This window comes from uncultured Granulicatella sp., from assembly GCF_963528195.1.
GTDB lineage: Bacteria > Bacillota > Bacilli > Lactobacillales > Aerococcaceae > Granulicatella.
The window spans coordinates 1-57,671 of sequence record NZ_CAURVN010000002.1 but is presented as its reverse complement, the minus strand read 5'-3'; the positions used below and the strand labels follow the sequence as shown (position 1 = coordinate 57,671).

Here is a 57,671-nt window from a genome sequence, read left to right as displayed (position 1 = left end):
AATAAGAATGGAATTAAGTTGATTAAGCAACAAGGAAAAATAGCTTTGGAAGGGTTGGAAGACAATATTAGAAAGTTCTTTCGTAATAAGCTATTAAGTGGATTAATTCATTTTAATTTAACAGGATTATCGAATTATGGATGTATTAATCCGAATAGAGTTCAAGAAATTATCCAAATTATGAATCAGCTGTTAGAAAAGTATAAGTTTTCAGTTTGCTATGAATATCGTCATTATTTATTAATGGATTTGATAATTTTTGATATTCGTTGGAGAAATGGATACTTTATAGAACAACAAAATGATTTAGATAGCAATAATCCTAAAATTATTGAGACATATTTACTGGCTAGAGATTTGTTGAATGAAGTTTCTGGAACAGAAGTTGCCGAAAAGGAGATTATTTCTCTTTGCCAAAGTTTAATTACTATTGGGAATTATGAAAATTCTTATTTAGAGTCTAATGTTCAAATTGAGAAAACGGTAGATGAATTCATAGCATTAGTTGGTGAGTTGGCAGGTATTCATTTTGAACAAGATGAGTATTTAAGAGGAATGTTAATCAATCATATTCCAGCAATGATTATGAGGTTACGAAATAAAATTCATTTAAAAAGTGATTTGATGGAAGAAATTAAATACCAGTATGGAGTCTTGTATAACTTTGTTTGGTTATCAGGAAAGGTTTTTAAGAATAATTTTAATGTTGAATTAACAGATAATGAAGCAGCACTTTTAACTATACATTTGGAAATATCAGTAGAAAAAATAAAAAAACCAATGAATATTTATGTAATATGTCCACATAGTTTAGCAACATCAGAATTATTATTGAATCAAGTTAGAAAAATAACAGGTCAGTACGAACATATTCATAAAGTAGAATATTCCAAAGTAAGTTCTTTAGATATTAGCATAAACGATTTAGTGATTAGTTCTGTGGAATTAAAGAATGTGTCGTTTCCGTACATACATGTTGGAACGATTATGAAAGAAGATGATTTATTAAAAATCCAAAGAAAATTTTTAGCCAATACAATGGAGCAAACACAATATAATTTTTTAACGAAAAATGATGAAGAATATACGAATCGACTCATCAAAAAATTACTTGGAAAATCGATATATATTAGAGAAAAAGTAAGTAGTGTAGATAAGTGTTTGTCCAAAATAATCCAATTGGCTAATGAGAAAAATCTTGAAAATATAAAATTTGAAAAGACTATACGCCACAGAGAAAATTTAGGAATTACAAGTACTTACACTGGTATAGCACTTCCTCATGCTAATCCAAAAGAAGTTCATACTAGTGAATTAATTATGATGACATTAGAGAAACCAATTTATTGGGGGCAAAATTTAGTTAAAGTCGTAATGTTAATTGCAATTGCTGAAAAGGAATTAGAAATTTATAAAGATGCTTTAAAGGTTATTTACTCTAAGATTGATAGTTCTTCTTATATTCAAAATTTATGGGAGAGCGAAGATCATGAAAGTTTTATAACAGCGTTATTTTCAGAAGCTAACTTTGAATCAATATTATAAGGAGTGAAAAAAATGACAATTATATCACAGTTAGTCAATAAACAATTAATTAATTTAGAAGGAGTGGGTGAAGACAAAAAAGAATTGCTTCAAAAATTGTCTAAAACTTTGTTTGATAAAGGGTTTGTAACAGATGGATTTGCATCTGCAATTGTGGAAAGAGAGGAGGAATTTCCGACAGGATTAAGATTAGAAAAAACAGCAGTAGCAATTCCGCATACGTATAGTGAATATGTAAAAAAACCTTTTATTTACATTGTTAAATTATCAAAACCTATAACTTTTATTCAGATGGGAACATCGGATGAAGAGGTTCCTGTAAATTTTGTAATTGTATTAGGAATTTCTGAACCCAAAAATCAAACAGGTTTGTTAGTTGAACTAATGAGTATTTTTGGACAAGATGAATTTATTACAAAATTGCAAAATGCAAAATCGGAAGAAGAAGTTTATCAATTATTTGTAACAGTAGAAATGGAGGAAGAGTGATGAAAAAATTAATTGTTGCATGTGGATCAGGAGTGGCTACTTCTCAAACAGTAGCATCAAAAGTTGAAAGATTATTAAAAGAAGCTAACGTACCGTGTGAGATTGAAGCTGTTGATATGAAGGCGTTAGAAATGCATTTAAAATCAGCAGATGGATATATTTCAATCGTTAAAGCAAAAAAAGACTATGGAGTTCCAGTGTTTAACGGAATTGCATTTTTAACAGGAATGGGTCAAAAACAAGAGTTACAAAAAATTATAGATTTCTTAAATAGTTAGGAGGAAAAAATATGGAAACCTTGCAAGTAGTTATTCAATATATTTTGGATTTAGGAGCTGCAGTATTTGTTCCATTTTTAATGTTAATTGTTGGACTAGCAATGAAAATGAAGTTCAGAGAAGCTTTCACAGCAGCGTTAACTTTAGGGATTGCATTTACAGGTATGGGAATTCTTGTAAACTTTATTATGACAAGTATGGGTGCAGCAGCAAATGATTTAACAACTCATACTGGATTAAGTTTACCAGCAGTTGATATTGGTTGGCCTGGAGCTGCAGCAATTAGCTGGGCTTGGCCTTATGCTTTCTTAGTGTTCCCATTACAATTAGCGATTAACTTCATTATGTTAGTGACTAAACAAACAAAAACGTTAAATGTAGATTTATGGAATGTTTGGAATAAAATTTTTACAGCAGTAATTGTAACGTACTTTACAAATAACATTTTCTTAGGATTTATTGCAGCAGCTATTATTATTGTATTAGAACTAAAACTTGGAGATGTGTTTGCTCCAGAAGTAGAACGTTTAACTGGAGTACCGGGGATTACAGTACCTCACTTTATTTGTATGATTGCAGTAATTTTACATCCGATTGATGAATTGTTGAAAAAAATTCCTCTATTAAATAAACAATTTGATGCTGATACATTAAAAGAAAAAATTGGAGTATTTGGAGAAAATGCAGTAATGGGAGCTATTATTGGATTTGCTTTAGGAGCTGCATCAGGTAATGGTATTAAATACGCATTAACATTGTCAGTTCAAGCGGCAACAGCTTTAACCTTATTCCCAATGGTATCTAAACTATTCTCTCAAGCATTATCACCAATTTCAGAAGCAGTATCTGACTTTATGCGTGAAAAATTTGAAGATCGTGAAGTTTATATTGGTTTAGACTGGCCAGTACTTGGTGGACGTAATGAATTATGGGTAGCAGTTATCTTTACAATCCCATTCCTTTTAGTAGGATCTATCGTTTTACCAAATAATATTGTATTACCATTTGCCGGTATCATTAATTTATCATTTGTTGTAGGTGCTCTATTATTAACAAATGGTAATGTTTTAAGAATGATTATTCATGGTTTAATCTCTACTCCGTTATTCTTATATGGAGCAACTTACTTCACTCCATATATGACTCGTTTAGCAGAGGAAACAAAAACATTAAATCAAAGTGGTTTAATTTCATGGGCTACTTTTGAAGGACCAGATATTCGTTATATTTTAGCAAATGGATTTAATGGTGATGTTATCGCTATTGTATTAGGAGTTGTATGGTTAGCTCTTTATGTATGGCTATTAAAAGATAGAAAGAAATATAATGAAACATTAGAAGCAGGCGAATAGAATGAAGAAGCTGCTCATTTTAGTGTTAGGTATATTATTTGTCTATTCTATCATTTCTCAGATAATTTGGTTAACAGTCTTAATTTTACCTGTTGCTATTTACTTGGATAAGCAAAATTTATTCAAGGAATTTGATGAAAGCAGATTTAAGAAAATCCGTAGAGCTAAAAAAGAATCGTAAATAAGACGAAAATTCAAACGATTGATTTAGAAATAGATAGAATAGAAGAATCAATGAATTTGAATTCGGTTGAATGGCAATGATTTGAAGAAAGCAAAAGAATGGATTTCATTATAGGGATCCATTCTTTTTGTAGAATTAATATTAGGAATCGCTTATAGAATTTGTTTAATTGAATACTTAATTTCAACAAAAATTCATAATAATAAAGGATTACGATAAATCATGCATAAATTATTAAAAATTAGACAAATTAGGTTGACGATGAACAAGAAAACGGTTACTATTATATTGGATAAACAAAAAAATTTTTTTCAGGTACGGCTGAAAAATATTATAGTTAAAGAAGGGGAATAATTATGGGGTATCCTAAGTTTATTGAAGGCTTATGTCAAGTGACATATGATATGTGGAATAAAGGCTGGGACGAATATAACGGTGGAAATGTTAGTTATCGTTTAACAGTTGAAGAAGCTGAAAATCTTGAAAGCAGCTTAGCTGGTACAGAATATACGTACTATGCTGAAAATAGAAAAGAAGTGGAAGTTTTAGATGTTCCAGAACATGTGAGAGGAGAATATATCTTAATTACTGCTTCTGGAAGCCATTTTAGAACATTACATTCTCAACCACATGCGGATACTGGTATCATTCAATTAACAGATAAAGGTTATCAAGTAGTTGCAGGTTTTGTTACAGGCAAACGTCCTACAAGTGAAATCTTCATGCATGTATTATCTCATGCAGCTAGATTAAAACAAAATCCAAATCATAGAGTAGTAATTCATAATCACGCAACAAATGTTGTAACTTACTGCTTATTAAATGATGTAACAACTGAATCTTTATCATTAGATTTATGGTCAGTGTTAACTGAATCAATCGTAGTATTCCCTGATGGAATTGCTGTTTTACCTTGGGAAGTACCAGGAACTCAGCAAATTGGTTCTGCTACAGCTAAAGAATTGGAAACTCATCGTTTAGTTGTTTGGAGCAAACATGGAGTTCTTTCTACTGGTGTAGATTATCAAGATTGCTTCGGATTAATTGAAACTGCTGATAAAGCAGCTCATATTGCATTAGATGTTCAAAGAGTTAGTGGTAAGAGCATTTATGAAAGTAATGTTCTATCTAAAGAAGATTTGAAGAAAATCTGTGCTGTTCTAAAAGTACCAGAAAGATATTTAGATTAATTTGAATAAATTCGTAACCTGTTGGTGGATCCAACAGGTTTTTTTGGTTTTACGTAAATTTGATAAAATTTATAAAAACTGTGGAAATAGTAACAAATGATAACAATCAGATTTTTTCATAGGAATAGAATGTAAACAATAAATCAAAGGAAGTGATTTTATGAATTTTTCAGGAAAAGTTGCTATCGTGACAGGTGGAGCAAATGGGATTGGAAAAGAAGTAGTAAGAGGAATTGTTGAAGGTGGAGGTTTTGTAGTCATTGCAGATATTAACGAATCTGCTGCTACAAAAACAGTAGCCGAGTTTGGAGCAGAACATACTATGTTTGAATACATGGATTTAGGAAATCATGAATCTATTGTTGCAAGCATGAACAAGATTCTTTCTGAACGTAAAGCTGATATTTTAGTCAATTGTGCAGGAGTGATTAGTGCGAAACCTTTTGATCAATTAACGTATGAAGAATGGGAAAGAACAATTCGTATTAATCTTTCTGGATGTTTCTCAACGATTAGCACTATTTTCCCTCATTTTATTGAAAATAAAGGAGGTAGAATTGTCAATGTATCTTCTGTTGCTGCAAAATTAGGGGGAGGTCTTCTAGGAACTGCAGCGTATGCTTCTTCTAAAGCAGGCTTGAATGGATTAACAAAAGCTGTTGCTAAAGAAGGCGGGAAATACAATATTGCTTGTAATGCAGTATGTCCATCCTTTACTAGAACAGATATGACAACAGTGCTTTCAGAAGATAAAGAAAAGAGTCAAAAAGTGATTAGTATGATTCCTTTAGGACGTCGTGCAGAACCTGTTGAAATTGCTCAAATGATTTTATTCTTCGCCAGTGATTTAGCAAGCTTTATTACTGGAGAAATCGGCGACTGCGATGGTGGTATTACATTAGATGGTTGATTTTTCTTCCGCTCGATAAAATTTTAAAAAGGTATGTGAATGCAATGAAAAAGATTAAAATTCCTGGGGATACCATTATTGTACCAATGTTTATTGGATGTTTTATTAATACATTTATTCCTCAAATCTTACAAATTGGTGGATTTACGACACCGATTGTAAAAGGTGCTGGGCCATTGGTTGGGGCGTTCTTATTTGTCATCGGGGGAACGATTTCCCTAAAAAATACACCGAAGGCTGTTGTTCGTGGGGCGTCCATTATTATCGCTAAAATTATTGTTTCAATTATTCTAGGATTATTAGTGGCAAAAGTTTTCAATGATAATTTCTTAGGATTGAGCGCAGTAGCGGTAATTGGAGCAATTTCAGTAGCGAATAATGCGATGTATGCTGGAATTGTAGAAGTATACGGTGATGAAATTGATGCTGGTGCTGTTGGGATTACTACTTTAAGTGTTGGTCCAATGGTAACGATGGCAGTATTAAGTACTGCAGGACTAGCGAATATTTCTATTTGGAACTTGATTGGAACGATTTTACCACTTATTATTGGGATTATTTTAGGAAATGCTTTTCCTTATATGAAAAAAGTTCTCTCAAACGGGATTACAGCAATTATTATCGTCGTAGGATTTTGTTTAGGGGCAAATATGAATTTTGGACAAATTCTTGAAGGTGGCTTACCTGGTATTTTATTAGGTGTGATTACAACATTAATTGGTGGGGTTGCAGCGATAGCTGCCGATAAATTGTCTGGAGGAAATGGAGTTGCAGGTGCTGCGATTTCTAGTACGGCGGCAAGTGCTATTGCGACACCAGCAGCACTTTCTGCGGTAGATGCTTCCTTTAAAGCAATTGAAGCGACTGCTACGACTCAAATTACAGCTTCTGTTATTGTGACGGCTATTTTAACACCAATTTTAACGGCGTATATCGCTAAACGAGTTCAGCAAAAAGACAAAAATGTTGGATAAAGTAGCTAGATAACCAAAACCACTCCGCAATATTAAACGGAGTGGTTTTTCTATTTAATCTAAGAAATAAGTATGTTCAGCTTTCCATTCTAGTATTTTAATATGAAGCCAGAATCCATAGATTCCTAATGTGACAATACATAAGAAAAACCATTTGACCCAGTTTCTAAACAATTCAAGTGCAGTGCCATTAAATCCAAGTCTTCGTCCTTCAACAACGGTATGTTCAATTTCCCATTTATACATGATGCAGATTGCCCAAGGCGTTCCTAGTCCAAAGGTCAGTGTGATAATAAAAAATGAAATAATGCAACTTAAAATATACGTTAGCATTCCACCGTCAAAATAACTTTTTTGCATGATAAATCCTCCCTTAATCAGTTAATTGTAGTGTAGCACGGAGAGAAATTTACTGTCAAAAAATAAAATATAAATAAGTTCATGATGGGGGCAGTTGTAATGTTTTTAGAAAAGGTATAAACTAAAGAAGATATAGAAATGGGGGTTGAGTGATGCAATTTAATTGGAGTAGTTTAGGTGCTTGGAGTAGCATTCGTAATATTGTCGATATTGTGATTGTTTGGTACTTATTATATAATCTATTACTCATCATGAAAGGTACAAGGGCTGTACATTTGATGAAGGGATTGGCAGTCATTGCTGGGGTAAAATTTATCAGTTATATGTTTGGGTTAATTACTCTTGATTGGATTATGAATTTAGTAATTCAATGGGGAGTTGTTGGAGCCATTGTCGTCTTTCAACCAGAAATTCGCAGAGGATTAGAACATATCGGTCGTTCAAACTTTTTCTCAAGGAGATCTTCGGGAACAAATCAGGCTCAAAGAATGATTGAAGAGTTGAATATTTCTGTACAATATATGGCAAAAAGAAGAATTGGTGCGTTAATTTGTATCGAACAAGCGAATTCTTTAGAAGAATATATTAATACGGGAATTGCCTTACAATCACGAATTTCGAATCAATTAATGACACAAATTTTTATTCCGAATACACCTCTTCATGATGGGGCGGTTATTATTCGTGGTCATGAAGTCGAAGCAGCGGCGTGTTATTTACCATTATCTGAGAGTAAATTTATTCCTAAAGAATTAGGAACAAGACACCGTGCAGCTATCGGATTAAGTGAAGTAACAGATGCTTTAATTATTGTTATTTCAGAAGAAACAGGGAAAGTTAGTGTCGCATTGCGTGAAAAATTATTACGTGAGCTAACGCCGGATGAATTTGTAGAAGTGTTAAGTGAACATTTAATTACTAAAGAAACTTCTCAAAAAGATTCGACATTTTTAACAATGATTATCGATTTCTTTAGAGGAGGTCGTATCAATGATTAGTAAATGGATGACTAAAAAATCATTTTTGGTAGTAATATCCTTTGTTTTGACGATGGCTTTATTTGTATACGCAAGTGAATCTAGTCCGAGTCGGCAATCGTCTTCGGTTTCGATTCAGACAACTTCAAATACAATTGGAAATGTTCCTATTTATGTAGATATGGATAATCAATTATATACTGTTACTGGATTGCCAGAATCTGTAACATTAAGGGTAGAAGGAACAAGTAGTTCTTTATTAGCAGTTGCTGGGAATGCATCTTATCGTGTAAAAACTCCAAATCTAAATGAACTAGGGACAGGAAAGCATACAATTTTATTACAAGTAACTGGATTACCAGCTGGGGTAAAAGGAACGGTGTCTCCTGAAACAGTTGAGATTTTTATTGAAAATAAAGCAACTATTGAATTACCAGTTTCTGTTAATGTCAATCGTGCAAATTTACCAGGTGCTTATAAAAATGGACAAGCTATTGTAACTCCTTCAAGAGTTAGTATTTCGGGGCCAGAATCACTAATCAATCAAGTAGAGAATGTTTTGGCTAATGTCACAGTACCTGAAAATACAAAGGCAGATTTTACTTCTTCTGTTGTAGTTCAAGCGATGGATGCTACAGGGAGACCTTTAGCGGTTAAGGTCGAACCAGATCATGTACAAGTACGAGTTCCGATTACGACGAATAGTAAAAAGGTTCCACTAGTATTTACAACAACAGGAAGTGCTGGAACTCAATATTCCTATCAGTTGAAATCTGATGTCAAAGAGGTTACAATTTTAGGAGCTCAAGAGATATTGGATCGATTAACAGCGATTCCTGTAGTGGTTGATGTTAGTCAATTAACAAAAACAACTACTCAAGTAGTTAAAATTACTCTGCCAACAGGAGTAGATAGTGTGAATCCTGAAAATATATCTGTAGAAGTTATCGTAACATCTACAACAACTCAAACAACAGAAACTACACAGACAACGCAAACTACACAAACAACAAGACAATAGAAAGTGATTGAAATTTAAAGGAGATTGAATATGGGCAAATATTTTGGAACAGATGGTGTAAGAGGAGTAGCAAATGCTGAATTAACACCAGAATTAGCGTTTAAATTAGGACGTTTTGGTGGATATGTCTTATTACAACAAGCAGGTGGAGATAAGCATCCACGTGTTTTAGTCGGAAGAGATACTCGTATTTCGGGGCAATTATTAGAGCATGCTTTAATTGCAGGTTTATTATCTGTAGGAATTGAAGTAATGCAATTAGGCGTTATTCCAACACCAGGAGTTTCTTATTTAACACGTGTGCAAGGAGCAGTAGCAGGGGTTATGATTTCTGCATCTCACAATCCAGCACAAGATAATGGAATTAAATTCTTTGGAGCAGATGGTTTTAAATTATCTGATGAAACGGAAGCAGAAATTGAAGCTTTATTAGATAGTCCAGAAGATACATTACCACGTCCTTCAACAGATGAATTAGGAACTGTGGATGATTATTTAGAAGGAACGATGAAATATAGTCAATTTTTACAACACACAATTGATGGTCCTCTAACAGATATGAAAGTAGCATTAGATGGTGCAAACGGAGCAACTTCAGCTGTATTAAATCGTTTATTTGCAGATTTAGAAACAGAATTTTACACAATGGGAAATAAACCAAATGGTGTGAATATTAATGATGGAGTAGGTTCAACACATCCAGAAGCTTTAGCAGCATTTGTGAAAGAAAATGGTGCAGATTTAGGATTAAGCTTCGATGGAGATGGAGACCGTTGTATTGCGGTTGACGAAAACGGAGAAATCGTAGATGGCGATAAAATTATGTTTATCTGCGGAAAATACTTACGTAGTGTAGGACAATTGAATCAAGATACAATTGTTTCAACAGTTATGAGTAACTTAGGATTCCATAAAGCAGTGGAAGAAGAAGGGATGGTTGCTCTTCAAACAGCTGTAGGAGATCGCTATGTTGTAGAAGAAATGCGTAAAAATGGTTATAACTTCGGTGGAGAACAATCAGGACATATTGTATTTTTAGATTTAAATACAACAGGTGATGGATTATTATCAGGAATTCAATTAATGAATGTTATGAAACAAACAGGTAAGAAATTAAGTGAATTAGCCAGCGAGGTACCTACTTATCCTCAAGAATTAGTGAATATTCGAGTGAGCGATAAAAATGGAGCTATGGAAGTGCCAGCGATTAAAGAAATTATCGACACAGTGGAAGCCGAAATGGCAGGAAATGGTCGTGTTCTAGTTCGTCCAAGTGGAACAGAACCATTAGTACGTGTCATGGTAGAAGCACCAACAGATGAGTTATGCCATGATTATGTCACACGAATTGCAGATGTAGTTCGTCAAGAAATTGGCTTAGACTAAGAATGGAATTTTGAGTATGAGAGAGTAACGAGAGTTGCTCTCTTTTTTGTCGTTTTATTTTGGAATATGAAAGCAGAAATTTTTACAAATACTCTTTAATATTATAAAATTAAAGCGTAAATGTAAATGAAAAAAGGAGGTGTTCCTTATGATGAATATTTTGGATGAGTATTTTAAAGAAAACGGAGTGATTACAAATAAAGAAGCTGAAAAATTAGGGGTTAAGAGGCATAAGCTTGCTGAATTGGTTCGTAAAAAGAAACTTGAACGAGTAAAAAATGGAGTATATAAGAAAAAAGATGATTTAGAGGATGAATTTGCACGAATATCTTGTAATAATGAAAAAGTTGTATTTTCATTTCACACTGCTTTGTTTTTATTAGAGCTTAGTGATAGAACTCCAAATTCATTTCATATCAGCGTCCCTCAAGGTTATAATGTTGGGCATATAAAAAAATGGATCAATCATTTGGAAGTACATTATATTAAACAAGAGAAGTTTGATATTGGTATTATACGTGTCAAGACAGCATTTGGAAATGAAGTTAAATGCTATGATAGAGAAAGAACGATTTGTGATATTGTTTCAGAAAGAAAACGTATTGATAAACAAATATTTATAGATGCAATGATTCGATATTTTAGTTGTAAAGAAAGAAATATTAGAAATCTTATTAAATATAGCAGAATATTAGGTGTTGAAGAGGAAATCAGAAAATATATGGAGGTGTTAGTACATGATTAGTTCTGAGAGTTTAAAAGGGAAAGTAAAACATATCGCTAAAAGTAAACGATTAAGTTCACAGGAAGTTTTGCAAATGTTTTTCTTTGAAAGGTTTTTAGAAAGATTATCTAACTCTCAATATAAATGGAATTTTGTTATTAAGGGAGGATTGCTCATTTCATCAATGATTGGCATAGATAATAGGACGACTATGGATTTGGATACAACCGTAAAAGGATTTCCACTAAAGAAAGAAGTCATCAAAAATATTATGTTAGAAATCTTAAGTATAGAAGTTAATGATGGAATACAGTTTAAAGTTATGGATATTACTAACATTCGTGATGAAGATAAGTATGAAAACTTCAGGGTACATTTGATAGCAGTATTTGGGAAAATAAGAAATACAATGAAAATTGATATTACAACAGGGGACGTTATTACCCCAAAAGAAATAGAATATGTATATCCGTGTATGTTTAAAGAGGCAGGAATCAATGTTCTTGCATATCCTATTGAAACAATACTTGCAGAAAAATATGAGAGTATTATCAAGAGAAATATATCGACAACAAGAATGAGAGATTTTTATGATTTGTATACTTTATATGGCTTAAGAAAAGAGGAATTTGATAGTCACAGTCTTAAACAGGCTATTTTATCAACGGCGGAAAAAAGAGGTAGTATATCTTTGATGCAAGAGGCAGATGAAATCATAAAAGATATCGAAGAGGATTCTTATTTAGAGGAATTATGGGGATTTTATTTAAAAGATAATCCCTACATAACAGAACTGAAGTTTAAAGACACGATAGAGGTTGTTAAGATAATAGCTGAAATGGTAAGGGAAAATTAAAGATTTCGTTTTTTGTGTAGTGTGGAAAGTATGTTTTTAACAAAAAATCCCTCGCAATTATACGAAGGGCAAACATTACAACTGAACTATTTATATTTCGCATATTGGTCAGCGGTAGATGTAATATACATGATAACTTTTGCGACTTTACTAGTTGCGTTAGTGGCACTCATTGTCAAACTGATAGAAATTAAGACAAAAAAATAACACCGCTCATAACTTTGGAAGAGTTAGCGGTGTTATTAATACACTAATAACTGCCACCGTCTTTTCAACGGTCTACATTAGAGTCGAGTTGCTGCTCGGCTCTTTTTGTATCTTTATTATACCAAAAACAAAACGAATTGCAAACTTCGCAAATTCAAGTGATATTGTCTCATGTTAAACACAAGTAAAAATGTCTTAAATCCTGTTAGTATATCTTTATTCAAATTTTGTAGGATGGTAGGAAATAAAAAAGATACCATTTAGGGGAAATATCTCAAAGCCAGACCTTTTGAAAAAAAGAAAAGGAATGGTACAATAATGTTATCGAATATTAGAGGAGTTATTATGAATACAACTATTAAAACTTGCGCACAAACACGTGCGATTCAGTCTAGAAGAATTTTTCCATTTGATGTGAATATGCATCAAACATTATTTGGAGGGAATTTAACACGAATTATTGATGATTGTGCTTCGATTACGGTATCTCGTCATTGTCGTCGTTTAGCAGTGACTGCTTCTGTGGATGCGATGAACTATTTAAAACCATTACCATTAGGACATTCTGTTTGTGTGGAAACTTATATTTCTGGTGTTGGAAAGAAAAGTATGGAAGTTTTTTGTAAAGTAGTAGGGGAAGATGTTTTAACAGGTGAACGTTATTTGGCGGCAACTAGTTTTTGGACATTTGTAGCAATACCACGTGAAGGGGAAACAGATTTTGCAGTTCCAGCGATTGAACCGGAAACTGCAGAAGAAAAATTCATTTGTAGTGGTTATGAACAGAGACGTTTAGCTCGATTAGAACAATTGAAACGACAAGAAGAATTAATGAATCATGTTTCTATTCATAAACCTTGGATGGAATCATTGTGACAGTAATGTAAGGTTATCACTGTTTTTGTTAGAAAAAATCAAGGATTTTTCATATTTGATTTGTTAAAGTAGTCTTATCAAATGATTCTGGATTAAGAAGCTTACAGGAGGGGACTATGAATAAAACAAATGCTATTGCATTAAATCGAAAAATTATCCAAGTATTGACAGTAGGAGGGATTCTTTTAACGATTTATTTAGGATACATGATTGCCAAACATCATTATTTTGAAATTGGGGGTCCTTTCCATCAATTAGTTGGTAATTGGGGAATTTATGGAGTACTATTCTTTATTTTCATTCAAATAGTGCAGGTAGTTTATCCGATTATTCCGGGCGGACTAACTTGTGTCGTTGGGCATATTGTATTTGGCCCTTTATATGGGTTTATTTATAATTTTATTGGTATTATGATTGGTTCTATGATTAATTTTTGGCTAGCAAGACGATATGGAGAAACAGTCGTTCAAGCATTTGTTTCTCAAGCGACTTATGATAAATATATTAGCTATTTAAATGATGGAAAGAAATTCGAACGTTTCTTCTTTTGGGCATTAGTGTTGCCAGGATTTCCTGATGATTTCTTATGTATGGTAGCAGGATTAGGGAAGATGACGTTTAAAAAGTTTGTAGCGATTTGTTTAGTGGCAAAACCTGTCACACTATATGTTTATACATTGATTGCAGCAGAAGGAGTACAAGTTCTTTTTAAATGGATTCAAGGGTAGAGGTGTTTCAGTGAAAAAAATAATGATTGGATTGGTTCGAGGATATCAAAAATGGATTTCTCCATTATTTCCACCAACGTGTATTTATCGACCAACTTGTTCAACGTATATGATTCAAGCAATTGAAAAACATGGTGTTATCAAGGGTGTAATAATGGGGATTGGCAGAATTATGAGATGTCATCCATTTATTTTAGGAGGACAAGATCCAGTTCCAGATGAATTTACAGTAAGACGACATAAAGATTATCGAAAAAAGAAAAATTGCCATTGTTGTCAACCAATAGAAATCAAAAAAGAAGGAGATTGAACGGCATTCAATCTCCTTTTTATATTACTGAAATTTAGTTTGATACTTTTGAATAATACGTGGCAATAATGGCGATAAGAGTATCCAAAAGCCAATATTTCCCAAAGCATGTAGCGTATCAAATGGGAGTCCTTGGAAATAATATACCCAGAATTTAGGAATATGATAAAAATATACAGAAAAAATCGAAATGACAAATCCGTATAAATAGCCCGTCAAACCAGCCATGATTGTAAAAAAGGTTAATTTCAATAATGGCTGTTTCCAAGTTTGTCTCCATAAAGGTTTCAAACAAAAAAATACAAGAATGACAATTGCAAAACTAGCAATTTGATACAAGGTCCATGGTCCCATTCCTAAAAAGATATTAGATAGAATCATAGATAAACTTGCAGTCAAAATTCCTTCTACTAATCCCATTTCAAGGGTAATGATTAATAGAATCACCGTCACCGGTTGAACATTTGGAATCCAGGCAAATAGGAGTCTACCAATGTAGGCTAGTGTTGATAGTAATGCGATCAGTGTGATTTTTCTAATGGAAAAAATAGGCGTATTTTTCATTATTGTTTAAATGCTTCTAATTTCCAATCGATAACGTCACCTTGTTTTAAGTCAACTTGGTTAGCTCCGACTGGGCTCATTTCACCATTGACATCAAATAACCAATATTTTTGGTTTGCTGGTTCTTGTTCGATTCCGTTAATTGCAGATACGAAACCATCTTTTTCAACGATTTGCATTTGTTCTTTCATAACGGTTAATAATTTATCGCCATCTTTGAATGTTAAGGTAAATGGGCTTCCTGAAATTGGTTCGCCATCTTTTTTAACATTTACTGTAATCGTTTGTTCTACTTTTGCTGTAGTTGTTGTTTCTTGCGTTGATTGTTTAGCAGGTGTTGCTGGTTGAGCGCATGCTCCTAAAGATAGTGTTAATAAGGCTAAAGCTAATAATTTTTTCATAAAATCCTCCTAGAGTGTTATTTTAAACCTATATCATCATAGCGAAAGCAAGTTAGAATGTAAAGATATTCTATCAAAAAAATCTTAATTTCTATCTTCTCACCTTGTGAAAATAGAGGTATACTGACAAAGTATTATTCCTAAAAGGAAGAGTAATTAAAAGGAGGAAATGACCTATATGGCACAAGGTTATGAATTTTCAGAAAAAGTAGCGAAAGCTTGTCAAAAGAAAGAAGCGTTGTTTGACGAAAGTAAAGCACGCTATGCATTACGTTCAATGTTTGCAGGAGCTTTTCTAACAATGAGTACAGCAGCAGGGGCGGCAGCAGCACAAGTGATTGCAGGATTAAATCCAGCGCTAAGTAAATTTTTCTTTGCATTTATTTTTACTTGGGGATTAGTTTATATCTTATTCTTAAATTCTGAATTAGCAACATCTAATATGATGTATTTAACAGCAGGAGTTTATCAAAAAAATATTCGCCTATCAAAAGCTGTAACAATTTTATTATACTGCGGAATCTTCAACTTGATTGGAGCGATGATTATTGGGGCAGCATTTGCGCATAGTGCAGCTTTCAATGCAATGGATGTACAACACTTTATCGTTCATCTTGTCCAAGGAAAAGCAACTCGTGGAAATGGACAAGTTCTGCTAGAAGCTATCTTAGCGAATATCTTTGTTAACGTTGCAATCTTAGCATTCTTATTAATTAAAGATGAAACAGCTAAAATGTGGATTATTATTTCAGCAATTTTCATGTTTGTATTTTTAGGAGAAGAACACGTGGTAGCAAACTTTGCTTCATTCTCAATTGTTAAATTCTCAGCAGTTTCTTCATCTCTAGAATTTATGAACTGGTTCAACTTAATTCGTCACTGGGTAGTAGCTTTCATTGGTAATACTATCGGTGGTGGTGTTATTGTCGGATTAGCATACGCATTCTTAAATAAAACAAAAAGCGTTTATCATGAATAATAAAATCAAGGGTTGCCTTTAGGGGCAGCCTTTTTTATTTTCAGAAAATTTTCAAAATCGTGAGCAGAATAATTGGGAAATCGTGTAAAATCTGTTACGATAGCTCTATCGTAATAACGATAAATGAAATGAAAAGGAGAATTGTTATGAAAAAAACAACCAAAATGTTAGCGACCAGTTTATTAGTGGCGGTAGGTTTGGCTGCGTGTGGCAGCAATTCATCAAGTTCTACGAATGCTGCAAATCGCTTAACAATGACGACCTTTGGCGAATTAACAACATTAGATAGTGCAGATTATGATGATGTTCCTAGTTCAGATATGATGGGACAAATTTTTGAAGGTTTATATCGTGTAGCTGCGAATAATAAAGTTGAATTAGGAATGGCTGCGCAAGAACCGAAAGTGAGTGAAGATGGTTTAGTCTATACGTTCACATTACGTGATGCAAAATGGTCAGATGGATCAGCTGTAAAAGCACAAGATTTTGTATTTACTTATCGTAAATTAGTCAATCCTCAAGAAGGACATGTAGCGCAATCAGCGGATGTATTTAAAAATGCGAAAAAAATTCGTAGTGGAGAATTACCAGTGGAAGAATTAGGAGTGAAAGCTCTTGATGACAAAACATTAGAAATTACACTTGAAAATCCAGCTCCATATTTACCAAAATTATTAACGGGATCACGTTTCTTACCACAATCTGAAGCAGTGGCTCAAAAATTAGGGGACCAATATGGTTCAAATGTTTCGAATGTAGTCGTAAATGGACCATTTAAATTAGAAGGATGGACAGGTTCAGAGTTAACTTGGAAATTAGTGAAAAATGCTGATTATTGGGATGCAAGTAATGTTGCTTTAAACGAAGTAACAGTGAATGTATCGAAAGAAGTAGCAACTTCTGTTCAATTATTTGATTCAAAACAAGTTCAATATACAACGATTAGTGACCAATTTGTGGATCAATATAAATCTCAACCAACATTCCATGCGCAACCAAAAGCAACAATGGGATATATGAATTTTAATACATTGAAACCAACAACAGCAAATCAACACTTCCGTCGTGCCATTGCGATGGCTTATGACAAACAAGCATTAACAAATAATGTCTTAAAAGATGGTTCAATCCCTTCAACAGGATTAATTCCAAAAAGTTTTGCAACAAATGAAGCCACTGGAAAAGATTTTGTAGATGAATCAGGCGATTTCTTGAAATTTGATGTACAAGAAGCTCAAAAAGAATGGGAATTAGCGAAAAAAGAATTAGGTGTTAGTGAAGTAACGGTTACTTTATTAACTTCTGATACAGGAACTTCAAAACTTGTAGGGGAATATTTACAAGCGCAAATTCAAAAGAACTTACCAGGTGTAACATTTAAATTACAACCTGTTCCATTGAAAAACCGTTTAGAATTACAACGTGCAAGCGACTATGATATTTTTTACGGAACTTGGGCTCCAGATTATCAAGATCCATTGAACTTCTTAGAGCAATATATTACAGGTGGCGGTATTAACTTTGGGAAATACTCTAATCCTGAATATGATAAAGCAGTAGATGCTGTGAAATCTACTTATGCGACTCAACCAGAAAATCGTTGGAATCAAATGCTAGCTGCAGAAAAAATTATTATGAATGATGCAGTAGTAGCTCCAATTTACCAAGCTTCTCAAAGTTATTTATTAGCTGAAAATGTAAAAGGACTTGAAGTATTACCATTTGGACGTACGGTGAACTTACGTCAAGCAAGTGTGCAGTAATAAAATTGAATTAATTTAATCAAACAACCAGGAAACTTTCTTGTAAAGATTTCTGGTTGTTTTTTGTTAAGAAGATTAAAATGAGGAAAATGTTCTTACGTATTCTTGTAAAAGAAATAAAATATAGAATATAATCCCTAATATTTCAGATTTATATAAAAAGTTAGCTTTGTCATATAAATTTAATGGAATAATAATTTAGACACTCTTGAAAAAAATGTTTTTTAATGTGAAAATAGGAACAATTAGCGAAAAAATGTAATATGTATTTAAAAAGGGATTGAGTAGAAAAGGAGATAAGTATGAGACCAGAAAAAAGACAAAAATTTGCGATTCGAAAATTTAGTGTGGGTGTTGCTTCCGTTGTGGTGGGGCAGTTCTTTATAGGGCCAATGCAAACACCTGTAAGAGCGAATGAAGTAACAGAAGCAACCGTAGCAAATGTAGTAGAAACACCTAAGCAACAAGTTGGGGACACAACTGCACAAGTAGCCCTTCAACCGAAAGAAGTAGTAGTTTCACCAAAAAATGTGGAACAGCCAACTAATTATGAAGTAAAATCAACAGTGAATGTTGAAACTACTGCTAGTAAACCTTCAACGGTAACTCCAGAAGTTCATGAAAAAACTGAGTTGGATGTTACAACGTTAAAAGAAATTACAAAAACAGAACAAGAAAAGCCAGCGATAAGTACGAATGAAAAGACAGAAGAACCTGCAAAAGAACCAAAAATAGAAAAAGAAACAAAAGAAGAAACTGAAAAAACAGAGAAAAAAGAAGTTGAGGATAAAGAACTGGAAGAGTTAAAGGTTCGTTATTCGAATACAATGATTGAAATCAAAGCTGTTGGTACAGAAGCAGAAAAATTATTAAAAAAAGTTGATCCAAACAAATTATCGAAAGCAAGTTTGCAAGCGACTTATCAATTAGCAAAACAAGAAGAAACTGCAGCTCAAATATTATTAGCGAAAGAAAAACTCACGAAAGCTGAATTACAGTTAGCGCTCGAACGATTAACTGCTGTTGTAGAACGTCTGTACTCTGAATTGAAAGCCAATGGACATTCTGGGGATGTTCGGTTTATGTTGGATATGGAAAGAGATTCAAGAGAAGAAAATACTCCCTATATTACTGTAGAAAATGAAAGTAATTATACCACTGTCACTAAAGACGGACGTGAAATTACATTAAGCTATAAAACTGGAACTAGCCGTATAGATCCTAAAAAAGGAGTTGAATTAACTCAAGGAGCTAAGGATTTAGGATTAACTTATGATTCTACTAATCAAAGGATTTCAGGAAAAATAACTTTAGACAAGACTGTTAAGGCAGGGACTTATGATATTGGTTTAGTTTCTAAAGACGGTCAATATAAAAAAAGTGTATCTCTAACAATTAGGAATCCTGGTACTTTTGTAATTAATACAGCAACAGGAGGTAATCAATATTTAAATCCTAGTGCAGCAGATGGTTCAGACAATGAGTTGACTATCCCTACAACAACTTTTGGGTACATTGTAGGTTTTGACAGTGAGAATCTCGAACGCTATGACCCGAATAGTCTATACAGTTCGTATTCTAAAGGGAGAAACTATCTTGATTCAACGAAACGTATAGTAAGAACAATTAGAGATGTTAAAAAAGATACTTTTCATTATTATACAGAGTTTGGATTACAATTTACGGATACTTCCGTTTCTATCGATAAGGCTAGAATTGATAAATTTGAGCGATTAGATACTAATGCAGATGTAGAATATGAATTAGTTGACCTTTCTAAAATCGAACCTGGCAATCACTGGAATAATAGTTTTTATTATGATTTCAATCTTCCATATAGAGTACGTTTTACAAAACTTCCTAAACAGCAATCAAACTTTACAATTAAGTTTAAAACGACCGATAGTTTTGGTACTGAAAAAATTTTTACAGTTCCTGTGAAAACTGAAGAACGGGCTGTTGCTTATGGATCTGATGATTCTTATCGTAGATTAAATTATTACTTAACTCACGCAGATGTGTTATTTGATGCAGATAAACGATATCAAGTAAAAAATCCAATACCTGTTGCAGTAGACAAAACTTCTGAAGCTCAAAAGTTGGGAGAATTATTATTAAATAAAGAAAATGCAGAGTTAATTGATATAACAGCTCCAGAGGGTATTACAATTACAAGAAGAACAGATGACCCTACTAAATACACGATTACAAAAGAAAACGGAAAAATTTTAGATATTGGTGTTCATAAGATTAAAGCGAAAGCTAAGGATGGGCATTACGGAGAAGACGCTCCAATACGAGAATTTACTTTCGAAGTAATAGACGGATTAAATACTATTGGTCATCAAACATGGACTGAAGGCCAAGCAATTCCAAATATTCCTGTTTCAATGACAAATGGTAGTAAAATTACGAGCTTATCTGTTGAATCTGGTGGAGATTACATTCACTTAACTTCAAATGAAGATCATACTGGTGTAACAGGATATGCGTTGAAGAAAACAGATGGAATTCAGACGGCGTATGTTACGGCTACTTATACGAATAATGAAGGTCAAAGCCGTCAAATTAAGACGAAGTTTACTTATGAGGTAACGTCGTCTCCTGTCATGGACTTGTCTTTAGAGATTTCTAATGATAAACAAACGGTATCAGAAGGAACTAGATTCAAAGATATGGCTGTGACAGCTACAGAAGGAGCTAAAATTACAGTAGGAACATTGCCAGCAGGTGTTTCTTACGATGCTGAACATAAGATTTTGTCAGGTGTTGGACAATACGAAGGGCATCACATTATTCCGGTAACAGTTACTAAAAATGGAGCTTCTATTACTAAGCTTGTTGAACTAACAGTTACACCAGGTAACTTTAGTGTTCCGACGGTTAATTATACTTTTACGGCAGGAGAAACAATCCCAGAGATTACTCTTAATATCCCTTCCAATGCAACCGTAAGTTCAGTTGGAGGTGATTTACCAAGAGGATTAAGCTGGTCTGCAGATAGGAAAACAGTTACAGGTACCCCGACTCAAGTAGGGACTTTCCAAGTGTATGGCTATGTTAATAGAACTACTGCAGATGGTACAAATCAATCGACATATGCATATATCAATATCACAGTAAACAGTGTGCCACTAAATTTTTCTATTCCTGATAATACAAAAACAGTAAAAGCTTTAGATGAACTTCCTCCGATTAATCTACAAGCTGATGGAGCAGTGCTATCGATAACTTCAGGTTCATTACCTCCAGGTGTAAACTTTGATGCTGCGACAAAAACTGTTTCGGGCACTCCTACAAAAGTCGGAACTTATACAGCTACATTTACAGCGACTAGTCCAACAATTAGTGGGAATTCAACAGCAAGTGCAACATTAACGATTAATGTAACACCACGTGATTTAAGTGTTGACGTTAAGAATAAGGAACAAGAAAAAAATGTTCTAAGTGCAATTGACGAAGTAGTGTTAAATCCTTCTGATAATAAAGCAAGATTAGAGGTGGATACAAGTCAATTACCACCAGGAGTTACTTATGATGCTGCAAGTAGAACGATCTCTGGAAAACCGTCTAAAGTGGGAGAATATTTAATTTCATATAAAGCTACTTTCCCAGAAATGGCAGAGTCTCCAGTTGCAGGTGGGCATATAAAAATTAATGTTCGTCCACTTCCAGTAAGTATTAATGTTACAGAAAAAGAGCAAACTGTCCGCGCAGGAACAGCTATTAAAAATATGGTTGTTACTCATAGTGAACATTCAAACTTAGGAGCTCGTTACTTAAGTGTGGATTTACCAGAAGGAGATATTGATTCTTATCTGGAATCAATAGCAGGGTTAAATTATAATGCTTCGACGCATACAATTACAGGAACTCCAACAAAACCAGGAGTATACAGAATTCGTCTAAAAGCTTCTATCGACTCACCAAACTTAGGAAAAGGTAGCGCAGAAGAGATTATTACTTTAACAGTTGTAGATGACCCAGTGTCATTAGATATCAAAAATGATCGTCAAATGATTGCACTAGGAAAAACAAGTCTTCGACCAATTACGTTTACAGTACCAGCGGATGCAACATTAACGTTTGATGAAACAAAACTTCCAGCGGGTGTAACGTATGATAAAGCAAGTAAAACTATTTCAGGAACACCGACAGCAGTTGGAGCATTTGACATTCCAGTAACTGTAACAAGTGCAGGAGGTAAGTCTATTACAAAAGACATTACAATTGATGTTGTAGACTTAACGCCGCCAACGCCGACAGTTACAGTGAAGGAAAACAATGACGGAACTCATACGATTACAATTTCACAACCGAATGGTCAACCTGTTGAAACAATTATCAAAAATGGTAAAGATGGAGAAACTCCAAAAGTCAAAGTAGATCGCGATGAAACTAAGAAAGAAACTACGTTAACCTTCTATAGTGATAAGAATGCGAATAATCAGTTTGATGAAGATACAGATACGGTTTTAGGAACATCTGTGATTAAAGATGGCGTAGCTGGAGCTAAAGGTGAAAAAGGTGACGCCGGAGTAGCCGGACGTGACGGAAAAGATGTCTTAAACGGTAAAGTCAATCCAGAAGCAAGCCTAGGTAAAGATGGAGACACATTCATTAATACAACAACAGGCGATGTACTTGTTAAGAAAGATGGAGAGTGGAAACCAGTAGGAAACATGAAGGGCGTAAAAGGCGACAAAGGTGAACAAGGACTTCAAGGTCGTGATGGAAAAGATGGATTCACGCCTGCAGTTAGTGTGATAACAAATCCAGATGGAAGTCATACAATCTCAATTACTCAACCAGATGGTAAAGAACCAATTACAACAACGGTTAAAAATGGAGAAAATGGAAAAGATGGACGTTCTCCAAGAGTTGAATTGAAACCTATTTATCCTGCACAACCTCGAAGTGCAAGAAGAGCTAGAAGTGTGGATGAAGACCGTGCAACTACTCAACCAACAGCTAAGCCAATTGGAGTTCATATCACTGTTTACTATGATAATGACAATAGCTTAACCTATACAGCTGGAGATACTTTGATTAGTGAGGAAGATATCTATAATGGAGTAGATGGCCGTGATGGACGTGACGGCCGTGATGGTATTGATGGTAAATCAGCGATAATTGAAACAAGAGAAAACTCTGATGGAAGTCATACATTCATTATTACTAATGCAGATGGAACAAAACGTGAGATTGTAGTGAAAAATGGACAAGACGGTAAATCGCCTACAATTGAAACAAAAGAAAATGAAGATGGAAGTCATACAATTGTCATTACCAATCCAGATGGAACAAAACGAGAAATTGTAGTGAAAGATGGACAAGACGGTAAATCACCTAGAATTGAAACAAAAGAAAACTCTGATGGAAGTTATACAATTGTTATTACAAATTCAGATGGAACATGTAATTGTAATGTGAATCCAACTCCTGTACAACCAGGAACGCCTGGAACAACACCTTCAGAACAACCAAAACCAGAATCAGGAAGCATTACATCACCATCAGATAAACCGGTTAAACCAGAATTAAAACCTGATCCGAAGCCAGAAACAAATAAACCAAACACTCCAAATACAGGAGGTAATTCTGAAACACCAGGAGGAAATACTCCAGAACGTCAAACACCACCAATGAATGGGAATGTTCCACCAGTTTATAAAGAGCCAACTGTGGAAAGAGATCCTCAACCAAATGAAACGAACTCGACACCACTAGCAAATACTTCAACTGGAACACCGATTGAAGAGGTAAACGAAGAAACACCAATCGTAACAGTTACAACAACAGGAGTGAACATTTCAAATGGAAGATTACCTGAAACAGGTACAAAATATGATACAATTTATATTGTATTAGGTAGTGGAATTTTGTTATCTCTATATATGGGGAAACGAAAAGAAGAATCTTCAAATGAAATGGAATAACTACATGGTGAATTTGATTATGTAAACAAAAAACTTGAGTGACTCAACATCACTCAAGTTTTTTTGTCATATGATAATAAGAATGTCCGCTTAAGATTTTTGTGCTTGTCGCAGTATAGCCTAGTTTTTGGTAGAGCTGATATGCTTTATCATTAATTTCTTCGCAATTTAGAGCAATGACATTAGCACCTTGTTTCTTGGCTAATGCTTCAACAGCTTGTAGTAATTTCATCCCAATTCCTTTTCTTCGGTGATTTTCATGCACGGAGAGAATATCAATATACCATTCTCCAGCTTGTGTTTCAGAATCTTCATAGAGACGAATGGAAGAAGGAATATTGTACGTTTCATACAATTGATAAAATGGATCATCGATCCTTTCTTCGAGATGTCCATGGTAGCCAAAAATTGCTCCTGAAACGGTTTCGTCTTCGATATAAATAAGTGTATTAGTTAGACTATAACGAAAGTCTTCTTGTAGCATTGCTTTTTCTAGCATAGTGTGAAGAGTGCTAGGAAAGACTTCTTTTAAAATCGGTAATTCCATATCTTCCATAATTGTAAGGATGAGTGGAATAATTTGTGTGCGTTCGTCTTCACTGGGTTGTCGAATCATTGTTTCACCTTATTCTAGTTGAGATTTACGGTATGCTAAAGGTGTCATACCGATTTTTTGTTTAAATTGTTTTGAAAAATATGCTTGAGTTGAAAAACCTACAATGGCTGCAATTTGTGACATTGAATAATTAGTAGTAGAGAGGAGAACCTTACTTTCTTCAATTCGAATATCTGTCAAATATTCCATTGGTGTTTGATTCATTTCTTTTTTAAAACTGTGTGAGATATAAAATCTGCTTAAGTGTGTTAAATCAGCTAAATCCTGTAAGGAGATTTGTTCTCGATAATGTGTCTTTAAATAGTGTTTAATTAAACTAATATCTTTTGTCGTTTTATTAATCGGGCTAACATCAATTTCAAACGATTTATTTCGAAGAATTTTAATGAGCAATATTTCTAATAAATTATGACAAACTAATTCATAGCTCATCGAGTGATTCGTTGCTTCTGTTACCATTGCATTTAAGTACACTAAAATATCTTTTTGTTCATCCCGTAAATTGAAAAATGAAAAAGGCTGCTCCACATTTGTTTGAGTGTTAAAGAAATTAGAAAAAGACAATCCTGTGATTCCTAAAACGATATACTCTAATGGGGCTTCAGGAGAGGATACTTCTGTATGATCGACTTGTGGATTAATAATGACAAAATCTTGTGCTTTAACAGGGAAACGGCGATTTTCAATTAAAAATTCTCCCTTTCCATCTAAAACATAAAATAATTCCATAAATGGATGAGAATGGATCGTGCTGTGCCAATCACTGTCATATTTTGATTTGGTAATAGATTCTAAATGGAAGGATAAACTTCGCATATTCGATTCAATCACTAAATAACGTTCATTACTCATACTTTTCACTCCCTTATTTGATACTTTCATTATACTTGAAAGCGTGTTTTTCATCAATTCCCTTTAGGCAAAGATAGAAAGAACCCGAAGAATAACAGTTTCATTGACGACAACTTAAAAACCAGGTATGCTATTTTCTGGTAGAAAGGAGTGCATGGAAAAGGTTTCGTCAATCGAAGAGATGAACCACTACAAATCAGAGTAGAATACATTGCGTTAAGTGCCAAACGGATGGGATGTTGCCGATTGGACGAAAAAGAGAACTCTTTGCGGTAGTGTATTCGCATTCGCTGCATTTAATGACAGCCATTTATTAAATGGAGCAGCTCTTTATAACAGTTAAAAGGAGATGCTAATATGAACAAACAAACACAATTAACAAGAACATTAACGGTAACCGCATTAATGATTGCAATGCGTTTAATTATTGAGATGATTCCATCGATTAAAATGGGGAATCTCGTACAAATCGGATTCGGATTTATCGGAGCGGCACTTGCTGGGGTGATTTTAGGACCTTATCGAGCAGCTGTTGTAGGATTTTTTGTAGATATTTTAGGGAATTTCCTAAGAGGGGAAGCGAGTACCTTTTTCCCTGGTTTCACTTTATCAGCCGTTTTAGGTGGATTGATTTACGGCTATTGCCTGTATCGTAAAGAATTAACACTTCCACGTATTTTTGTGACGGTATTTATCGTTACGGTAGTCATTAATCTTGGACTTAATTCTTTGTGGGTTTATATGATGACGCAAAAAGCTTTTTCAGCCTTTATGGGACTTCGAATTTTGAAAAATATCATCAGTTTACCGTTGAATACTGTGATTTTATATGTGCTGTTTCATAATAAAACCATGCAACAGATCATTGAGAAATATCGAGTATAGGCGTATACTATTCTTACAATAAGGAGGGATAGCCATGCCATTTATTCATATTGAAATGTTAGAAGGACGTACACGTGAACAAAAAGAAGCGCTTGTCAAAGAAGTAACAGAAGTTGTTTCGAAAAACACGGGCGCTCCTACAGAACATATTCATATTATTATTCAAGAAATCAAACATGAAAACTTAGGGCAAAACGGTCAACTACGTGGCTAATGCCTAGTGGAAACTTTAGATGGGAATTTCCTGTCTAAAGTTTTTTTGTTTGTAAAAATCGCTATCCAATCGACGAATTTATCTCAAAAAACAGCCAGCAAAAGAATTTTTCGGATTTTATAAAATATTTTCAAAAAATGATTGACGAAATGAGTGTATCAAGCGTATAATACAGTCAAGGAACAAAGTGTATTAATGCATTAACACAATAGTACAAGGAGGGGATGAAATGTTATGATCCAATTTGATAAACGATTGCCGGTATATGAACAGATTATTGACTATGTTAAAAAGCAAATTGTATCGGGCGAATGGGAATTAGGAAGAGAATTGCCCAGTCGAAGAGAATTTGCTAGTCAACTGCAAGTCAATCCAAATACTGTTCAAAGGGCATTTCGAGAAATGGAGGAGATGGGGTTGATTTCGACAGGAAATAATGTCATGAGTCGAGTGACAGATAATCCCCAATTAATTGGGCAATTAAAGCAAGAAATGTTACAAGAAGCAATACAAATTTTTGCAGATTCGATTTATCCATTACATGTTTCGAATGAGGAAGTCATGGAACAGTTGGAACAAGCGATGAAGAGAAGAGAGGGAGAGTAGCATGTTAGAAGTGAAACATTTACATAAGAGATTTGGCAACAAAGCGGTGTTAAATGGAATTTCTTTTACAGCAGAACGTGGAGAAATTACCGTATTAATCGGAGTGAATGGGATTGGGAAAACAACGATTATGAATATGATTATGGGGTTAATTCCAATCCAAAAAGGGGAAGTAAGTATTGATGGACAAGTGATCAAAGGAGATCGTTCGAAGAAGTTAGCTTACATTTGTGATCAAATTGTTGTGAATAAGGGCGAAACGATTTTTGAAGCGATGGCTTTTATGAGAACTTTTTATCCGAATTGGAATGATGAGAAAGCTAAAAAATTATTACATTTCTTCAAATTCAAAGGGAATGAAGTGATTCAACAATTATCAAAAGGAAATGTTGCAAAAGTTAACTTGTTATTAGGCTTATCCCTAGATGTTGATTTCGTATTAATGGATGAACCATTTTCTGGAATTGATATTTTTTCAAGGGAACAAATTGTACAATTATTTACTTCAGATTTATTAGAAGGAATTGGAGTTATTTTAACGTCCCATGAAATTGAAGATATTGAATATATTGTTGATAAAGCTATCTTATTAGATGAAGGAAAAGTGATTAAAGAATTTTACGCAGAACAAGTGCGTGAAGAAGAAGGTAAATCTATTGTAGATGTGATGAGGGAGGTGTATCAATCATGAAAAAGATTTTTAATTTATGGTTGTATGAGTTGGGAAAAAGTAAATTTATGTTAGGATTTCTAATGATTGTGTTCTTTGTTATTCAAGTATTAGTTCATCTGATGCGTATTTTAAGAATAGATCCTAAAAATCTTAATGTCGAAGATACAAGAAGTGTGACGGATTTAGTGCAATCAAGATTTGGAATGAATTTAGCATTGATGGCAGCTTTTATCATTATTATTATTGCTTCGGTTTATATTTGGGTCAAAGAATTTCGTAGTAAAGGGAATTTTATTAATCGATTATTCTTACTACCAGGGAATCGAATGCAAGTGTATTTTGCAAAATTTTTAACGATTTTGTCTTACATTTTAGTACTTCAAATAACACAATTTATCATTCTTGGAGTGAATAAGGCGCTATTAATTTGGAGATTTCCAGTTTTAGCAGACCATGTTCAATACACGGACTTCTTGAATTCGGGTTCAATGTTACAATATTTATTACCGTTAAATGGAACTGCCTATGCATGGTGTATGGCATTTTTAATGGTAGTCATTGTTTTCTTCTTCCAATTAGCAATTTTAGAAGAAGGATTGAAAGCGTATGGTTGGGCATTGATGGTGGCATCTTTAGTGGGTTACTTTGTCATTTGTTGTGGTATTTTAGCAAGTTATATGCAATTGATGCTGCATTTATCTCTTACTCAAACGGAACAATATTTTATGACAATCTTGTATGCAGTCGTATTTATGGGCATTCATTGGTTAGTTGATTATTATTTATTAGAACGTAAAGTCAGTGTTTAATGGGGGTGAGCGTATGAAATCAATTAAATTTGCATGGGGATTACTCGTAATTATTGTTGGATTTCTAGTTTTAGGAATTGGGAATATGGTTTGGACGTCAATGTCGGATGCTCCTTACACCATAGAATCTTCAGCAGAAGGCAATCAATATTTAAAAGGGACAGTTTTTGAAGTAGGAAAAGAAGGAGCAGGAAAAATCAGTAATAGTGTTTCGACATCATCCATTGTTGATGGGAAAGTGGAAAAACTATTCCAAACATTAGGAACTTGGAATGGGCAAGCGAGAGAACAAGCGATATTAAGTCGTATTCCTCTTTTAGAACGTTCATTACTTGTCAGTCATAGACATGTATTACAATTAGACAATTCTTCACTATTTTATGATATTCATTGGGCTTCATATTTTAGTAATACTGGAGACTTTACATTTAATTATGCGATGTACTCGAATGAAAATAAACGAATCATTGAAAAACAAATTCCAATTCATTTAGATTCATCATTTGGCTGGGGAGAAGAACCAATCTTCCAACGTAAGGGAAAAGAATTAGGAGTCATTATTCCTTTTGTAGAAAGAAAATCGAGTGAAAGAAAATTCGTGAAGTTTATTGTATCTTTTGAAGAAGGTACTGTGAAAGATGTGGGAGAATTAACACTTGAAAAAGATGGTTTAATCATGAATGCAGCATTTGGAAATCGTTCTTATAATCCAGAAACAATTGTGTTTAATGTACTTCCTTTAAAAGATGGACCAAAATCTTCTGAAAAACCAGAGGAAGATGAGTATTATCAATATGATTTATTTACCAATGCATTCCGCAAGTTGGATATTAGTTCACTAAAAAATGCAGCGAACTTCTACATTTCAGGGTCTCAAATTTATGCAGTAGAAACGGCTCATCCAAGAGTAAGTGGTAGAAAATCAGGAAGAGACCATGCGGTTGAACGTCCGGAATATATTGCAACGAAAGAGCGTCAAGCAGAGTTAGAAACGGTTTATCGTGCTACAGCGGGCTTATCTTTGGAAAAAATTGGAACAATTCAACGTGATCCATATTCTTCAGAAGAAGTGCTAAACAAAGATACATTAGTTTATGTCGGACTTGATCAAGGACAAGATGCACTTCGAGTATTTGATTTGAATAAGAAAGAAGAAGTTTTCTCAGCAAAAATAACACCAAAAGCAGATGCGAAGTTATATTTCCAAAGAAAACGTGAATATGTGATTTACTAATAGGTTGTAAATATAGTACAATTAAATTAATAAATAGGGCAGTAGTTCAAAAAGGAAGACGCCTTTCTAGTAATAGAGAGGAGATGACGGTGCGACTCCGTTCGACTATTTATTGACGGCACTCCGTATGGGGTGCCTTTTTTGTTCATCATTAAGGGTTTGATGATGAAGGTGAATTAAAAGGTTTATAAAATTGTTTGAAATTTCATTAATAGAAGATATAATAGCTTTGAAGATACAATATGGAGGAGAAAAAATGCATAAAAATTACTATGATGGACCACCTGAATATAGACCATTAAGTGCATGGGAATATTTTGGGTATGGGCTTCTTGTAGCAATTCCGATTGTGGGTTTTGTGATGATGTTATATTATAGTTTTGATAATTCTAATATTAATCGTCGCAATTTTGCTCGTTATCTATTGTGTAACGGTATTTTAGTGCTTGTATTTGGAGTTTTCTGGATTGGAATTAATTATTATCCGAAATAGAAAATTTATAGAAAAATTAGTTGACAAAAAAGAGCATTCCGTTTGGAATGCTCTATTTTTCTTGTAAATGTGGGCTTGGTAATAGTCGATTGACAATCATCGCAATGACTGCTCCAATTAATGTATCTAATACTCGTTGAATCGCATATTCTACATTCACGGCTGCTTCAATCGTATAAAAGATCACTAAGAAAGTTGCTGAAGAATTAATCACAGCTGTTTTATTGAATCGATTGCAAAATAGAATTAGTAGGATGATTCCAATAGGAACCAGAATTAAGTCGAAATAATCTGGTAGAGAAAAATATTTATATAATTGCAAGAGCACAATAGCCAGTACACCGCCTGACATATTTCCAAAGAAACGAGCGATACCAAATTTCCAAGTTTGTCTATGGTCTGTTCTCAGACTAAAAACTGTTGACAAGACAGCTAACATGGGTGATCCACGATGTAGTACTTTAAAAAGGACAATACAGATAAATGCAGATACTGCTGTTTTAAAAGTTCTGAGTCCAATGTGAAATGGATTTTGTTGTTGATTAGGCACAGTTTCACCTCGTTGGTTAAAATTCTTGAATATCATATCATAAAATGCATAAAGCGACAACGAGTAAGAGTGTCGATTAAAGTCAGATTGAAAATGTAATTAATTTTATAAAAAACATGGAAAATTCAAGCGTAAAATTAAGGTTTATGATAAAATTAGAGTTATGTATAGAAAGTGGTGTTGTTGTGGGAAGACGAAAATCAATCAAATGGAAATCGCATATGAAATTAGGAGCTAAGAGATTAACACTAGGATTCGTTTTAGTGTTCGTGGCTCTTTGTAGTGTGATTATTATGGGTACATTACAGTTTCAAGAAACAAGGCAAGACCCTACGGAAATTGCCCATCAACAATTTATTCAAAAACTTGTCCCGTCTTCTCAAAAAGCTTATCAATTATATAAAGTCTTACCCAGTATTAGTTTAGCTCAGGCTATATTAGAGTCTGATTGGGGAGAAAGTGGATTATCAAAGGATTACTATAATTTATATGGGATGAAAGCAGGTGCTGCAGAGCCGACTGTTCAATTAGAAACGAGTGAATTTGTCAATGGTCAATGGATTACCATTATGGCCCCGTTTCGAGTTTATAATAGTTGGGCAGAATCTGTAGAAGCACATGCTAAATTATTGACCTATGGAGTGGATTGGAATCCAAAATTATATGAACCAGTTTTAAAAGCGAAAAATTATAAAGAAGCAGCACACGCCCTTCAAAAAGCAGGATATGCTACAGATCCAACTTATGCACAAAAAATTATTACGGTCATTGAAACATATCATTTAGCACAATATGATCAACTTCAAGAAAAGTCTGTAAAGGAGTAGAAAACACATGAGTCAATTATTACCAGGAAGTATTATTGGAATTATTGGTGGAGATTCTCAAATTGCATCGGTTATTTTAATAGCGAAGCGATTAGGATATCGTATTTATCATTTCCGTGAAGAAGATGAACCACGTGTTTTATTAGCAGATAAAGAAGTAATTGCTCGTTATTCGGATAAACAAGCATTATCAAACTTTGCAGTACAAGTGGACACGATTTATGTTTTAACAAATGCGATTGAAATTGATACAATTGTATCTTTAAGTGGGAAAACTCGTTATTATCAATCGTTTGAATTAGCAGAGATTTCTCAAAATCGTATGGTTGAAAAACTATTTTTGGAAGAACATGCGATTAATGTAGCGCCTTATGGAATGATTACTAGTATTGGGGAATTACCAAGCTTATTATCGAGTATAGGATTTCCTGCTGTATTAGAGACGAATCGTTTCAAAAAAAAATATACGCAAATGATGTTGTATGATCATGATATGGATGATCAAGTGTTCCAACTAGTAGAGGAACAATCTTGTATGGTAACAGCATTTGTCCCCGGTCAACGTCACTTTAGTATGACGATTTTACGGGATTATGAAGATCACATTACGATTTTACCAATTACGGAAGATGTATATGTAGATGGAAAATTAAAATATGCGATTGCGTCTAAACGAATGAATCCTGAATGGGTTGGAGAGCTTCGTACGATTGCATCTAAAATAATGCGTTCAATTTCAGGGTCTACTCTAGTATCGATTCAAGTAGTAATGGCAAAAAGTGGAATTTTTTATGTGACAAAAGTGGATCAATTACCATTTCTTCAACATCAGTTTAGTGCACGACAAATTCCTCAATCATTTAGTGAAATTGTTTTACGATTAGCAACAGGATTGGGCGTTTTAGAAAGTGGATTGATAGAAGAAGGGTTAATTGTTCCGATTTATCAAGAAATGTTAGAGAAAGCGCATATTTTAACAGTGATAAAACCTCAATGGGAATTTGAATATTTCCAAGTTGAAGGTGGAAATCTAGAGGAAGCAGTCGGAGTGATTCGATTAACAGGGGCTTCAAGTGTGGATTTAGTCAATGAATTAGAATTAAGTGGATTACATGATTAGAATGTAACAAGAGAAAGGATGACTTTGTGAGTATTTCGGCGAAATTACTAGAAGGAATGAATGAACGTCAAAAAGAGGCAGTTCAACATACTCAAGGCCCATTGTTGATTATGGCAGGTGCTGGTAGTGGGAAAACAAGAGTGTTAACACACCGTATGGCGTATATTTTAGCAGAAGAAGAGGTTCATCCTTGGAATATTTTAGCGATTACCTTTACCAATAAAGCAGCACGTGAAATGAAAGAGCGAGTAAGCCAATTAGTTGGCTCGCAAGCTGAAGATATGTGGGTATCTACTTTCCACTCTATGTGTGTGCGTATTTTAAGAAGAGATATCGAATTATTAGGCTATCAACGTTCTTTTACGATTTGTGACCCAAGTGAACAACAAACGGCAATGAAGCGAATTTTAAAAAAATTAGATATTGATAGCGAAAAATATGATTATCGCATGATTTTAAATCGTATTAGTCAAGCAAAAAATGATTTAGAAGATGTGGAAGAATTTAGTAAAAAATATACGGGATATGTGGAACAAATTATTGCGAAATGTTACCGTGAATATCAAAAAGAACTAGCAAAAAGTATGACATTGGACTTTGATGATTTAATTATGTTGACGGTACAATTATTCCAAAAATATCCTGAAACATTGCATTATTATCAACAAAAATTCCAATATATTCATGTGGATGAGTATCAAGATACGAACCATGCACAATATCGACTAGTAACGATGTTAGCGAAGAAATTCAAAAATATTTGTGTTGTTGGGGATGCAGACCAAAGTATTTATGGTTGGCGTGGTGCTGACATGAGTAATATTTTAGAATTCGAAAAAGATTATCAAAATGCAAAAGTTGTTTTATTAGAACAAAATTATCGTTCTACCAAAATGATTTTACAAGCAGCTAACCATGTGATTGAAAATAATATTAATCGTAAAGTGAAGAAATTATGGACTGAAAACGAAGAAGGACAACCTATTACGTATTACCGTGCTCAATCGGAGCAAGATGAGGGACGTTATGTATTGTCGCAAATTCAAAGTTTATTAAGAGATGGCTATCATTATGATGATTTTGCCATTTTATATCGTACAAATGCGCAATCTCGTGTTATGGAAGAAAATTTATTAAAATCAAATATTCCATTCCGTTTAGTAGGAGGACAACGATTCTTCGAAAGACTTGAAATTAAAGATTTATTAGCATATTTACGTTTAATTGTAAATCCTCAAGATGATTTAAGCTTTAGAAGAATTGTCAATAGTCCGAAAAGAGGGGTTGGCGCTACTTCTTTAGAGAAATTAAGTAATTTTGCTTCTATGCATCAATTTTCATTATTAGAAGCCAGTTCGCAAACAGCAATCTCTCCTTTATCGGGGAAAGCAGCGAAAGCTTTAGAAAAATTTGCTGAAATGATTGAAGATTTGAGAAAAATGCAAGAATTTCTATCAATCAGTGAATTTGTAGAACAAGTGATTGAGAAAACAGGATATCTTGCTGCTTTAGAACAACAACATACAATGGAAGCTGATGCGAGAATTGAAAATATTCAAGAGTTTATTTCGGTGGCAAAACAATTCGAACAAGATCGTTTAGAAAAAGAGTCGGAAGATTCTCCATTATTACAATTTTTAACAGATTTATCTTTGGTTTCTGATGCAGATAGTGATGATGGAGATGGTCGTATGGTGACATTAATGACGCTTCATGCGGCTAAAGGGCTAGAGTTTCCAGTTGTATTTATTATCGGATTAGAGGAAGGAATTTTCCCAAGTTTAAGAAGTATGATGGAGAATGGCGACGATGTGGAAGAAGAACGTCGTTTAGCATATGTAGGGATTACTCGTGCAGAACAAAAATTATTTTTAACAAATGCATACTCCAGATTGTTATATGGACGTACACAAACGAACCGTCCATCAAGATTCATTGTAGAAATTGGTGAAGACTTATTTGATTCAAAACAACAGCAATCTTACAGTTATACAAGTAGAGAGTCTTCTTCATTTGCTTCGAAAACTTCGTCTTCGGGTTCATTATTTGACAAATATAGAGCGAAATCTCATGCAACTGCTTATCAACCAAAAGCAGTTCAGCCTTCAAGCATCCAGCCATCAGTCGTTCGACAAGTACGTAAACAAACCGTTGCTACTAATGATGGAGCGGTATGGAAAGTTGGCGACAAGGTGATGCATAAAAAATGGAATGTTGGAACAGTTGTAAAAGTGACAGGGGAAGGTACGAATCAAGAAATTGATGTAGCTTTTGCAGGAATGGGTATTAAACGATTATTAGCAAGTTTTGCCCCAATTGAAAGAATAGAGGAGTCGTAAATGGATACTTCAATAGAACAAAAAGTCCAACAATTAAGAGAACAATTAAATCGTTGGAGTCATGAATATTATGTCCAAGATCGTCCAACAGTTACAGATCATGAGTATGATGAAACATATCATGAACTAGTACGGCTAGAAACGGAGTATCCACAATTGATTACTCCAGATTCTCCAACTCAACGTGTTGGAGGTGTTGTATTAGAAGGTTTTGAAAAAGTAACCCATCAAAACCCGATGTTGAGTTTATCAAATGCTTTTTCAAAAGAAGATTTACAAGCATTTGATGATCGTATTAAAAAATTAACGAATCGTACGATTGACTATGTTTGCGAATTAAAAATTGACGGTTTATCTGTAGCGCTAACGTATCAAGAAGGACAATTAGTTTTAGGTGCTACAAGAGGAGATGGTGTAATAGGTGAAGATATTACACATAATATTAGAACGGTTAAATCCGTTCCTCTTTCATTAGAGCATCCATGGTCGATTGAAGTTCGCGGGGAATGTTATATGCCAAAGAAATCATTCCAACAATTGAATCAATCAAGGGAAGAAGAAGGGTTAGAAGTATTTGCCAATCCTAGAAATGCAGCTGCAGGAAGTTTAAGACAATTAGATTCTAAAGTGGCAGCTAGTCGAAATTTAGCAGTATTTCTATATCAAAGTCCTAGTGTTGAAACTTTAGAAGTGGCTTCTCAGATGGAATTGCTGGAAAAGATGCAAGCATTAGGATTTGTCACGAATCAAGAAAGCGTACTTTGTCATTCGATTGAAGAAGTATGGGCATTTATTGAAAAAATGACAGTGGAAAGAAATAACTTGCCTTATGAAATTGATGGAATTGTAATTAAGGTCAATGACTTTAAAGCGCAAGAAGAAATAGGGTTCACTGTAAAAGCTCCAAAATGGGCAATTGCTTATAAATTCCCTGCCGAAGAAGCACAGACAATTGTGCGAGATATTGAATGGACAGTGGGACGTACGGGAGTAGTGACACCAACAGCTGTGATGGATGCGGTCTTTCTTGCGGGAACTACTGTGAAACGTGCCAGCTTACATAATGTCGATTTAATACGAGAAAGAGATATTCGAATTGGAGATACAGTTGTCATTCATAAAGCGGGCGATATTATTCCTGAAGTCACTCGAGTGATTTTAGATAAACGTCCTGAAGGATTAGAACCGTATGAATTTCCTAAAGAATGCCCGTCTTGCTCGAATCCACTCGTTCATTTAGAAGAAGAGGTTGCTTTACGTTGTATGAATCCAAAATGTCCAGCTCTTTTAAAAGAAGGATTAACACATTTTGTATCTCGGGATGCGATGAATATGTCTGGAGTAGGAACAAGAATTATTCATCAATTATTTGAAAGTGGATTGGTCCAAGATGTAGCAGATTTATATCACTTAACACTGGAGCAATTACTAACACTCGATAAAATTAAAGAAAAATCTGCGCAGAAAATCTTACAGGCCATTGAAAAAAGTAAACAAAATTCATTAGAGCGTTTATTAACGGGTCTAGGTATTCGAAATGTCGGATCAAAAGCAGCAAAAGATTTAGCAATGCATTTTGAAACAATGGAAAACCTTCAAAAAGTAACTGTGGAAGAATTGGTTACCATTGAAGGATTGGGATTAGTGATTGCGCATAGCGTTTTGGCTTATTTTAACCAAGAAACCGTTCAAGAAATGTTAGAAGAATTAAAAGCAGCAGGCGTTAATATGCGTTATTTAGGGAAAGCTAAGTCAGTCGTTTTAGAAGATTCTTTATTAGCTGGGAAAACAGTTGTGTTAACAGGAACTTTAGAACAGATGACAAGACAAGAAGCTAAAGAGGCGATTGAATCTTTAGGTGGAAAAGTGACAGGATCTGTTTCTAAAAAAACAGATTTAGTGATTGCTGGAGTGCAAGCAGGAAGTAAATTAACAAAGGCGGAATCTCTAGGCATTTTAGTATGGGATGAAGAACAATTTAGAACAATGATTGAAGGAAAGGAATAGTTATGAAGAAAAAAATCATCACTTTAGCTGGTGCAACAATGATGTTATTAGCAGGGTGTGCGAATATTAATCAAGCAACACAAAAAAATGTTGAAACCGAATCTTCTCGTTCAAAAGTGGTGCAATCAACGACAAATCAATTGTCGAATCAGTATTATCGTGCATTAATTACAAATGGAAGATATCAAGTGAGTAAAACGCGTGGAGCAACTTTAAGTTTAAATACTGGATTTAACTTAAGAAATTTTGAATCAGGATTAATTGAATTATCACGTGCAGTTTTTCCAACGAATCAATATTTCTTTAGAGAAGGACAAGTCATTGATTCTACCACTACGAATCAATGGGTCGCTCGTAAATCTGAGAAAAATCCAGATGGGTTAAATCCAGAAGATAATGGCGAGACAGACGCTAGTAAGAGAAATCCATATTATTTAGCTCAAATTTTAGAACAAGATTTTATGATTCAAACAGAAAACAATTATGAATTAGGTGGAATTAGTATTGGTCTTGCGATGAATACGGTAGATTATTACACGGCAGGAGATAAAGATGCCGAGCAAGAAATTTCTAATGATGCGATGTTAAAACAAGCAAAATCGATTGCGAATACGGTGTTGACTCGTTTGCGTCAAAATGATGCATTAAAGACAGTGCCGATTGTGTTTGGAGTCTTTAAGCAAGCTCCTAAAGATGATATCGGTGGAGGAGTTTATATTTTAGAAGCTACTTCAGTAGAAGGTACTGAAATTACAAATTGGACAAATATGAATCAAAAAATTGTAGTATTACCATTAATTGATGGTAATCCAACAGAAGAATCATCAGCTTTTGAAAACTTTAGAACAGAAGTTCAAAACTTCTTCCCAAATTTATCAGGAGTAACCGCAAAAGTTTATTATCAAGAAGGTGCTGCTAAAAAAATGGTTGTCAATATTATGACTCAATTTTATGGGGAATCAGAAATTATTGCTTTAGCACAACATGTAACAGATGTTGCCAATAAATATTTACCTAAAACAACACCAGTAGAAGTTCGTATTTCATCGATTAATGGAATGGAAGCATTCTTAATGCAAGATACAGCTCAAGGTGTGTTTACGTACCATGTTTTTGATTAAAGATTGACATAAAAGGTACGTGCCTTTTACAATAGAAACGAAAGAAAAGTAGAAAGTGAGGAACAGTCATGGCAATTGAAGAATCAGAAGTACGTCACGTTGCAAAATTGGCGAAATTATCATTTGCAGATCATGAGATTTTACATTTCACAGAGCAAATGAGTGATATCATCGATATGGTAGAACAATTAAAAGAAGTGGATACAACAGGAGTAGAAGTTACAACTCATGGATATTCATTAGTGAATGTTTTACGTGAAGATGTGCCGGTAAAAGGAACAGATCGTGATTTGTTAATGAGAAATGTAAAAACAAGCGAGGATGGATTTATCCAAGTACCTGCAATTATGGGTGAAGGAGAGGAGTAAGACGCATGAGTTTATTAGAAAATCAAACATTAGTAAGCTTGCATGAAGGTTTAGTTCAAAAGAAATTTACTTCTCAAGAATTAACTAGTGCAACATTTGAAAAAATTCAAGCAGTAGATGATAAAGTTGGAGCTTTCTTAGCTCTAAATGAAGAAGAAGCAATGGCTCAAGCAAAAGCTGCTGACGAAAAAGGTTATGATTCAGCTCTTTCTCTTCAAGGTTTACCAATCGGAATTAAAGATAATATTGTAACTCGTGATTTAATCACAACAGCTGCAAGTCGTATGTTGGAAGATTTCAATCCAATTTATGATGCGCAGGTAATGGACTTATTGAAAAAAACAGGGGCTGTTAATGTCGGAAAATTAAATATGGATGAATTTGCCATGGGTGGTTCGACAGAAAATTCTTATTTCAAGAAAACTAGAAATCCTTGGGATTTAACTAAAGTTCCTGGTGGATCTTCAGGTGGTTCTGCAGCAGCTGTAGCAGCTGGAGAAGTATTAGCCACTTTAGGTTCTGATACAGGTGGTTCGATTCGTCAACCGGCAAGTTTTACAGGGATTGTCGGAATGAAACCAACTTATGGCCGTGTATCTCGTTATGGATTAATTGCCTTTGCATCAAGCTTAGACCAAATTGGACCATTAACTCGTACGGTTAAAGATAATGCATTAGTATTAGAAGCGATCAGTGGATATGATTACCGTGATTCTACAAGTGTAAATGTACCTGTTCCAAATTATTACCAACAAATTAATGGCAATATTAAAGGATTAAAAATTGCTTTACCAGTAGAATATTTAGGGGATGGAATTGATCCTGAAATTCGTAAAGCAGTCTTAAAAGCAGCTGAACAATATCGTGCATTAGGAGCAACGGTAGAAGAAGTGAGCTTACCTCATTCTAAATACGGTATTCCTGCATATTATATTATTGCTTCTTCAGAAGCATCTTCTAACTTACAACGTTTTGACGGTATTCGTTATGGACACCGTTCAGCTGAAGCGAAAACTTTAGAAGATTTATATATCATGAGCCGTACAGAAGGATTCGGTATGGAAGTAAAACGTCGTATTATGTTAGGAACATTTTCATTAAGTTCTGGTTACTATGATGCTTACTTCAAGAAAGCAGGACAAGTTCGTACATTAATTAAACAAGATTTTGCCAATGTATTTGCAAACTATGATTTAATTTTAGGACCTGTAACGACTTCTACTGCATATGGAATTGGAGAAAGAAATGATGATCCAATTGAAATGTATATGGCAGACTTATTAACAGTTCCTGTAAACTTAGCAGGACTTCCAGCGATTTCTGTACCTGCTGGATTCTCTAGCGAAGGATTACCAATTGGTATTCAATTAATCGGAAATTACTTCCAAGAACAAACGATTTATCAAGCAGCATTTGCATTTGAACAAGCAAATGACTATTACTTAAAACAAGCAAACGTATAAGGAGGAACATAAGATGAATTTTGAAACAATTATTGGGCTAGAAGTTCACGTAGAGTTAAAAACAGATTCAAAAATCTTCTCTCCTTCACCAGCTCATTTTGGAGCAGAGCCAAATACAAATACAACAGTTATTGACTGGGGTTATCCAGGGGTACTTCCAGTTATTAATAAACGTGCGATTGAATTTGGAATGCGTGCTGCATTAGCATTAAACTGTGAAATTTCACAACATACAAAATTTGACCGTAAAAACTATTTCTACCCTGATAATCCAAAAGCGTATCAAATTTCTCAATTTGATTACCCAATCGGTCATGATGGATGGATTGATATTGAAGTAGAAGGAAAAACAAAACGTATCCGTATCGAACGTGTTCACTTAGAAGAAGATGCTGGTAAAAATACTCACGGAACGGATGGATTCTCATATGTAGACTTAAACCGTCAAGGAACTCCGTTAATTGAGATTGTATCTGAAGCGGATATGCGTTCTCCTGAAGAAGCATATGCTTACTTAGAAGCATTACGTCAAATTATTATGTTTACAGGCGTATCTGATGTGAAAATGGAAGAAGGATCAATGCGTTGTGATGCGAATATTTCTTTACGTCCTTATGGCCAAGAAAAATTCGGTACAAAAACAGAGTTGAAAAACTTAAACTCATTCAATAATGTACGTAAAGGTTTAGCATTTGAAGAAGTACGTCAAGCTCAAGTATTACGTAGTGGTGGCGTTATTGGTCAAGAAACAAGACGTTTTGATGAATCAAATGGACAAACAATTTTAATGCGTGTGAAAGAAGGTTCAAGTGACTACCGTTACTTCCCAGAACCAGACTTACCAAACTTAGAAATTTCAGATGAATGGGTAGAAGAAGTTCGTCAATCAATTCCTGAAATGCCAACCGTTCGTCGTGAACGTTATATTCGTGAATTTGGATTACCAGAATATGATGCAATGGTCTTAACATTATCAAAAGAAATGTCTGATTTCTTTGATGAAACAGTTGCAGCTGGTAGCGATCCAAAATTAGCTTCTAACTGGTTAATGGGAGATATTTCTGCTCACTTAAATAGTAAAAAATTAGAATTACAAGATCTATTATTAACACCGCAAAGTTTAGCAGAAATGATTCAATTAATTGGAGATGGAACAATCAGCTCTAAATTAGCGAAGAAAGTATTCTTATTATTAGCTGAAGAAGGCGGAACTGCTCGTCAAGTTGTTGAAAAACATGGTATGATTCAATTAAGTGATCCATCACAATTATTACCAATTATTCAAGATGTGTTAGCTAATAACGCACAGTCTATTGAAGACTTCAAAAATGGTAAAGATCGTGCAGTTGGCTTCTTAGTGGGTCAAATTATGAAACAAACAAAAGGAAAAGCAAATCCTGGAATTGTAAACCAATTATTACAAGAAGAATTAGCAAAATATTAATAACTGAGAGAACTGAAACGTACAAGAAGAGAATTTTCTATAATATGTTCAGTTAAATAACCATTGGGGGTGAATAGAAAACGGAATTTCCGACTTTTATTCACTCCTTCTCTCTTTTTCATAAAGAATGAATGGAGGTATTAAAATGATTCGAGTTCATACAAAAATTATTCAAGCCGGAGAATCTTTACAAACGGAATTAGAAGCCCCGATTGAATCCATTGAATGGAAAATTGAAAACAAACAATTAGCATTGTCGTATCAAGAAAAAGAAACACAGACAAAAGTTGATTTGTTAGTATCTAATGGAGAAATTCAATTATTCCGTAAAGGAGAAGTAGCTAGTCAATTACTGTTTCAACATCAAAAGAAAACAAAGGGACGTTATCAATTAGCGCAAGGTCAAGAAATTTTATTTGAGATTAAAACGAAGAATGTAGAAGTTTCATCTGACTGGAAACAAATTTCTTTTGAATACCAATTATCTCAATTAGGAGAAAATTTAGGAGAATTTACAGTAAATATGGAAATTCTTAAAGAAAACATTGTGCAATAGTAGCGTATTATAGCTTTTGTGTGCTATACTGTTAAGGAATATGTGGAAAGGAAGTGTATCCTTTGGAATTAAAAGCACTGGATGGAATCAACAAAAATGAATTATCAATGGTTGAAGTAGCGCATGCTATCTTGGAAGTAAAACAAGAAGTGATGGACTTTAATCAATTATTAGTAGAAGTTCAATCATATATGGAGTTAAGCGATGAGCAATTAGAAGCACGCATGGCTCGTTTTTATACAGATTTAAATATTGATGGAAGCTTCATTTCACTTGGAGAAAACCGTTGGGGCTTACGTTCATGGTATCCAATTGATTCAATCGATGAAGAAATTGTTTCATCAATGGATGATGAAGACTTGAAAAAACGTCGTAAAAAACGTAAAAAAGTTAATGCCTTTGGAACTGAAGAAGATCTTATCGATTACAATGATGATGATCCAGAAGATGAAGATGGCTTGTTAGAAGACGAAGAAGATGATGATGTTATCGACTTAGACGATGATGTAGATGATGAAGAAGAAACAGAATTAGATGCATATCGTTCAGATTTAAGTGAATTAGGTGCTGACGAAGACTTAGATGAAGAAGTTAGTGCAGATGAAGATTTATCAATTATTAATGATGACGAGTTAGATAGTGATTTTGATGAAGAAGATGATGAATTATAATTCCTCGTTCATCTACAAACGATAACGAATAGATTAGAAAGTGGGAGTGCGTAGCGCTCCTCTTTTTTATAGGGAGGAAAAGTTTTGAAAAAAATTTTATCATCTTTTTTTGATGCGACTTTTCTAAGATTTATATTAGTAGGAGTCGTCAATACACTTGTTGGAACAGCAATTATGTTTTTTTGCTTCAATGTATTAGCGTGGAGTTATTGGATTTCAAGTGCGTTGAATTATATAGTGGGAAGCATCGTGAGTTATTTCTTGAATAAGCGATATACTTTCCAGCAAAAAGGCCATGATTGGAATACATTGTGGAAATTTATCGTGAACATTACCATTTGTTACGTTCTTGCTTATGGATTAGCAAAGCCATTTGTTGCATGGTTATTATCAGGATTCTCTACGAATATACAAGGGAATATTGCGTTATTGGTAGGGATGGTTTTATTTGTTGCATTTAATTATATCGGACAAAGATTTTGGGCTTTTTCACCTAAAGAAGATCGACAATAATGCTTTGTTCTCAAAAAGAGTTAGTGGTTTAATTCTAGGAATCGTTATGGTAAAATAACACTATCTATAAATTTAAGGGGGATACTGCCAAATGGCGGAAGATAAGAAAACTTTTTATTTAACAACACCAATTTATTACCCAAGTGGACAATTACATATCGGGCATGCATATACAACTGTAGCAAGTGATGCAATGATTCGTTATAAAAAATTACAAGGCTATGATGCATACTTTTTAACAGGAACAGATGAACATGGACAAAAAATTCAACAAAAAGCTCAAGAAGCAGGCGTGAGTGAAATTGAATTTGTTGATAATATTATTTTTGGTATTCAAGATTTATGGAAAAAATTAGACGTTTCTTATGATGATTTTATTCGTACAACACAACCTCGTCATAAAAAATCTGTACAGAAAATTTTCCAAAAATTAATGGATAATGGTGATATTTATTTAGGTGAATACGAAGGTTGGTATTCTGTAAGTGATGAAGAATACTTTACAGAATCTCAATTAGTCGAAGTGTATCGTGATGCAGATGGAAAAATGATTGGGGGAGTGGCTCCAAGTGGCCATGAAGTTCAATTAGTGAAGGAAGAATCTTATTTCTTCAGAATGAGTAAATATGCAGATCGCCTATTACAATACTATGAAGAACATCCAGAATTTATTCAACCAGAATCTCGTAAAAATGAAATGATTAATAATTTCATTAAACCTGGTTTGGAAGATTTAGCCGTTTCTCGTACATCATTTGACTGGGGAATTCCAGTACCAAATGATCCAAAACATGTCATTTATGTATGGATTGATGCGTTATCAAACTATATTACAGCTTTAGGCTATGGAAGTGATGATGAGACATTGTTCAATCGTTATTGGCCAGCAGATGTGCACTTTATCGGAAAAGAAATCGTTCGTTTCCATACGATTTATTGGCCAATTATGTTAATGGCATTAGACTTACCATTACCGAAGAAAATTTTTGCACATGGTTGGTTATTAATGAAAGACGGTAAAATGTCTAAATCTAAAGGAAATGTTGTTGATCCTAACACATTAATTGAACGTTATGGGTTAGATGCTTTACGTTACTATTTATTACGTGAAGTACCATTTGGTTCAGACGGTATTTTCACTCCAGAATCATTTGTAGAAAGAATTAATTATGACTTAGCAAATGACTTAGGGAACTTATTAAACCGTACAGTAGCGATGATTAATAAATATTTCGATGGAACAATTCCAACATATTCAGCACCTGTTTCAAGCTTTGATCATGAATTAGTAGAAGCTTCAAAAGTGATGATTGAAGAAGTAGAAGCTGCGATGGAAGAAATGCAATTCTCAGTTGCATTATCTGCAATTTGGAAATTTGTTTCTCGTACAAATAAATATATTGATGAAACAACTCCATGGGCAGCTGTAAAAGATGAAGCTCGTCAAGAAGAATTAGCTTGTACAATGAGTTACTTAGCAGAAAGCTTACGTATTATTGCGGTAGCTTTACAACCATTCTTAACACAAACACCAGGAGAAATCTTAGCACAATTAGGAATTCAAGACGAAGCTTTACGTGATTATCCATCACTTCATACATTTGGAGTGATTCCAACTGGAACAAAAGTTGTTGAAAAAGGGCAACCAATTTTCCCACGTTTAGATATGGAAGAAGAAGTTGCTTATATTCAAGGGAAAATGGGTGGAACAGTTAAAGAAGAAGTAGCAACAGAGTGGAACCCAGAAGAAGTGGAATTAACATCTGAAAAAGAATCGATTAAATACGATGACTTTGATAAATTGGAATTAAAAGTCGCAGAAGTTATTGACTGTAAACCAGTGGAAGGTGCAGATAAATTATTACAATTCCGATTAGATGCAGGAGATGCTGGTGGACATCGTCAGATTTTATCTGGTATCGCTCAATGGTATCCAAATCCAGAAGAGTTTATTGGTAAAAAAGTAGTGATTGTGGCAAACTTAAAACCACGTAAGATGAGAGGACAAATTAGTCAAGGAATGATCTTATCGGCAGAAAAAGATGGAGTATTACAAGTAGTCTTAGCTCCACAAGAAATGCCAAATGGTTCATTTGTTTCATAATGAGTAGACACAGTTATTGTAGGGAGAGTACGTTGCTTTACAACGTACTCTTTCGCATATTATAAGAGAAAAGGAGAATGTAAGATGAAAAAGGGCTTATTGACAGGTTTATTATTATTTGGTTTCTTTTTTGGAGCAGGAAATTTAATCTTTCCGCCTTCATTAGGGTTATTTTCTGGTGAGTATTTCGGACCGGCGATTGCGGGATTTATTTTATCAGGCGTCGGTATTCCCATTATAACATTAGTTGTAGGCGCAACGAGTAATGGAAGTTTTAAACATGAATTAGAAAGTAAAGTTCATAAAGTATTTGCAGTAGCATTTTTAGCTGTTTTATATTTGTCAATTGGACCATTTTTTGCAATTCCAAGAACAGCAACTGTTTCGTATTCGATTAGTATTCAGCCATTTGAGTCATCTTTAGCCTCAATGGGAATTTCAAGCACTTTATCATTGTTTATATATACAGTATTATACTTTGTTGCAGCATATTGGATTGCGATTCATCGTTCAACGATTTTAAATAGTATCGGGAAAATTTTAACACCTTTATTTGCAGGGTTAATTTTAGTCTTAGTATTATTAGGAGCGATTAAATATGCAGGAGTAGCACCAATGCAAGCAGCAACAGCTTATCAAAATGGTGGTTCGTTTGGGAATGGATTTATTGAAGGCTACAATACATTAGATGCCTTAGCTTCTGTTGCCTTCTGTGTGGTAGCAGTAAATACATTGAAAAAATTCCATTTTTCTTCAAAAGAAGAATTTACAAAAACCATTATTGGAGTAGGTTTAGTAACTGCTGTAGGTTTTAGTATTTTATATTTAGGATTAGCTAATTTAGGAAATCATTTTACAGTGCCTGCAGATGTATTAGCAGATGAAACAGTTAATAAAGGTTCTTATATTTTAACAGCAGCTTCCAAAGATATTTTTGGAGTATTTGGACAAGTATTTTTAGGAGCAATGGTTATCTTAACGTGCTTTACAACAACGGTTGGATTAATTGTTTCAACTGGAGAGTTCTTTGAAGAATTATTCCCTAAATATTCTTATAAAGTATATGCAACAGTTTTCTCTTTCATTGGATTTGGAATTTCTAATTTAGGATTAAATACAGTAATTAAGTTTTCATTGCCGGTATTATTAATTTTATATCCAATTACGATTATTATGGTTATATTAATTCTTTTAAATAAATTTGTTCCTCTTTCTAAAATCGGAATGCAATTAACAGTTGGATTGACAGTTCTAGTATCCGTATTAACAGTATTAGGAGACACATTAAAACTATCTGCATTATCTACTATGATGAACCAATTACCATTTTCTACTTTATCGTTAGGATGGGGAGTTCCAGCTTTAGTAGGGATCGTGATTGCTTTAATTTTAAGCGATAAACAAAAAGGTGAAGTTTTTGATTTTGAAAAAATTTTAGCAGAGTAAGAAAGTAGGTTAGTATGTTTTTATATGGAGTTACGATTTTCGTATTAATTGCCTTACTTTTTTCTATGTGGAAGGATAATCGCAGTTTATGGAATCCAGCTTTATTAGTCATTGAAGTGTTGTTTTTATATCTATCCATTGCGAATCTCTTTTTTAGTTTTGGGTATGAAAATGCTCATTTGGTGATGATAGTAGGAATTTTACTCATTCCTGTTCTGATTCTTTTGAGTGGTTTATTTTTAATCATTAATGGCTTTATTTTGTTAAAAAAAGAAGGTTTTTCTAAAGCGAATCTTCTTTCTCCTATTATGGGGATTGTAATTTTATTATTCTTTGTTTTTATGTGGATTCGAGTTGGGCTAGTTACAAATAATTTTTTCATTTATAATCCGTGGATTAATATACTATTTATGTTTATCATTTATTCTTATATTATTTTTGGATTTGCGTTTGTAGGATTTATGATGTACTCGTTTGTCTATTTATGGGTGCCGAAGAAACAGCATTATGATTTTATTATTATTCATGGTGCCGGATTGTTAGATGGGGAAAGAGTTACGCCTCTTCTAAAAAAGAGAATTGATAAGGCTGTACAAGCATTTCAAAAATCCAAAAATCCTCATATTCGACTTATTTCCAGTGGTGGACAAGGTAGTGATGAAAAAATATCTGAAGCACAAGCGATGTATAACTATTTAGTGGAACATACAGATGTGCCAAAAGAAGCTATTATATTAGAAGAAAAATCTACAACAACTTATGAAAATTTATTGTTCTCTAAAGAAATAGGAGAGCAATTGATTAAAAATCCTCGATTTTTATTTGTAACAAATGATTATCATGTATTTCGTACGAGTACTTATGCTCGTCAAATTGGAATGCAGGGGGATGGTTTAGGTTGCTCCACTGCCAGTTATTATATTCCATCCGCTTTTATTCGTGAATATGTAGCGATGTGTGTGAAAATGAAAAAACTCTTTATAGGGTTTGAATTACTATATGTTCTATTGGTTATATTATCGTATCGAGGCATATTGTGGTAGAAAGTTAAATGGATACTAGGGAAGGCATACCGATTTCGGTATGCTTTTTTGTCGTGACGATTTGCATGAGAATTCGTGACTAAAGTCATGGTAGGTAGTGACTCAAGACACTACTGGAATAAAGAAAAATTTTCTATAATGAATTCATCAGTTAGGAAATTAGTAAAGAGGGGATAAACATGATTATTGTAAAAAACGTTACAAAAAAATTTAATCAAAAAGTTGCTTTAGAAGAAATTTCTTTTGAAGTGAAGAAAGGAGAAATTTTTGGATTCTTAGGGCCATCTGGTTCAGGGAAAACAACAATGATTAAAATTTTAACGGGACAATTAAATGCTGATAACGGGCAAACAGAATTGTTAGGCAAAGTGTCTGAGAAGTTAACTCCAGCAGATTTAGAACTAATCGGATTAGTGAGTGATACGAGTGGATTTTATGAAAAACTAAGCCTGTATAAAAATTTACAAGCTTACGCAAAATTATATGGAAAACCAAATGCACGAGTAGATGAAGTGTTAAAACAAGTCGATTTATACGATAGTAAAAATTTAGCAGCAGAGAAATTATCGACAGGAATGAAACAAAGAATGTTTCTAGCAAGAGCTTTAATCAATAAGCCAAAAGTATTATTTTTAGATGAGCCAACAAGCGGATTAGATCCAACTACTTCTAAGAAAATCCATGAATTATTATTAGAACTAAAAGAAGCAGGAACAACGATTTTCTTAACAACTCACGATATGAACGAAGCAACATTATTATGTGACCGTCTAAGTTTATTGAACCGAGGACATTTAATTGAATACGGCACACCTTCTTCGATTATTCAAAAATATAATCACGAGAAAAAAGTTCAATTAACATTCGCAGATGAAACACATACACAAATTACTTTTGAAGAATTAGGACAAACAGATCTAGCACAAGTTGTTGCGATTCACTCATGTGAACCAACTTTAGAAGAAATATTTATTCAATTGACAGGAGAGAAATTAAATGATTAAACGATTAACTGCCTTAGTTTGGCTACGCACACAAGTATTATTAAGTAACAGCACTTTATTAGCAACGATTTTATTACCGTATGGATTATTAGTCTTATACAACCAATTTATGAATGAGGATGGACTACATTCTTCATATATGGTATTCATGTGTTTATCATTAGCATTCTCAGTTTCGCTAGGAAGTTTAACTTCTTTAACAATTGCAGAAGATAAGGAAAAGAAAAACTTGAAATCTTTATTACTCAGTGGTGTTAGAAATGGAGAATATTTATTATCTGCACTATTTTATCCAGTTATTATTGGTCTTGTAACGATTGTAAGTTTTCCAATGATTGTAGATGCAGACTTTGGGAAACATTGGGGAGCATATTTTGTAGTAGCGATTGTTGTAGGGCTATGTGTTGTATTATTAAACTTATTAATTGCTTCTCTTTCTAATACTCAATCACAAGCGCAAGTGAATGGTTTAGTACCTATGATGGCTATTTCATTTTTACCATTATTCTCTGGATTGAGTGAGACTGTTTCAAAAATTGCTCATTATACATTTATGGGAGTTTATGTAGACTTCTTTACAAAAGAAAGTTTTGAGTTAAGTTTTGAAACGATTGGTGTACCGTTAGCTTGGTTAGTAGGGTTGTTCTTAGTAAACTTAATTGTATTAAATCCAACACGAAAAGAAATCTTTTTAGCAAAACTAACAAGAAAAGCTGTGTAAGGCGAATTAGACTTTCGTGCTGTAGTAAAGGACGGCAGCAGCTTCGCAAGCGAATCTCATGCCTAAATTTTGAGCCTAGGTCTCAAAATTTCCTATAATAAAAACCACTGGATGTGGTTTTTATTATTAATACTACAGTGAAAAGTCTATTCTTGTGGAAGGATCATAATAGGAGTACGTTACGAATTAGGTATTTTGACTGTATAGTCAAAATACCTTTTTTGGTAAATTCTCAATCTAAGTTCTAGTTTTGATACTTAACTAGAAATTACTTTGAAACTTTACATTTTTATTTGCGTGAGTTCGATTAAAGAGAACATATTTATGAAAAAAGTGTATTTTATGGTATAATATATTAAATTTAGGTTTCTTGAACGGAGGATAAGAATGAAGGTTTTTAGTTATAAAAGATTGTTCAAAAAACTAATTGATTTAGATATGACAAATAATGAATTGATGGAAAAGGCAAAAGTGAGTAAAAGTACATTTTACAAAATGAAGAACGGGCAAAATGTAACTACGGATGTCTTGCTTAGAATTTGTAATGCTTTAGACTGTAATATTGAAGAAATAGTAGAGTGTATTAAGAAAGAAAATTAATATCTTGAATAGTTAAATGGATAAATGAGTTATATATGATTTGTTAAATAGGGTTGGCAATGTGTTGCGTATCAGTCAATACATTAAACATGATTTTGATGACTTCACTTTACACGGTGCGGGGATACCACTATGCTCACATATAATTTGTCAAAAGGGAAATCTTTGAACGAATTCAGAAATAAAGGGAACAATGGTAAGATAATAATATGCTTATTTATTATGTTATATACGCAAGATTAAAGGGGGGATTGAAAGATGAGAGATGGTACCATTGAATATAAAGTAAAAGTATTTATTAGCTCAAAATGTGGTGGAAGATATACTTTGGTAAGGAAGGCTTTAAAATCTTTATTATCAGAAACAAATATAGTTCAAGTATTTATATTTGAAGAGCAAGGGCCATCAAGCCAACATGTAATAGATAGTTATATCACAAAACTAGATGACTCGGATTTATGCGTGTTCTTGATAGATAATAAGGATGATGTGTCGGAGGCTGTCTTGAAGGAACAAAAACGGGCTAGAGAATTAAAAAAGAGGGCATTATATATTTTCTGTGATGAAGATAAAAAGGAACCTACACAACTACAATTAGAAATACGAGATAGTTTTAGAGAAAAATATGACGTAGTTCACGAGTTTTCTGACTTTATTGAAAAAGTATATACTGGAATAATGAGAGATGTTGTTGATATTTATAGAAACTATTGTAGAGAACAATTCGTTGATTTTGCTATTAATGAAGATACAGAAGAGATAAACGTTATAAGTAATAACTATATTATTGATAAAGAACTTTTTCAAGGATTTACTATGACGAGAAATGTAGCTAAAGAGATAATATTTAATACAAAAAAAGAAGAAAGTTCAAGATTAGATTTTAAATTAGATAAATCGCTTAGTATAATGTTTTCAAATCTATTAGGTCACCATACAAATATACCGATTAATTATTCTAGTTTAGCAAATGAGTTATGTAATAGACATGAATCTTACTTGAAGTCTTTTATTACATATAGAGTTAGAGCTATAGAAGCATATTTTTCAAATGAATTAGATGAATGTGCCAATGAATTAGAAAATGCATACAATGAATCGATTAATAATGATAAAATACCAAACTGGCTTTCCAATGATGTTTTAATAGATTGGAGAAATATTATTGTCTTGCAAGATGAGATAAATAATCAATATTCGTTAGAAATGAAACCACAAACTTTATTGGAAGAAAATCAGGAAAATGTATATTATCCATTACTTGATAGATGTACAGGTAGTTTATCACAAAAGCTGCTTAAAAGGTTAATGGCTCAGAAGGTAGATTCTCCATATACAACACATTTTGAAGGAGTTGATGATATTCTTGATGATGTGTCTAAGTCATTTATATTATCAATGACTTATGGTTCTCTAACACATCTGTTGTTAATTAGAGATAGAATGATTAGTATACTTTCAAGCTTAAATTTTTTGTATTATGATCATAATATGTACATTTTTCTTATTAAATTATTATTAATGGAACAAAATGATAAAGAATTAGAAAAAATTATAAGAGCTTATAATCAAAGTACAGATACGATAAATGCAACAGATATTGTGAATATGATTTCAGGAATAAATTTAATCCCAGTTCCACATAAGAGGTTTATTTCAAAATTATTGATTTTAAAACATTATGGTTACTACTTCGGTGATGATTTATTCACTTCATATGTATATGAAGTGTTTGAAGAGGTTGATATATGGATTGCAGATAAAAATAGAATTCTAAGTATAGCAAGCTATATCTTTGAATTTTTAATATATAATATATCTAGAATAGATAATAATAAAATTATAGAAGTATGCATAACTCTTATAGAAAAAAACTTCAGGATATATTTTGATAATATATTAAAAGTATTAAGTAGAATTAATTATTCAAAAATATCTACTATCAATCAGGAGAAAGTACTTGAATTGATAATTGATATGATAAAGAATGAAGAAATAAGAAAAGGTTGCAAGGTACTTTCAAGTTACTTGATAGTATTAAGGAAAAATATAACGATAGATGTTGAATTATTAGATACTACTATTGAAGAATGTATGAACAGCTTTTACTTATCTGAATATTTACTAGAGATAGAGCATAACAGAGGTGATGAAACATACAAGCATATTAATAGGTATGTTGAAAGAATTAATCAACGTAATAAAGAGCAAGGAAAGAATGGAACTATAATTGGATATGCTGATGACCCCTATAAAACAATTAGAAATATTATAGAGTTTGATAAACTAAAGCTAGATACAAAACATATAAAATCAATATTATCTTCTATTGTTAGAACATTGCGAGAAGAAAAACAGACTATTGGAGACAAGATTAGAGCAATTGAACTATTCATTTACCTGAAGAACAAATATCCTTATGAAAAAGAATTGGATTCAACATTTTACTCAATAATAGAAGATAAAGAACTAGTATTGTGCGGACGCGAGGAAATGTTTTTTGAAAAGGCATCTCTAAGTACTTTAGAATTTAGCTTTATGATGTTACAATTATGCTTCAATAAATATGATTTTTCGAATGTTCTTTCTAAAATGGCAATATTTTCTCAAAAATCAGAAATAGAAATTATAAAATCATTTGAAACTTTAAAATCATTTTTGTATAATGTAGACTTTGACAAATTAGAGGATAGTGTTTTATCTACAATTATTCAGTATTCAATAGGCTTGAGTTCTCATAATGAAAAAGATATAAGAGTGCAAGCTACAAGAACACTAATAATGTTATGTAAGTCTAAATATAAAGAGTTAGCCTTAAATCAATTATCTAAAATGATGGATAATGAGATATATCAGATTAAAATTGAAATAATATATGGTCTCTATGAATTAGATTTTAAAGATAATACAAAAAAGAACTATATTATAAAGAAGGGATTAGTAGATAATCATTATTTGATACGAAAGGCTGCAAATGAAACCAATGAAAATGAAACCAAAGAGAAAATAAGCATAAATAATGATACAATCTAGAATAAATTTATTACTATTTATAGTTTCTTACTAAAGTTGGATGGACTAGGGGTCCAAAAACATTATCAAGATATGAATTTTATGACAATTAGTTTGAAATCCGTAATGTTTGATTTAGATGTTGATTCTGTTTTTGATTTGATTTCGCTTAGAAAAGATAATAATAAAGTACCTTTTGTAGAATTACTAAAAAAGCTGAAGTAGATAAATAAAAATTAGAAGTTGTGTGAGACTAATGATAATTTTCACACCCCATTAAGGAGGTTGAGATGAAAAATATAGATATTTTTGTACATGAAAAATATAACAAAGCTGATTACGAAAAGGTAGCAGAACATATCTATAAAACGTATGATGATTTTATGAAAAGTGATTGCTTTGTTACTTCATTAAAATTTGTTCAAGAACCAGAATTAGGAGAAGGAGTTAGTCCGAGGAACATTTCCCAATATCCATTGGAAGATATTTTAGATAAATTTTATGTGGCGATTCAGGATTTTTATGAAGATTTGAATTATACCAGTGATGAGACTTGTTATTTGGAATTTTCGGCTTCAGATATGGAAGATATACAGAAACTACTTGGAATCGTAAATAAGCATGTATACAATAAGGAAGATGGGGATTATGTAGAGCTGGTAATTGAATAGTGTATTAAAATAATTACGATATAATTTCACGGGTTCTGATAGTAAATGTACAGATATTTGTTCAAAAAAAGATAGTTACAAATCCCAGTTTGTTAAAGTAAAACAATTAAATAAAAACAATAATATAGCAACTTATGAAACAGTAAATCGAAAAAGGTTTACTGTTTTTTCTTTTTCTAAAAATGGAAAGGAGGACACATGGAAGAAGAAAAAAGAGATATAAAAAAACTACAACATAAACAGCTAATAATGGATATTGGAAAAACAAAATATACTGTAAATCAACATTTTAAGAAAGCACAGGCGAAACATACAAAGATAAAATACTGAAGTTAATCAAGAGAGAAACAGAGAAGATATAAATTTATCAAAGAAATTTTGTTTATGTCCTTGACAAATCTTTCCAAATTATTTAGTTTGAATTTCTCACTTCACTATAAAATTATCCAAAAATAAGCTATAATAAGTCAGATAAATAGTAGTGAGTGAGGATAGAGATGAAAAAAAATGACCGTATAGAAGTACAAATTGATGATTTAACGTATGAAGGAATGGGTGTTGCGAAAGTCGATGGATTTCCTCTTTTTATTGAAAATGCGCTGCCTGGAGAAAAAGTAGTAGTTCATGTTTTAAAAGTGGGGAAAAAATTTGGCTATGCCAAAGTTGTCGAATGGTTATCGACGAGTCCTGATCGTATTCCATTAGTGGATCCAAATGGAACTCGAGTGGGAACAATGCCTTTACAACATATGAAATATGAAGCTCAATTGGCCTTCAAACAAAAACAAGTGAAACATGTCATGAATACAATTGCGAAAATGCCAGAGTTAGAAGTTCGTCCAACAATTGGAATGGAACATCCATTTGGATATCGGAATAAAGCGCAAATCCCTGTCAGAATGGTGAATGGATTATTAACAACAGGATTTTTCAAGAAAAACTCACACGACTTAGTTCCAATGGAAGATTTTCATATTCAAGATCCAGAAATTGATCGTATTATTTTAGTCGTTAGAGATATTTTACGAAAATATGCAATTGAAGCTTATGATGAAGAGAAACATACCGGCGATTTACGTCATATTATTGTGCGTAGAGGATTGCGCACTTCTCAAGTGATGATTATTTTAGTCACTCGTACAGAGAAGTTTGTTCAAAAAGAGGCAGTTGTAGAGCAAATTACTCAGCAATTACCAGAAGTGGTGTCTATTGTCCAAAATATTCAACCGCATCAATCAAATGTGATTATGGGTTCTCAAAAGAAAGTATTATTTGGAGAAGATGCTTTCCAAGAAGAATTAATGGAATTTACCTTTGCGATTAGTTCACGTTCATTTTTCCAAGTGAATACGATTCAAACGGAAGTGTTGTATCATGAAGCCGTTCAAGCAGCTGGATTAACTGGAGATGAAACAGTAGTGGATGCTTATTGTGGAATCGGAACAATGAGTTTAGCTTTTGCTAAACGTGCTAAAAAAGTTTATGCCATGGAAATTGTACCGGATGCCATTCAAATGGCGAAAGAAAATGCTCGAATCAATCAGATTGACAATGTAACATTTGAAGTGGGGGCAGCTGAAAAAGTTATGCCAACTTGGGTAGACTCAGGATTACAACCAGATGTAATTGTAGTCGATCCTCCTAGAAAAGGATTAGATGGAGCCTTTATTGATGCAGCTGTTAAAACTAAAGCAAGAAAAATTGTTTATGTTAGCTGTAATCCTGCGACATTAGCACGTGATTTAGCATTATTCCAAGAAAAAGGGTATCAGGCACTGTATGCTCAACCAGTGGATATGTTCCCAATGACGACAGCGATTGAAACAGTTGTGTTGCTTTCAAAACTAGATTCTAAAAAATAAATTATTGTAGAACTTATGATGGATGATATCGATTTAACAAGTGCTGAAAGTAAGGTAACATATAAATAAATCCAAAACGATTTTTGGGGAAAGTTTAGGTTTAAAGTATCTACTCTGTACATTGTACAAGTTAAGAAAAGTATGGTTTAGAAGTTAGAGAACACTATAATATTCCAAAAGTTTAGAACCGGAAAGTTCCACAGTGTACAATTGAAAACGAAGAAGCTATTTTAGATAGGCTGAAGTATTCTAAGATGTTGTAGTATAATACTAAATATATGTTTAAGTTGAGGAGAAAATAATGAATACTAATATATTGAATAAATTATCCTTTTATTGTTTTGAAAACGAGAATCAATTTTTTGACAGAAAAAGTGCTAGAATTAAACCTTTAGATATTTTAAAGCATCTGGTTGCATTTTCTAATGCAGAGGGTGGGCAATTAGTGATAGGAATTGAAGATGATGGGATGATTACGGGGTTTAATTATAAAGGTGCTCATTCGATCGATGAGTATAGAAATATATTTCTAACTGAACTAAAAGAAACACCAATAAATCCCACATTTAATATTTTAGATGTAAAAAATAATACAGGTATTGATGATAAGATATTGGTAATATCAGTAGATATTTCTACAGATAGAGTTATAAAATCTTATAACGGAAAAGTTTTTCTTCGACAAAATGATAAATCTATAGAATTAAATTTTGAGCAGATTCTTCAATTGCAGTATGATAGAGGACAAAGATATTTTGAGGATGAAGTGGTTCAATTATCAAGCATAGAAGATATAGATGACGGACTTATTGATGATTATAAGAAAATCTTGAAAATAGAAGGGCTTTCTAATGAAGAAGTGTTGAAAGCTAGAAATTTAATGATTAATGGCAAACTGACTAATGCGGGGCTTTTGCTATTTGGGAATAACCCTTCTAAATTTTTACCACAGGCAAGATTAAGAGTTATTAAATATAGTGGTATGTATCAAAAGGTTGGTACAGAAATAAATATCATTAAGGAAAAAACATTTGATAAAGCTATACCAAACGTTATTAGAGAAGTAAGAGAATTTATTAACACACAACTAAGAGATTTTCAGTATTTAGATAAAGATGGAAAATTTAAAATAATGCCAGAGTATCCAGAATTTGCATGGTTTGAGGGAATAGTCAATGCTTTGACTCACCGGAATTATGCTATCCGTGGGGAGCATATTAAGGTGTTAATATTTGATGATAGGTTAGAAATACATAGTCCCGGGTTACTACCTAATATTGTAACCGTGGAAAATATTCTAAACCAAAGATATTCAAGGAATCCAAGAATTGCAAGAATTTTATGTGAATTTGGATGGGTAAAAGAAATGAATGAAGGAGTTAAGAGAATATATTCTGAAATGGAAAAGTTGTTTCTAAAGGAACCTAAATATGCAGAACCTAATAGTAGTGTTTTATTAATTTTAGAAAATAATGTCTTAAATAGAAGTATTAGAACAATAGATAGAATTAAAGATAACATTTCTGAAGCGGAATTTAATAAACTAAGTCAAGATGAAAAAACTATTATATATTTTATGTATAATAGTGGGCAAAAAATAACTACAAAAAAGGCAACAGAACTTATTGAAAAAGGTTCAACATTTTGTAGGAAGCTACTTAAAAATCTTGCTGATAAAGAATTATTAGAGTGGCATGGTACATCGCAAAACGATCGTACACAATACTATACTCTAAAATTCTAATTTAAGAAGAACGAAAAAAGTTGAGAAGAACGCAGAAAAGTTGAGAAGAACGCAGAAAAGTTGAGAAGAACGCAGAAAAGTTGAGAAGAA

The 57,671-nt window shown here is 33.3% G+C and carries 54 protein-coding genes and 1 riboswitch (1 of these 55 running past the window's edge); of the genes, 48 read left to right on the top strand and 6 right to left on the bottom strand.

The window, feature by feature from the left end; genetic code table 11:
* From RWR88_RS01215 to RWR88_RS01185, 7 genes are all read left to right on the top strand, one after another.
* Positions 1 to 1,545 carry the 3' portion of a PTS sugar transporter subunit IIA gene (locus RWR88_RS01215; RefSeq protein WP_314450179.1) on the top strand. Its footprint begins 396 nt before the window's first position, so the window shows 1,545 of its 1,941 coding nt (coding positions 397-1,941); its start codon lies off the left edge, out of view; it ends in the stop codon at positions 1,543 to 1,545.
* Between the two features lie 12 nt (positions 1,546 to 1,557).
* The gene (locus RWR88_RS01210) at positions 1,558 to 2,034 is read left to right on the top strand and encodes a PTS sugar transporter subunit IIA (RefSeq protein WP_314450177.1); all 477 of its coding nucleotides are present in this window, start codon (positions 1,558 to 1,560) and stop codon (positions 2,032 to 2,034) included.
* Positions 2,034 to 2,312: a PTS sugar transporter subunit IIB gene (locus RWR88_RS01205; protein ID WP_006703663.1), complete on the top strand. Its 279-nt coding sequence runs from the start codon at positions 2,034 to 2,036 to the stop codon at positions 2,310 to 2,312. Before RWR88_RS01210 ends, RWR88_RS01205 begins: the two co-directional genes overlap by 1 nt.
* Positions 2,313 to 2,323: 11 nt before the next feature.
* Positions 2,324 to 3,664: a PTS transporter subunit IIC gene (locus RWR88_RS01200; RefSeq protein ID WP_314076644.1), complete on the top strand. Its 1,341-nt coding sequence runs from the start codon at positions 2,324 to 2,326 to the stop codon at positions 3,662 to 3,664.
* A gap of 540 nt (positions 3,665 to 4,204) precedes the next feature.
* Entirely contained in the window at positions 4,205 to 5,038 is an 834-nt protein-coding gene (gene rhaD / locus RWR88_RS01195) for a rhamnulose-1-phosphate aldolase (protein ID WP_314450174.1), read from the top strand.
* Positions 5,039 to 5,198: 160 nt separating this feature from the next.
* Positions 5,199 to 5,948, top strand: coding sequence for an SDR family NAD(P)-dependent oxidoreductase (locus RWR88_RS01190; RefSeq protein ID WP_314450173.1), 750 nt, complete (start codon positions 5,199 to 5,201; stop codon positions 5,946 to 5,948).
* 44 nt (positions 5,949 to 5,992) lie between these two features.
* Positions 5,993 to 6,922 carry a 2-keto-3-deoxygluconate permease gene (locus RWR88_RS01185; RefSeq protein ID WP_314349390.1) on the top strand — a complete coding sequence of 310 codons (930 nt, stop codon included), beginning with the start codon at positions 5,993 to 5,995 and terminating at the stop codon, positions 6,920 to 6,922.
* Positions 6,923 to 6,976: 54 nt separating this feature from the next.
* On the opposite strand, the gene RWR88_RS01180 is transcribed toward RWR88_RS01185, so the two are convergent.
* Positions 6,977 to 7,282, bottom strand: coding sequence for a hypothetical protein (locus tag RWR88_RS01180; RefSeq protein ID WP_314450172.1), 306 nt, complete (start codon positions 7,280 to 7,282; stop codon positions 6,977 to 6,979).
* Between the two features lie 152 nt (positions 7,283 to 7,434).
* On the opposite strand from RWR88_RS01180, the gene cdaA reads away from it, so the two are divergent.
* The 9 genes from cdaA (at position 7,435) to yidD (ending at position 14,367) form a co-directional block, all read left to right on the top strand.
* Positions 7,435 to 8,280: a diadenylate cyclase CdaA gene (gene cdaA, locus RWR88_RS01175; RefSeq protein ID WP_314450170.1), complete on the top strand. Its 846-nt coding sequence runs from the start codon at positions 7,435 to 7,437 to the stop codon at positions 8,278 to 8,280.
* Positions 8,273 to 9,280 carry a CdaR family protein gene (locus RWR88_RS01170; RefSeq protein WP_314450166.1) on the top strand — a complete coding sequence of 336 codons (1,008 nt, stop codon included), beginning with the start codon at positions 8,273 to 8,275 and terminating at the stop codon, positions 9,278 to 9,280. Before cdaA ends, RWR88_RS01170 begins: the two co-directional genes overlap by 8 nt.
* Positions 9,281 to 9,310: 30 nt before the next feature.
* Positions 9,311 to 10,666, top strand: coding sequence for a phosphoglucosamine mutase (gene glmM / locus RWR88_RS01165; protein WP_314450163.1), 1,356 nt, complete (start codon positions 9,311 to 9,313; stop codon positions 10,664 to 10,666).
* Between the two features lie 148 nt (positions 10,667 to 10,814).
* Entirely contained in the window at positions 10,815 to 11,411 is a 597-nt protein-coding gene (locus RWR88_RS01160) for a type IV toxin-antitoxin system AbiEi family antitoxin domain-containing protein (RefSeq protein ID WP_314450162.1), read from the top strand.
* A complete protein-coding gene (locus RWR88_RS01155; protein ID WP_314450161.1) occupies positions 11,404 to 12,246 on the top strand; it encodes a nucleotidyl transferase AbiEii/AbiGii toxin family protein in 843 nt (280 codons plus the stop codon). The genes RWR88_RS01160 and RWR88_RS01155 overlap by 8 nt, the downstream gene beginning before the upstream one ends.
* Before the next feature lie 30 nt (positions 12,247 to 12,276).
* The gene (locus RWR88_RS08685) at positions 12,277 to 12,453 is read left to right on the top strand and encodes a putative holin-like toxin (protein ID WP_369011003.1); all 177 of its coding nucleotides are present in this window, start codon (positions 12,277 to 12,279) and stop codon (positions 12,451 to 12,453) included.
* Between the two features lie 345 nt (positions 12,454 to 12,798).
* Positions 12,799 to 13,329, top strand: coding sequence for an acyl-CoA thioesterase (locus RWR88_RS01150; protein ID WP_314450160.1), 531 nt, complete (start codon positions 12,799 to 12,801; stop codon positions 13,327 to 13,329).
* 116 nt (positions 13,330 to 13,445) lie between these two features.
* The gene (locus RWR88_RS01145; RefSeq protein ID WP_314450159.1) at positions 13,446 to 14,057 is read left to right on the top strand and encodes a VTT domain-containing protein; all 612 of its coding nucleotides are present in this window, start codon (positions 13,446 to 13,448) and stop codon (positions 14,055 to 14,057) included.
* A gap of 10 nt (positions 14,058 to 14,067) precedes the next feature.
* Positions 14,068 to 14,367, top strand: coding sequence for a membrane protein insertion efficiency factor YidD (yidD, locus tag RWR88_RS01140; RefSeq protein WP_314450158.1), 300 nt, complete (start codon positions 14,068 to 14,070; stop codon positions 14,365 to 14,367).
* Between the two features lie 24 nt (positions 14,368 to 14,391).
* Here the strand turns inward: yidD and RWR88_RS01135 are convergent, their stop codons facing one another.
* Positions 14,392 to 14,931: an ECF transporter S component gene (locus RWR88_RS01135; protein WP_314349402.1), complete on the bottom strand. Its 540-nt coding sequence runs from the start codon at positions 14,929 to 14,931 to the stop codon at positions 14,392 to 14,394.
* Positions 14,931 to 15,332: a DUF4430 domain-containing protein gene (locus RWR88_RS01130; RefSeq protein ID WP_314405465.1), complete on the bottom strand. Its 402-nt coding sequence runs from the start codon at positions 15,330 to 15,332 to the stop codon at positions 14,931 to 14,933. Before RWR88_RS01130 ends, RWR88_RS01135 begins: the two co-directional genes overlap by 1 nt.
* 178 nt (positions 15,333 to 15,510) lie before the next feature.
* Between RWR88_RS01130 and RWR88_RS01125 the strand changes: the two genes are divergently transcribed.
* From RWR88_RS01125 to RWR88_RS01115, 3 genes are all read left to right on the top strand, one after another.
* Complete coding sequence (locus RWR88_RS01125) at positions 15,511 to 16,311, top strand: formate/nitrite transporter family protein (protein ID WP_314450157.1); 801 nt, start codon at positions 15,511 to 15,513, stop codon at positions 16,309 to 16,311.
* 146 nt (positions 16,312 to 16,457) lie between these two features.
* Complete coding sequence (locus RWR88_RS01120; protein WP_314349405.1) at positions 16,458 to 18,074, top strand: peptide ABC transporter substrate-binding protein; 1,617 nt, start codon at positions 16,458 to 16,460, stop codon at positions 18,072 to 18,074.
* Positions 18,075 to 18,376: 302 nt separating this feature from the next.
* The gene (locus RWR88_RS01115; RefSeq protein WP_314450154.1) at positions 18,377 to 24,013 is read left to right on the top strand and encodes a putative Ig domain-containing protein; all 5,637 of its coding nucleotides are present in this window, start codon (positions 18,377 to 18,379) and stop codon (positions 24,011 to 24,013) included.
* Positions 24,014 to 24,062: 49 nt separating this feature from the next.
* On the opposite strand, the gene RWR88_RS01110 is transcribed toward RWR88_RS01115, so the two are convergent.
* Both RWR88_RS01110 and RWR88_RS01105 read right to left on the bottom strand, forming a co-directional pair.
* Complete coding sequence (locus RWR88_RS01110; RefSeq protein WP_314450152.1) at positions 24,063 to 24,629, bottom strand: GNAT family N-acetyltransferase; 567 nt, start codon at positions 24,627 to 24,629, stop codon at positions 24,063 to 24,065.
* A 9-nt stretch (positions 24,630 to 24,638) separates the two neighbouring features.
* Positions 24,639 to 25,481 carry an AraC family transcriptional regulator gene (locus tag RWR88_RS01105; RefSeq protein ID WP_314349891.1) on the bottom strand — a complete coding sequence of 281 codons (843 nt, stop codon included), beginning with the start codon at positions 25,479 to 25,481 and terminating at the stop codon, positions 24,639 to 24,641.
* 195 nt (positions 25,482 to 25,676) lie between these two features.
* Positions 25,677 to 25,776: riboswitch (THF riboswitch) on the top strand.
* 62 nt (positions 25,777 to 25,838) lie between these two features.
* Here RWR88_RS01105 and RWR88_RS01100 point away from each other — a divergent pair.
* From RWR88_RS01100 to RWR88_RS01070, 7 genes are all read left to right on the top strand, one after another.
* Positions 25,839 to 26,366, top strand: coding sequence for a folate family ECF transporter S component (locus tag RWR88_RS01100; RefSeq protein ID WP_314349893.1), 528 nt, complete (start codon positions 25,839 to 25,841; stop codon positions 26,364 to 26,366).
* 34 nt (positions 26,367 to 26,400) lie between these two features.
* Complete coding sequence (locus tag RWR88_RS01095; RefSeq protein ID WP_227931913.1) at positions 26,401 to 26,580, top strand: 2-hydroxymuconate tautomerase; 180 nt, start codon at positions 26,401 to 26,403, stop codon at positions 26,578 to 26,580.
* A 234-nt stretch (positions 26,581 to 26,814) separates the two neighbouring features.
* Positions 26,815 to 27,186 (top strand): GntR family transcriptional regulator, encoded by a 372-nt coding sequence (locus tag RWR88_RS01090; protein WP_314349897.1) that lies wholly within the window; start codon positions 26,815 to 26,817, stop codon positions 27,184 to 27,186.
* A 1-nt stretch (position 27,187) separates the two neighbouring features.
* Positions 27,188 to 27,877 carry an ABC transporter ATP-binding protein gene (locus tag RWR88_RS01085; protein WP_314450149.1) on the top strand — a complete coding sequence of 230 codons (690 nt, stop codon included), beginning with the start codon at positions 27,188 to 27,190 and terminating at the stop codon, positions 27,875 to 27,877.
* Positions 27,874 to 28,668 carry an ABC transporter permease gene (locus RWR88_RS01080; RefSeq protein WP_314450148.1) on the top strand — a complete coding sequence of 265 codons (795 nt, stop codon included), beginning with the start codon at positions 27,874 to 27,876 and terminating at the stop codon, positions 28,666 to 28,668. The genes RWR88_RS01085 and RWR88_RS01080 overlap by 4 nt, the downstream gene beginning before the upstream one ends.
* Before the next feature lie 13 nt (positions 28,669 to 28,681).
* Complete coding sequence (locus RWR88_RS01075) at positions 28,682 to 29,902, top strand: hypothetical protein (protein WP_314450146.1); 1,221 nt, start codon at positions 28,682 to 28,684, stop codon at positions 29,900 to 29,902.
* A gap of 256 nt (positions 29,903 to 30,158) precedes the next feature.
* Entirely contained in the window at positions 30,159 to 30,395 is a 237-nt protein-coding gene (locus tag RWR88_RS01070) for a hypothetical protein (RefSeq protein WP_314450145.1), read from the top strand.
* Between the two features lie 52 nt (positions 30,396 to 30,447).
* Here RWR88_RS01070 and RWR88_RS01065 read toward each other — a convergent pair whose 3' ends face one another.
* Positions 30,448 to 30,945: an aromatic acid exporter family protein gene (locus tag RWR88_RS01065; protein ID WP_314450144.1), complete on the bottom strand. Its 498-nt coding sequence runs from the start codon at positions 30,943 to 30,945 to the stop codon at positions 30,448 to 30,450.
* Positions 30,946 to 31,130: 185 nt separating this feature from the next.
* Between RWR88_RS01065 and RWR88_RS01060 the strand changes: the two genes are divergently transcribed.
* The 22 genes from RWR88_RS01060 to RWR88_RS00955 all read left to right on the top strand — a co-directional run bounded on the left by RWR88_RS01060 (position 31,131) and on the right by RWR88_RS00955 (position 57,581).
* Entirely contained in the window at positions 31,131 to 31,772 is a 642-nt protein-coding gene (locus RWR88_RS01060) for a glycoside hydrolase family 73 protein (protein ID WP_314450142.1), read from the top strand.
* 7 nt (positions 31,773 to 31,779) lie between these two features.
* Positions 31,780 to 32,892, top strand: coding sequence for an ATP-grasp domain-containing protein (locus RWR88_RS01055; RefSeq protein WP_314450140.1), 1,113 nt, complete (start codon positions 31,780 to 31,782; stop codon positions 32,890 to 32,892).
* Between the two features lie 26 nt (positions 32,893 to 32,918).
* Complete coding sequence (pcrA, locus tag RWR88_RS01050; protein WP_314450138.1) at positions 32,919 to 35,231, top strand: DNA helicase PcrA; 2,313 nt, start codon at positions 32,919 to 32,921, stop codon at positions 35,229 to 35,231.
* Positions 35,232 to 37,238: an NAD-dependent DNA ligase LigA gene (gene ligA, locus RWR88_RS01045; protein ID WP_314450137.1), complete on the top strand. Its 2,007-nt coding sequence runs from the start codon at positions 35,232 to 35,234 to the stop codon at positions 37,236 to 37,238. It begins immediately after the preceding gene.
* A gap of 2 nt (positions 37,239 to 37,240) precedes the next feature.
* Positions 37,241 to 38,359 carry a CamS family sex pheromone protein gene (locus RWR88_RS01040; protein ID WP_314450136.1) on the top strand — a complete coding sequence of 373 codons (1,119 nt, stop codon included), beginning with the start codon at positions 37,241 to 37,243 and terminating at the stop codon, positions 38,357 to 38,359.
* A gap of 68 nt (positions 38,360 to 38,427) precedes the next feature.
* The gene (gene gatC, locus RWR88_RS01035; RefSeq protein WP_227931903.1) at positions 38,428 to 38,727 is read left to right on the top strand and encodes an Asp-tRNA(Asn)/Glu-tRNA(Gln) amidotransferase subunit GatC; all 300 of its coding nucleotides are present in this window, start codon (positions 38,428 to 38,430) and stop codon (positions 38,725 to 38,727) included.
* Positions 38,728 to 38,732: 5 nt separating this feature from the next.
* A complete protein-coding gene (gatA, locus tag RWR88_RS01030; protein ID WP_314450134.1) occupies positions 38,733 to 40,190 on the top strand; it encodes an Asp-tRNA(Asn)/Glu-tRNA(Gln) amidotransferase subunit GatA in 1,458 nt (485 codons plus the stop codon).
* Between the two features lie 13 nt (positions 40,191 to 40,203).
* The gene (gene gatB / locus RWR88_RS01025) at positions 40,204 to 41,634 is read left to right on the top strand and encodes an Asp-tRNA(Asn)/Glu-tRNA(Gln) amidotransferase subunit GatB (RefSeq protein WP_314348972.1); all 1,431 of its coding nucleotides are present in this window, start codon (positions 40,204 to 40,206) and stop codon (positions 41,632 to 41,634) included.
* Between the two features lie 145 nt (positions 41,635 to 41,779).
* Entirely contained in the window at positions 41,780 to 42,190 is a 411-nt protein-coding gene (locus RWR88_RS01020) for a DUF1934 domain-containing protein (RefSeq protein WP_314450132.1), read from the top strand.
* A 62-nt stretch (positions 42,191 to 42,252) separates the two neighbouring features.
* Positions 42,253 to 42,861, top strand: coding sequence for a DNA-directed RNA polymerase subunit delta (gene rpoE / locus RWR88_RS01015; RefSeq protein WP_314450130.1), 609 nt, complete (start codon positions 42,253 to 42,255; stop codon positions 42,859 to 42,861).
* Between the two features lie 84 nt (positions 42,862 to 42,945).
* Entirely contained in the window at positions 42,946 to 43,374 is a 429-nt protein-coding gene (locus RWR88_RS01010) for a GtrA family protein (RefSeq protein WP_314450128.1), read from the top strand.
* A 91-nt stretch (positions 43,375 to 43,465) separates the two neighbouring features.
* Complete coding sequence (gene metG, locus RWR88_RS01005) at positions 43,466 to 45,478, top strand: methionine--tRNA ligase (RefSeq protein WP_314450126.1); 2,013 nt, start codon at positions 43,466 to 43,468, stop codon at positions 45,476 to 45,478.
* A gap of 84 nt (positions 45,479 to 45,562) precedes the next feature.
* Complete coding sequence (gene brnQ / locus RWR88_RS01000; protein WP_314450124.1) at positions 45,563 to 46,924, top strand: branched-chain amino acid transport system II carrier protein; 1,362 nt, start codon at positions 45,563 to 45,565, stop codon at positions 46,922 to 46,924.
* 14 nt (positions 46,925 to 46,938) lie between these two features.
* Positions 46,939 to 47,967: a YdcF family protein gene (locus RWR88_RS00995; protein WP_314450122.1), complete on the top strand. Its 1,029-nt coding sequence runs from the start codon at positions 46,939 to 46,941 to the stop codon at positions 47,965 to 47,967.
* Between the two features lie 179 nt (positions 47,968 to 48,146).
* Positions 48,147 to 48,971, top strand: a complete 825-nt coding sequence (locus RWR88_RS00990) for an ABC transporter ATP-binding protein (protein WP_314450121.1) — start codon at positions 48,147 to 48,149, stop codon at positions 48,969 to 48,971.
* Positions 48,964 to 49,692, top strand: a complete 729-nt coding sequence (locus RWR88_RS00985) for an ABC transporter permease (protein ID WP_314450120.1) — start codon at positions 48,964 to 48,966, stop codon at positions 49,690 to 49,692. Before RWR88_RS00990 ends, RWR88_RS00985 begins: the two co-directional genes overlap by 8 nt.
* Positions 49,693 to 50,079: 387 nt before the next feature.
* On the top strand, positions 50,080 to 50,292 hold the full coding sequence (locus RWR88_RS00980; protein WP_314450118.1) for a helix-turn-helix transcriptional regulator: 213 nt from the start codon (positions 50,080 to 50,082) through the stop codon (positions 50,290 to 50,292).
* 258 nt (positions 50,293 to 50,550) lie between these two features.
* Positions 50,551 to 53,325, top strand: coding sequence for a hypothetical protein (locus RWR88_RS00975; RefSeq protein WP_314450116.1), 2,775 nt, complete (start codon positions 50,551 to 50,553; stop codon positions 53,323 to 53,325).
* A 269-nt stretch (positions 53,326 to 53,594) separates the two neighbouring features.
* Positions 53,595 to 53,975 (top strand): hypothetical protein, encoded by a 381-nt coding sequence (locus RWR88_RS00970; RefSeq protein WP_314255854.1) that lies wholly within the window; start codon positions 53,595 to 53,597, stop codon positions 53,973 to 53,975.
* A gap of 198 nt (positions 53,976 to 54,173) precedes the next feature.
* The gene (locus RWR88_RS00965; RefSeq protein WP_314450115.1) at positions 54,174 to 54,305 is read left to right on the top strand and encodes a hypothetical protein; all 132 of its coding nucleotides are present in this window, start codon (positions 54,174 to 54,176) and stop codon (positions 54,303 to 54,305) included.
* Positions 54,306 to 54,472: 167 nt separating this feature from the next.
* The gene (gene rlmD / locus RWR88_RS00960) at positions 54,473 to 55,837 is read left to right on the top strand and encodes a 23S rRNA (uracil(1939)-C(5))-methyltransferase RlmD (protein WP_314450113.1); all 1,365 of its coding nucleotides are present in this window, start codon (positions 54,473 to 54,475) and stop codon (positions 55,835 to 55,837) included.
* Between the two features lie 301 nt (positions 55,838 to 56,138).
* Entirely contained in the window at positions 56,139 to 57,581 is a 1,443-nt protein-coding gene (locus RWR88_RS00955; protein ID WP_314450110.1) for an ATP-binding protein, read from the top strand.
* The last annotated feature ends 90 nt before the right edge of the window (positions 57,582 to 57,671 follow it).

What these genes read in the sequence shown, in the direction of transcription:
- RWR88_RS01210 (WP_314450177.1), top strand. Translation starts at nt 1,558, where the DNA reads ATGACAATTATATCACAGTTAGTCAATAAACAATTAATTAATTTAGAA.
- RWR88_RS01205 (WP_006703663.1), top strand. Translation starts at nt 2,034, where the DNA reads ATGAAAAAATTAATTGTTGCATGTGGATCAGGAGTGGCTACTTCTCAA.
- RWR88_RS01200 (WP_314076644.1), top strand. Translation starts at nt 2,324, where the DNA reads ATGGAAACCTTGCAAGTAGTTATTCAATATATTTTGGATTTAGGAGCT.
- rhaD (WP_314450174.1), top strand. Translation starts at nt 4,205, where the DNA reads ATGGGGTATCCTAAGTTTATTGAAGGCTTATGTCAAGTGACATATGAT.
- RWR88_RS01190 (WP_314450173.1), top strand. Translation starts at nt 5,199, where the DNA reads ATGAATTTTTCAGGAAAAGTTGCTATCGTGACAGGTGGAGCAAATGGG.
- RWR88_RS01185 (WP_314349390.1), top strand. Translation starts at nt 5,993, where the DNA reads ATGAAAAAGATTAAAATTCCTGGGGATACCATTATTGTACCAATGTTT.
- RWR88_RS01180 (WP_314450172.1), bottom strand. Translation starts at nt 7,282, where the DNA reads ATGCAAAAAAGTTATTTTGACGGTGGAATGCTAACGTATATTTTAAGT.
- cdaA (WP_314450170.1), top strand. Translation starts at nt 7,435, where the DNA reads ATGCAATTTAATTGGAGTAGTTTAGGTGCTTGGAGTAGCATTCGTAAT.
- RWR88_RS01170 (WP_314450166.1), top strand. Translation starts at nt 8,273, where the DNA reads ATGATTAGTAAATGGATGACTAAAAAATCATTTTTGGTAGTAATATCC.
- glmM (WP_314450163.1), top strand. Translation starts at nt 9,311, where the DNA reads ATGGGCAAATATTTTGGAACAGATGGTGTAAGAGGAGTAGCAAATGCT.
- RWR88_RS01160 (WP_314450162.1), top strand. Translation starts at nt 10,815, where the DNA reads ATGATGAATATTTTGGATGAGTATTTTAAAGAAAACGGAGTGATTACA.
- RWR88_RS01155 (WP_314450161.1), top strand. Translation starts at nt 11,404, where the DNA reads ATGATTAGTTCTGAGAGTTTAAAAGGGAAAGTAAAACATATCGCTAAA.
- RWR88_RS08685 (WP_369011003.1), top strand. Translation starts at nt 12,277, where the DNA reads ATGTTTTTAACAAAAAATCCCTCGCAATTATACGAAGGGCAAACATTA.
- RWR88_RS01150 (WP_314450160.1), top strand. Translation starts at nt 12,799, where the DNA reads ATGAATACAACTATTAAAACTTGCGCACAAACACGTGCGATTCAGTCT.
- RWR88_RS01145 (WP_314450159.1), top strand. Translation starts at nt 13,446, where the DNA reads ATGAATAAAACAAATGCTATTGCATTAAATCGAAAAATTATCCAAGTA.
- RWR88_RS01135 (WP_314349402.1), bottom strand. Translation starts at nt 14,931, where the DNA reads ATGAAAAATACGCCTATTTTTTCCATTAGAAAAATCACACTGATCGCA.
- RWR88_RS01130 (WP_314405465.1), bottom strand. Translation starts at nt 15,332, where the DNA reads ATGAAAAAATTATTAGCTTTAGCCTTATTAACACTATCTTTAGGAGCA.
- RWR88_RS01125 (WP_314450157.1), top strand. Translation starts at nt 15,511, where the DNA reads ATGGCACAAGGTTATGAATTTTCAGAAAAAGTAGCGAAAGCTTGTCAA.
- RWR88_RS01120 (WP_314349405.1), top strand. Translation starts at nt 16,458, where the DNA reads ATGAAAAAAACAACCAAAATGTTAGCGACCAGTTTATTAGTGGCGGTA.
- RWR88_RS01115 (WP_314450154.1), top strand. Translation starts at nt 18,377, where the DNA reads ATGAGACCAGAAAAAAGACAAAAATTTGCGATTCGAAAATTTAGTGTG.
- RWR88_RS01110 (WP_314450152.1), bottom strand. Translation starts at nt 24,629, where the DNA reads ATGATTCGACAACCCAGTGAAGACGAACGCACACAAATTATTCCACTC.
- RWR88_RS01105 (WP_314349891.1), bottom strand. Translation starts at nt 25,481, where the DNA reads ATGAGTAATGAACGTTATTTAGTGATTGAATCGAATATGCGAAGTTTA.
- RWR88_RS01100 (WP_314349893.1), top strand. Translation starts at nt 25,839, where the DNA reads ATGAACAAACAAACACAATTAACAAGAACATTAACGGTAACCGCATTA.
- RWR88_RS01095 (WP_227931913.1), top strand. Translation starts at nt 26,401, where the DNA reads ATGCCATTTATTCATATTGAAATGTTAGAAGGACGTACACGTGAACAA.
- RWR88_RS01090 (WP_314349897.1), top strand. Translation starts at nt 26,815, where the DNA reads ATGATCCAATTTGATAAACGATTGCCGGTATATGAACAGATTATTGAC.
- RWR88_RS01085 (WP_314450149.1), top strand. Translation starts at nt 27,188, where the DNA reads ATGTTAGAAGTGAAACATTTACATAAGAGATTTGGCAACAAAGCGGTG.
- RWR88_RS01080 (WP_314450148.1), top strand. Translation starts at nt 27,874, where the DNA reads ATGAAAAAGATTTTTAATTTATGGTTGTATGAGTTGGGAAAAAGTAAA.
- RWR88_RS01075 (WP_314450146.1), top strand. Translation starts at nt 28,682, where the DNA reads ATGAAATCAATTAAATTTGCATGGGGATTACTCGTAATTATTGTTGGA.
- RWR88_RS01070 (WP_314450145.1), top strand. Translation starts at nt 30,159, where the DNA reads ATGCATAAAAATTACTATGATGGACCACCTGAATATAGACCATTAAGT.
- RWR88_RS01055 (WP_314450140.1), top strand. Translation starts at nt 31,780, where the DNA reads ATGAGTCAATTATTACCAGGAAGTATTATTGGAATTATTGGTGGAGAT.
- ligA (WP_314450137.1), top strand. Translation starts at nt 35,232, where the DNA reads ATGGATACTTCAATAGAACAAAAAGTCCAACAATTAAGAGAACAATTA.
- RWR88_RS01040 (WP_314450136.1), top strand. Translation starts at nt 37,241, where the DNA reads ATGAAGAAAAAAATCATCACTTTAGCTGGTGCAACAATGATGTTATTA.
- gatC (WP_227931903.1), top strand. Translation starts at nt 38,428, where the DNA reads ATGGCAATTGAAGAATCAGAAGTACGTCACGTTGCAAAATTGGCGAAA.
- gatA (WP_314450134.1), top strand. Translation starts at nt 38,733, where the DNA reads ATGAGTTTATTAGAAAATCAAACATTAGTAAGCTTGCATGAAGGTTTA.
- gatB (WP_314348972.1), top strand. Translation starts at nt 40,204, where the DNA reads ATGAATTTTGAAACAATTATTGGGCTAGAAGTTCACGTAGAGTTAAAA.
- RWR88_RS01020 (WP_314450132.1), top strand. Translation starts at nt 41,780, where the DNA reads ATGATTCGAGTTCATACAAAAATTATTCAAGCCGGAGAATCTTTACAA.
- metG (WP_314450126.1), top strand. Translation starts at nt 43,466, where the DNA reads ATGGCGGAAGATAAGAAAACTTTTTATTTAACAACACCAATTTATTAC.
- brnQ (WP_314450124.1), top strand. Translation starts at nt 45,563, where the DNA reads ATGAAAAAGGGCTTATTGACAGGTTTATTATTATTTGGTTTCTTTTTT.
- RWR88_RS00995 (WP_314450122.1), top strand. Translation starts at nt 46,939, where the DNA reads ATGTTTTTATATGGAGTTACGATTTTCGTATTAATTGCCTTACTTTTT.
- RWR88_RS00990 (WP_314450121.1), top strand. Translation starts at nt 48,147, where the DNA reads ATGATTATTGTAAAAAACGTTACAAAAAAATTTAATCAAAAAGTTGCT.
- RWR88_RS00985 (WP_314450120.1), top strand. Translation starts at nt 48,964, where the DNA reads ATGATTAAACGATTAACTGCCTTAGTTTGGCTACGCACACAAGTATTA.
- RWR88_RS00980 (WP_314450118.1), top strand. Translation starts at nt 50,080, where the DNA reads ATGAAGGTTTTTAGTTATAAAAGATTGTTCAAAAAACTAATTGATTTA.
- RWR88_RS00975 (WP_314450116.1), top strand. Translation starts at nt 50,551, where the DNA reads ATGAGAGATGGTACCATTGAATATAAAGTAAAAGTATTTATTAGCTCA.
- RWR88_RS00970 (WP_314255854.1), top strand. Translation starts at nt 53,595, where the DNA reads ATGAAAAATATAGATATTTTTGTACATGAAAAATATAACAAAGCTGAT.
- RWR88_RS00965 (WP_314450115.1), top strand. Translation starts at nt 54,174, where the DNA reads ATGGAAGAAGAAAAAAGAGATATAAAAAAACTACAACATAAACAGCTA.
- rlmD (WP_314450113.1), top strand. Translation starts at nt 54,473, where the DNA reads ATGAAAAAAAATGACCGTATAGAAGTACAAATTGATGATTTAACGTAT.
- RWR88_RS00955 (WP_314450110.1), top strand. Translation starts at nt 56,139, where the DNA reads ATGAATACTAATATATTGAATAAATTATCCTTTTATTGTTTTGAAAAC.